The sequence below is a fragment of the Altericroceibacterium endophyticum genome (assembly GCF_009827595.1).
Lineage (GTDB): Bacteria > Pseudomonadota > Alphaproteobacteria > Sphingomonadales > Sphingomonadaceae > Altericroceibacterium > Altericroceibacterium endophyticum.
The window spans coordinates 115344-173014 of record NZ_WTYT01000006.1 but is presented as its reverse complement, the minus strand read 5'-3'; the positions used below and the strand labels follow the sequence as shown (position 1 = coordinate 173014).

General features: G+C 59.0%; 46 protein-coding genes and 1 tRNA gene (2 of these 47 cut by a window edge). 19 read left to right on the top strand and 28 right to left on the bottom strand.

The features are described 5' to 3' along the window. Positions 1 to 1308: the 3' portion of an aldehyde dehydrogenase family protein gene (locus GRI91_RS13820; protein ID WP_160737277.1), read on the top strand. 150 nt of this gene lie to the left of the window's left edge; only the last 1308 of its 1458 coding nucleotides appear in the window; its start codon lies off the left edge, out of view; the stop codon is at positions 1306 to 1308. Between the two features lie 170 nt (positions 1309 to 1478). Here the strand turns inward: GRI91_RS13820 and GRI91_RS13815 are convergent, their stop codons facing one another. Next, on the bottom strand, positions 1479 to 4190 hold the full coding sequence (locus GRI91_RS13815) for a TonB-dependent receptor domain-containing protein (RefSeq protein ID WP_160737276.1): 2712 nt from the start codon (positions 4188 to 4190) through the stop codon (positions 1479 to 1481). Positions 4191 to 4469: 279 nt separating this feature from the next. On the opposite strand from GRI91_RS13815, the gene GRI91_RS13810 reads away from it, so the two are divergent. The 5 genes from GRI91_RS13810 to GRI91_RS13790 are packed head-to-tail and all read left to right on the top strand — an operon-like array spanning position 4470 to position 10262. Next, entirely contained in the window at positions 4470 to 5687 is a 1218-nt protein-coding gene (locus GRI91_RS13810; RefSeq protein ID WP_337190386.1) for an acyl-CoA dehydrogenase family protein, read from the top strand. Further along, complete coding sequence (locus GRI91_RS13805) at positions 5684 to 6790, top strand: acyl-CoA dehydrogenase family protein (protein WP_160737275.1); 1107 nt, start codon at positions 5684 to 5686, stop codon at positions 6788 to 6790. Before GRI91_RS13810 ends, GRI91_RS13805 begins: the two co-directional genes overlap by 4 nt. 33 nt (positions 6791 to 6823) lie before the next feature. Then, positions 6824 to 7270 carry a MarR family winged helix-turn-helix transcriptional regulator gene (locus GRI91_RS13800; protein ID WP_160737274.1) on the top strand — a complete coding sequence of 149 codons (447 nt, stop codon included), beginning with the start codon at positions 6824 to 6826 and terminating at the stop codon, positions 7268 to 7270. A gap of 21 nt (positions 7271 to 7291) precedes the next feature. Next, positions 7292 to 8134 carry a p-hydroxycinnamoyl CoA hydratase/lyase gene (locus GRI91_RS13795; RefSeq protein WP_160737273.1) on the top strand — a complete coding sequence of 281 codons (843 nt, stop codon included), beginning with the start codon at positions 7292 to 7294 and terminating at the stop codon, positions 8132 to 8134. Further along, positions 8127 to 10262, top strand: coding sequence for an acetate--CoA ligase family protein (locus GRI91_RS13790; RefSeq protein ID WP_160737272.1), 2136 nt, complete (start codon positions 8127 to 8129; stop codon positions 10260 to 10262). The genes GRI91_RS13795 and GRI91_RS13790 overlap by 8 nt, the downstream gene beginning before the upstream one ends. A 102-nt stretch (positions 10263 to 10364) precedes the next feature. On the opposite strand, the gene GRI91_RS13785 is transcribed toward GRI91_RS13790, so the two are convergent. From GRI91_RS13785 to GRI91_RS13775, 3 genes are all read right to left on the bottom strand, one after another. Then, on the bottom strand, positions 10365 to 11672 hold the full coding sequence (locus GRI91_RS13785; RefSeq protein ID WP_160737271.1) for an MFS transporter: 1308 nt from the start codon (positions 11670 to 11672) through the stop codon (positions 10365 to 10367). 414 nt (positions 11673 to 12086) lie between these two features. Next, positions 12087 to 13469 (bottom strand): spinster family MFS transporter, encoded by a 1383-nt coding sequence (locus GRI91_RS13780; RefSeq protein ID WP_160737270.1) that lies wholly within the window; start codon positions 13467 to 13469, stop codon positions 12087 to 12089. Next, on the bottom strand, positions 13466 to 14008 hold the full coding sequence (locus GRI91_RS13775; protein WP_160737269.1) for a nuclear transport factor 2 family protein: 543 nt from the start codon (positions 14006 to 14008) through the stop codon (positions 13466 to 13468). The genes GRI91_RS13780 and GRI91_RS13775 overlap by 4 nt, the downstream gene beginning before the upstream one ends. Before the next feature lie 254 nt (positions 14009 to 14262). On the opposite strand from GRI91_RS13775, the gene GRI91_RS13770 reads away from it, so the two are divergent. After that, entirely contained in the window at positions 14263 to 16596 is a 2334-nt protein-coding gene (locus GRI91_RS13770; RefSeq protein ID WP_160737268.1) for a TonB-dependent receptor, read from the top strand. A 144-nt stretch (positions 16597 to 16740) separates the two neighbouring features. On the opposite strand, the gene GRI91_RS13765 is transcribed toward GRI91_RS13770, so the two are convergent. From GRI91_RS13765 to GRI91_RS13750, 4 genes are all read right to left on the bottom strand, one after another. Then, complete coding sequence (locus GRI91_RS13765) at positions 16741 to 19428, bottom strand: helix-turn-helix transcriptional regulator (RefSeq protein ID WP_160737267.1); 2688 nt, start codon at positions 19426 to 19428, stop codon at positions 16741 to 16743. Positions 19429 to 19532: 104 nt separating this feature from the next. Next, positions 19533 to 20027 carry a hypothetical protein gene (locus GRI91_RS13760; protein WP_160737266.1) on the bottom strand — a complete coding sequence of 165 codons (495 nt, stop codon included), beginning with the start codon at positions 20025 to 20027 and terminating at the stop codon, positions 19533 to 19535. After that, positions 20024 to 20437, bottom strand: a complete 414-nt coding sequence (locus GRI91_RS13755) for a c-type cytochrome (protein WP_160737265.1) — start codon at positions 20435 to 20437, stop codon at positions 20024 to 20026. Before GRI91_RS13755 ends, GRI91_RS13760 begins: the two co-directional genes overlap by 4 nt. Then, on the bottom strand, positions 20434 to 21990 hold the full coding sequence (locus GRI91_RS13750) for an FAD-binding oxidoreductase (RefSeq protein ID WP_237437902.1): 1557 nt from the start codon (positions 21988 to 21990) through the stop codon (positions 20434 to 20436). The genes GRI91_RS13755 and GRI91_RS13750 overlap by 4 nt, the downstream gene beginning before the upstream one ends. A gap of 201 nt (positions 21991 to 22191) precedes the next feature. Between GRI91_RS13750 and GRI91_RS13745 the strand changes: the two genes are divergently transcribed. Continuing rightward, entirely contained in the window at positions 22192 to 22872 is a 681-nt protein-coding gene (locus GRI91_RS13745) for a TetR/AcrR family transcriptional regulator (protein ID WP_160737264.1), read from the top strand. Between the two features lie 80 nt (positions 22873 to 22952). Here GRI91_RS13745 and GRI91_RS13740 read toward each other — a convergent pair. Further along, positions 22953 to 23027 (bottom strand) — tRNA-Gln (locus GRI91_RS13740). A gap of 50 nt (positions 23028 to 23077) precedes the next feature. Next, positions 23078 to 23944, bottom strand: coding sequence for a glutathione-dependent disulfide-bond oxidoreductase (gene yghU / locus GRI91_RS13735; RefSeq protein ID WP_160737263.1), 867 nt, complete (start codon positions 23942 to 23944; stop codon positions 23078 to 23080). Between the two features lie 109 nt (positions 23945 to 24053). Here yghU and GRI91_RS13730 point away from each other — a divergent pair, with 109 nt between their 5' ends. From GRI91_RS13730 to GRI91_RS13715, 4 genes are all read left to right on the top strand, one after another. Next, positions 24054 to 24671: a LysE family transporter gene (locus GRI91_RS13730; RefSeq protein WP_160737262.1), complete on the top strand. Its 618-nt coding sequence runs from the start codon at positions 24054 to 24056 to the stop codon at positions 24669 to 24671. Positions 24672 to 24717: 46 nt separating this feature from the next. Beyond that, positions 24718 to 25731, top strand: coding sequence for a DNA topoisomerase IB (locus GRI91_RS13725; protein ID WP_160737261.1), 1014 nt, complete (start codon positions 24718 to 24720; stop codon positions 25729 to 25731). Positions 25732 to 25821: 90 nt separating this feature from the next. Beyond that, positions 25822 to 26808, top strand: coding sequence for a glutathione S-transferase family protein (locus tag GRI91_RS13720; RefSeq protein ID WP_160737260.1), 987 nt, complete (start codon positions 25822 to 25824; stop codon positions 26806 to 26808). Between the two features lie 88 nt (positions 26809 to 26896). Next, positions 26897 to 28519 (top strand): GMC family oxidoreductase, encoded by a 1623-nt coding sequence (locus GRI91_RS13715; protein WP_160737259.1) that lies wholly within the window; start codon positions 26897 to 26899, stop codon positions 28517 to 28519. A gap of 93 nt (positions 28520 to 28612) precedes the next feature. Here the strand turns inward: GRI91_RS13715 and GRI91_RS13710 are convergent, their stop codons facing one another. Beyond that, positions 28613 to 29047, bottom strand: a complete 435-nt coding sequence (locus GRI91_RS13710; RefSeq protein WP_160737258.1) for a MarR family winged helix-turn-helix transcriptional regulator — start codon at positions 29045 to 29047, stop codon at positions 28613 to 28615. 106 nt (positions 29048 to 29153) lie between these two features. On the opposite strand from GRI91_RS13710, the gene GRI91_RS13705 reads away from it, so the two are divergent. Genes GRI91_RS13705 through GRI91_RS13695 form a run of 3 tightly spaced genes read left to right on the top strand, consistent with a single transcriptional unit; the run spans position 29154 to position 33396 of the window. Next, positions 29154 to 30335: an HlyD family secretion protein gene (locus GRI91_RS13705; protein ID WP_419866841.1), complete on the top strand. Its 1182-nt coding sequence runs from the start codon at positions 29154 to 29156 to the stop codon at positions 30333 to 30335. Next, positions 30335 to 31906, top strand: coding sequence for a DHA2 family efflux MFS transporter permease subunit (locus GRI91_RS13700; protein ID WP_160737257.1), 1572 nt, complete (start codon positions 30335 to 30337; stop codon positions 31904 to 31906). Before GRI91_RS13705 ends, GRI91_RS13700 begins: the two co-directional genes overlap by 1 nt. Positions 31907 to 31914: 8 nt before the next feature. Beyond that, entirely contained in the window at positions 31915 to 33396 is a 1482-nt protein-coding gene (locus GRI91_RS13695) for an efflux transporter outer membrane subunit (protein ID WP_160737256.1), read from the top strand. A gap of 5 nt (positions 33397 to 33401) precedes the next feature. Here GRI91_RS13695 and GRI91_RS13690 read toward each other — a convergent pair whose 3' ends face one another. The 12 genes from GRI91_RS13690 to GRI91_RS13635 all read right to left on the bottom strand — a co-directional run bounded on the left by GRI91_RS13690 (position 33402) and on the right by GRI91_RS13635 (position 46823). Beyond that, entirely contained in the window at positions 33402 to 34682 is a 1281-nt protein-coding gene (locus GRI91_RS13690) for a spinster family MFS transporter (protein WP_160737255.1), read from the bottom strand. 86 nt (positions 34683 to 34768) lie between these two features. Then, on the bottom strand, positions 34769 to 36274 hold the full coding sequence (locus GRI91_RS13685) for a Ppx/GppA family phosphatase (protein ID WP_160737254.1): 1506 nt from the start codon (positions 36272 to 36274) through the stop codon (positions 34769 to 34771). Then, a complete protein-coding gene (locus tag GRI91_RS13680; RefSeq protein WP_160737253.1) occupies positions 36271 to 38418 on the bottom strand; it encodes an RNA degradosome polyphosphate kinase in 2148 nt (715 codons plus the stop codon). Before GRI91_RS13680 ends, GRI91_RS13685 begins: the two co-directional genes overlap by 4 nt. A 98-nt stretch (positions 38419 to 38516) precedes the next feature. Continuing rightward, positions 38517 to 39533 (bottom strand): P-type DNA transfer ATPase VirB11, encoded by a 1017-nt coding sequence (virB11, locus tag GRI91_RS13675; protein WP_160737252.1) that lies wholly within the window; start codon positions 39531 to 39533, stop codon positions 38517 to 38519. Next, the gene (locus GRI91_RS13670; RefSeq protein WP_160737251.1) at positions 39530 to 40630 is read right to left on the bottom strand and encodes a TrbI/VirB10 family protein; all 1101 of its coding nucleotides are present in this window, start codon (positions 40628 to 40630) and stop codon (positions 39530 to 39532) included. The genes virB11 and GRI91_RS13670 overlap by 4 nt, the downstream gene beginning before the upstream one ends. Then, positions 40630 to 41424 (bottom strand): TrbG/VirB9 family P-type conjugative transfer protein, encoded by a 795-nt coding sequence (locus GRI91_RS13665; RefSeq protein WP_160737250.1) that lies wholly within the window; start codon positions 41422 to 41424, stop codon positions 40630 to 40632. Before GRI91_RS13665 ends, GRI91_RS13670 begins: the two co-directional genes overlap by 1 nt. Beyond that, the gene (locus GRI91_RS13660) at positions 41421 to 42590 is read right to left on the bottom strand and encodes a TrbL/VirB6 family protein (protein WP_337190377.1); all 1170 of its coding nucleotides are present in this window, start codon (positions 42588 to 42590) and stop codon (positions 41421 to 41423) included. Before GRI91_RS13660 ends, GRI91_RS13665 begins: the two co-directional genes overlap by 4 nt. After that, positions 42587 to 45013: a VirB4 family type IV secretion/conjugal transfer ATPase gene (locus GRI91_RS13655; protein ID WP_160737249.1), complete on the bottom strand. Its 2427-nt coding sequence runs from the start codon at positions 45011 to 45013 to the stop codon at positions 42587 to 42589. Before GRI91_RS13655 ends, GRI91_RS13660 begins: the two co-directional genes overlap by 4 nt. Before the next feature lie 21 nt (positions 45014 to 45034). Then, a complete protein-coding gene (locus GRI91_RS13650; RefSeq protein ID WP_160737248.1) occupies positions 45035 to 45319 on the bottom strand; it encodes a VirB3 family type IV secretion system protein in 285 nt (94 codons plus the stop codon). Positions 45320 to 45331: 12 nt separating this feature from the next. Next, positions 45332 to 45637 (bottom strand): TrbC/VirB2 family protein, encoded by a 306-nt coding sequence (locus GRI91_RS13645; protein ID WP_160737247.1) that lies wholly within the window; start codon positions 45635 to 45637, stop codon positions 45332 to 45334. Further along, positions 45637 to 46248 (bottom strand): lytic transglycosylase domain-containing protein, encoded by a 612-nt coding sequence (locus tag GRI91_RS13640; RefSeq protein ID WP_160737246.1) that lies wholly within the window; start codon positions 46246 to 46248, stop codon positions 45637 to 45639. The genes GRI91_RS13645 and GRI91_RS13640 overlap by 1 nt, the downstream gene beginning before the upstream one ends. A gap of 200 nt (positions 46249 to 46448) precedes the next feature. Next, positions 46449 to 46823: a hypothetical protein gene (locus GRI91_RS13635; RefSeq protein ID WP_160737245.1), complete on the bottom strand. Its 375-nt coding sequence runs from the start codon at positions 46821 to 46823 to the stop codon at positions 46449 to 46451. 261 nt (positions 46824 to 47084) lie between these two features. On the opposite strand from GRI91_RS13635, the gene GRI91_RS13630 reads away from it, so the two are divergent. Together GRI91_RS13630 and GRI91_RS13625 are read left to right on the top strand one after the other, a co-directional pair. Then, positions 47085 to 48686, top strand: coding sequence for a hypothetical protein (locus GRI91_RS13630; protein ID WP_337190376.1), 1602 nt, complete (start codon positions 47085 to 47087; stop codon positions 48684 to 48686). 79 nt (positions 48687 to 48765) lie between these two features. Beyond that, a complete protein-coding gene (locus tag GRI91_RS13625) occupies positions 48766 to 51450 on the top strand; it encodes a TonB-dependent receptor domain-containing protein (protein WP_160737244.1) in 2685 nt (894 codons plus the stop codon). A 197-nt stretch (positions 51451 to 51647) separates the two neighbouring features. Here the strand turns inward: GRI91_RS13625 and GRI91_RS13620 are convergent, their stop codons facing one another. Both GRI91_RS13620 and GRI91_RS13615 read right to left on the bottom strand, forming a co-directional pair. Next, positions 51648 to 52322 carry a response regulator transcription factor gene (locus GRI91_RS13620; protein ID WP_160737243.1) on the bottom strand — a complete coding sequence of 225 codons (675 nt, stop codon included), beginning with the start codon at positions 52320 to 52322 and terminating at the stop codon, positions 51648 to 51650. A gap of 158 nt (positions 52323 to 52480) precedes the next feature. Beyond that, positions 52481 to 53122 (bottom strand): queuosine precursor transporter, encoded by a 642-nt coding sequence (locus GRI91_RS13615; protein WP_160737242.1) that lies wholly within the window; start codon positions 53120 to 53122, stop codon positions 52481 to 52483. A 121-nt stretch (positions 53123 to 53243) separates the two neighbouring features. Here GRI91_RS13615 and GRI91_RS13610 point away from each other — a divergent pair, with 121 nt between their 5' ends. Both GRI91_RS13610 and GRI91_RS13605 read left to right on the top strand, forming a co-directional pair. Beyond that, positions 53244 to 54572 (top strand): NupC/NupG family nucleoside CNT transporter, encoded by a 1329-nt coding sequence (locus GRI91_RS13610; protein WP_160737241.1) that lies wholly within the window; start codon positions 53244 to 53246, stop codon positions 54570 to 54572. A gap of 16 nt (positions 54573 to 54588) precedes the next feature. Beyond that, on the top strand, positions 54589 to 55512 hold the full coding sequence (locus tag GRI91_RS13605) for an isopenicillin N synthase family dioxygenase (RefSeq protein ID WP_160737240.1): 924 nt from the start codon (positions 54589 to 54591) through the stop codon (positions 55510 to 55512). 60 nt (positions 55513 to 55572) lie between these two features. Here the strand turns inward: GRI91_RS13605 and GRI91_RS13600 are convergent, their stop codons facing one another. The 3 genes in view from GRI91_RS13600 to GRI91_RS13590 are tightly spaced (at most 2 nt apart) and all read right to left on the bottom strand, a layout consistent with a single transcriptional unit that may run on beyond the window. Beyond that, complete coding sequence (locus GRI91_RS13600; RefSeq protein WP_160737239.1) at positions 55573 to 56493, bottom strand: ketopantoate reductase family protein; 921 nt, start codon at positions 56491 to 56493, stop codon at positions 55573 to 55575. Positions 56494 to 56495: 2 nt separating this feature from the next. After that, positions 56496 to 57041, bottom strand: coding sequence for an NUDIX hydrolase (locus GRI91_RS13595; RefSeq protein ID WP_337190375.1), 546 nt, complete (start codon positions 57039 to 57041; stop codon positions 56496 to 56498). Continuing rightward, positions 57038 to 57671, bottom strand: the 3' portion of a protein-coding gene (locus GRI91_RS13590) for a TPM domain-containing protein (RefSeq protein WP_202385596.1). The gene runs 41 nt beyond the window's last position; the window shows 634 of its 675 coding nt (coding positions 42-675); the start codon falls outside the window, past its right edge — the gene reads right to left on this strand; the stop codon is at positions 57038 to 57040. Before GRI91_RS13590 ends, GRI91_RS13595 begins: the two co-directional genes overlap by 4 nt.

Sequence of the window (57671 nt, the reverse complement as noted above, 5' to 3'; positions counted from 1 at the left end):
GTTGAGGAACTGGACTGTGCGGTCAGTTCGGCTCGAGTGGCTTGGCATGGCTGGAAGGCGCAGCCGCTGGAGAAACGCCGGGCGGTGCTGCACACCTTTGCCGCCGCGCTGGAAGAGGCAGCGCCGCTGATCGCTCCATTGTTGTCGCGTGAGCAGGGAAAGCCTTTATCTCAGGCCGAAATGGAGCTGAAAGTTTCGGGCACTCACATCCGCCACCTCTCCAGTTTGCCACTGGAAGATGAGCTATTGCGCAAGGATGACCGGGGCGCGGTAGTATTGAACTGGCGCCCGCTGGGTGTGGTGGGCGGCATTTCCCCCTGGAATTTCCCTGTGGCTCTGGCCATGCACAAGGTCGCGCAGGCTCTTTACACTGGAAATACACTGGTTCTGAAGCCATCGCCGTACACGCCTCTGGCAACGCTGGCCGTGGCAGAAGTCGCGAAGGATATTTTCCCTGCTGGCGTGTTGAATGTTCTGGCGGGTGGCAATGCCTTTGGTGCCGGGATGACTGCACATGCCGGGATCGACAAGATCAGTTTCACCGGCTCTGTCGCTACAGGCAAACGCGTGATGGAAAGCGCATCTGCCACGTTGAAGCGCATCACACTGGAACTAGGCGGCAATGATGCGGCCATTGTGCTGGAGAATGCGGACCTGGATGTCACCGCCGCCGCACTGGCCCGCAGCGCGTTCTACAATTGCGGGCAGATCTGCATGGCGGTGAAACGCATCTATGCGCATGAGGCTGTGCATGACGAACTGGCGGTCAGGATCGCAGAAAAAGCCAGGGCACTGAAGGTTGGCTCTGCCTTTGAAGAAGGCGTTGAGATGGGGCCGGTTCAGAACCGGATGCAGTATGAAAAGGTGCTGTCCTTGCTCGATGACTCCAAATCCCGCGAGGGCGCCACAGTGTTGGCGGGTGGTGGCGCGCTGGACAGGCCCGGCTATTTCATTGCTCCCACGGTTATCACCGGGCTGGATGACACAGCGCCACTGGTGGCGGAGGAGCAATTCGGTCCCGTCATTCCTATCGTGCGAGTACGCAATGCAGAAGAGGCGGTTGAACGGGCAAACGCCGGGAATCTCGGGCTGGGCGGGTCCATCTGGGGCAGGGACGGCGCGCGCTGTGCGGAGTTGGCCCGCCAGCTGGATTGTGGCACCGCCTGGATCAACCGTCATGGAGTGAATGACAGTGATGTGCCTTTCGGTGGCATGAAGGAATCCGGCTATGGTCGCGAACACGGCGTGATGGGGTTGCACTCCTATATGGAATTGCAGGCGATTAACGCCATTCCTCCTGGCAACTGAACGCCCCCGGATGGTCCAAGCGCAAAAAGCCCGGTGCTGCCAAGGTAGCACCGGGTTTCTCTTATCGGTGGATATGTCAGGCAGAAGGAATGGGCCGGTTCGGGGAAGTGGCCGGCCCATTGTGCGAAGAACCAGTCGCCCTGCGTCAATGCAAGGCGACTGGTTGGTGTTTAGAAAGCCTTGTTGATGCCCAGCACAAACTGGCGGCCACGCGGGTTGTACACGCCGGCGACATAGGGCGCGAACAGCGAGGCGCCCTGAAAGGCAGGCAATTCGTTGAACACATTGTTGATGCCGGCTCTCAGCGTTGTCTTTCCGGCCATGTCGAATGTGTAGCTGTAGAACAAGTCGAGCACAGTCTGGCCACCTGTGTTCTGCCGGGGATCATCCTCGGCATATTCGGTGGCGATCAGCCCGTCTATATACCGTACAGTTGCCTGAGCGAAATGTCCGTCCAACCTCCAGCTCATGCCGGCATTAGCCCGCCATTTTGGCATCGCGGAGGCCAGCGTGGCGGCATTATTCCTGCCCAATGCATCCACCATTGGCCCGCCGTCGGCTTCCCGATAGCTGTATTTTGTGGTGACCGTGGCGTTGGTGTTCAAAGAGATGACACCGGCGCTGCCAAGGCTGAAGGAATAATCGGCCGACATGTCGATGCCGCTGGTGGTCATTTCCGCCGCGTTGATGGACTGCAGATACAGTTGCACCAGTTCCTGGCTGACCGGATCAAACACCAGCCGGTCCGCAAATTCAACACCGCCACTGTCGACATAGGCCTGAACGACAGACTGGGGACTTTCCTGCACGGCAATGCCGCGGAAGTCATATGTCCAGTACGTCGCGCTCATGCTCAGCTGATAGACCGGCTCGACGGTGATGCCGGCGGTCCACGATTCCGCCTCTTCCGGGCCAAGATCGGCGTTGGGAATGACAATGCCATTGGTTGCCGGTGCGGAAATCCCCGGCACGTTGATGCCTGTGGCGTCCGTTTCACCTACGCCATAGATCCGGCGTAAGTCTGGTGCGCGGAAGGATGAGCTGTAGGTGCCGGTCAGTTCCACCTGCGGGATGGGGCGAATGCGAATGCCCACCTGCGGGTCGAAACTGTCATTTCCTTCGAAGGATGTGTAACGGCCGGCCGCCTGAATATCGACTTCCGGCAGAACGGGAATGTGAATTTCGCCGAAGACGGCATCGAAGTCACGGCTGGCGGCAAAGTCGGTTTCCTCAACCACGAACAGCCAGTCACCCCCTTCGGTCAGCGGGTCGACATCTTTGGAAAGCTGTTCATGACGGCGTTCATAGCCCAGGGCAACCTGTACTGCGCCGCCCGGCAGGTCGATCTTGCCGCTCAGGTCACCAGTGATGACGCCTTGCCAGGCCATTTGCTGTGCCTTGTTCTGTTTCAGCTGCGTGGCGCGCACATAATTGACCAGGTCGGGGTCATTCGGCTGGTCCAGGAAGCGCGAGCCGAAGACGTTCAGATACTGGCATGGACCAAGACCCGGCGTACCGGTGGCGGGATTGCAATCGGCGCCGCCCAGACCGTTCAGGGCGTTGACGAAGCGATCGCTCACCATATCCTGCTGGCGGGCATCCACCTTGTTTTCCGACCAGGTAAAGCTGGCCTGATAGCCCCAGCCATCGCCCAGATCGCCCTTGGCAAATGCGGATGCGTTCCACCATTCTCCGTCAATGTAGAAACCGTCCACCTCGAACCGGCCGCGGAAGCGGACATCGCCGCCATATGGGTTGTAGGGATTGCTGGCCGGAACAAAGGGTTGGCTGGTGATGGGAAAACCTGTGCTGGGGTCAAAATACATGCTGGTCTTCGCAAAGCCCAGCTCCGCACCAACCTCCAGTGCTTCGGACAGTTCATAACTGCCGCGGATCGTTGCGACAAAGCGTTCCTGCGGCGTTACCGCTTCCCGACCTGCTCGCTGTTCCGAACCGCAGATCTCATTGTAAGGCGGACCAAGGCCGCTCACATTGCCGCCGCCTTCAACATTTGCGGTCGTGCAATCAGGATCTGCCACAAAACGGGGCAGGGGGCCGGGGCCAACGGTGTCGTTATAAGTCTGACCGGGCAGCAGCTGAAAGCTGCCGGGGTTGCCGAATGTTGATAGCGACGGATTGGCATCCACAAATGCCTGGGCATCCGGTTGGCTCAGAAAATCGAATTCGTTGCGATCCATATATTCGGCCGCCATGACCAAAGAACCACGATCACTCTGGACGCCCATGATGGCGCCCAGAACAAGTTCATTGTGTCCCCCGTAATCGGTTGCCTGATAATTGGCGTCGAGCTCAAGTCCTTCAAAATCATCGCGCGTTACGAAGTTGACCACGCCGGCCACGGCATCGCTGCCGTACAGACCAGTGGCACCGCCCTTCAGCACTTCAACACGTTCAATCATGATGGAAGGGGCCAGTGTGTTTACGTCCACTCCGAAATTGCCGTTGCGGTCGGGTTCGGATGTTGGGGCAATGCGGTGGCCGTTCAAAAGTACAAGTGTGCCGCTGGGGCCGAGGCCGCGCAGATTGACATAGGCGCCCGGAGATTGGTTGTTGTTGCCGACGTCGCCAAAGACAGCGCTGCCGCTGAATTCCGGAGACAGGGTCAGCAATTCGCCGACGGAAGCACGCGGAGCGGTGGTCAGGTCTTCCCGCGAAAGAATCTGTGTCGGGGTAACACCCTGATCGCCGAGATAGGACCCCGTGACCACGATCATCTCATGAGAACTGTTTTCTTCTTCCTGGGCATAGGCCTGCGTTGGACTGGCAAGGACTGTAATGGCTGTACCCAATACAAGTTGTGTCCGGAATATAGAGCGACGTGTGGCCGGAACACGCGCGCCGACTTGCGTGAAAATACGCATAGCTATTCTCTCTCCCAATATCGCCGCACTTCGTTTGAGTGCGATCTGACGTAACCCTACTTCATCAAATTCCGTTGTTCAATATAACAAACAGATTGTTTATGATAACTATATCATGATGCTGTATGGCCGTGCCATTCAGGGTGTTTGGAATCATAACATATTGATAAATAACGATAAAAAATAGAAATTCCCGAGGGTCTGCCGCATCGCTCATTGAACAGGCTGTATTGTGAAACCCATTGCATGCATTTATAAAGCGACTTTATATAAAGCAACCTGATAACGAATCACCTGCCTTGGGAGAGGACCATTTTTTCAGAAGAGGACACCGCTTTTGCGGATGAGGTGCGTGACTTTGTTCACTCCAACCTTGATCAGGATGTGCGGCGCAGAGTGATCTGTGCCCAGCCGGTTAGTCTGGAGGAAAAGCGCGTCTGGCATGCCACCTTGGCGCGTCAGGGCTGGGCGGCCCCCCACTGGCCTGTCGAATGGGGCGGTACAGGCTGGAGTCCGGCGAAAAACTATCTTTTCGTGGAAACGCTCGCGGAAGAAGGTGCGCCGGAACTCAGCCCCTTCGGTCTGCAATTGCTGGCGCCAGTGCTGATCCGTTACGGTACGGAGCAGCAGAAACGCAGCTATCTGCCGAAAATTTTGTCTGGTGAGCATCGGTGGTGTCAGGGCTTCAGCGAGCCAGGCGCAGGGTCTGACTTGGCCAGCCTGAAAACCCGTGCTGTGCTGGACGGCGATCAATGGGTCATCAACGGGCAGAAAATGTGGACCACCGTGGCCCATGCCGCCGATATGATGTTCTGCCTGGTCCGCACCGATCCCGACGCACCCCGACCGCAGATGGGCATCTCCATGCTGCTCATCGACATGAAGAACACGCCCGGCGTCGATGTGCGCCCGATCATGCTTCTGAATGGGGAGCGGACCACGAATGAGGTCTATTTCGATAACGCCCGAGTGCCCGCCGCCAATCTGGTGGGTGAGGTAAATGAGGGTTGGAACTACACCCGTGTGGTGCTGGGCAATGAGCGCCTGAACATAGCACGGGTGGGCCTGTGCAAGCGGCAGTTGCGCCATCTGGAACAGGTGGTGGGGCGCAGCGGCCTGTCTGGTGAAGGGCGGAAGCGTATCCGGCGCCATATCGCGGGCGTTGCGTTGGATTTAATGAGCGTAGAAGCTCTGAGCCTGCGAATGCTCGGCCGCTATCAACTCGGCGACGCACCCGGCTTCGAGGCCAATTTCCTGAAGTTGAAAGGGGCGGAGCTGCAACAGCGCCTGACTCGCCTGCTGGTGGAGGCGACCGGTCCGTCTGCTCTGCGTCTGGGCGCCGATGGTGAGGATTCCAACCTGCTGAAAAACCACTTCGATACCCGCGTAGTTAGTATTTATGGCGGCTCCAGCGAAGTGCAGCGCAATATCGTCGCCAAAGGCATGCTGGGTCTGACCAAACCTGCTTCCACTGCGGTAAAAGGAGCGCGGGCATGATCGATACGCAGGATGATGTGCGCCGTATGCTAGCTGATGGCGTGGACCGTTTGCTTGAGCGTGAATACGGCTTTGAACAGCGAGATGCCATGCGCAAGGCCATGGCCACCGGGCAGGGGCTGGATAAGTCAGTGCTGTGGCCGCGGCTGGAGGAGCTGGGCATTTTCATGCTGGCAGCGGATAAGGATGCAGTGCAGGATCCTGCGTCGCTGGGCCATATGTCGGTTGTGGCCGAAGCCATGGGGCGGGGACTTGCGATAGAGCCGGCCTTGCCTGCGATGTTGGGCGCTCGGCTGGCGGCACTGGCCGGAACCGCGGGCGTGCTGGCTGACGGACAGCTTGCTGTTGTGGCACCTTCGATACTGCATGGTCGGGAAAGTGGCTTTGGCGCAGAGGCCATGGATGGGGGCTGGCGGCTTTCCGGGCAGGAAGATGTTTGGCTGGGCGGGGACGCTGCGCAGATCCTGCTGCTTTCCGCCCGTGATATGCAAGGCGTGCCGCATTTGTTTGCCATGCCTGCCGATCAGCCCGGCGTCACATGCACTCCCTACCAGCTTTTCGACGGACGCGGCGCCGCAAATGTCGCTCTGAATAGCGTGGAAACCAATCCTGCTTATCTGGTGGCACAGGGTGAGGCCCTGGCTGATGCTTTTGAACGCATCGAGCTGGAAGCCAGCTTGTTAAACGCTTGCGATGCCGTGGGGGCGATGCGCGGTGCCAATGCGCTGACTCTGGAACAATTGCAGACGCGGCACCAATTTGGCCGTCCCATCGGAGCGTTTCAGGCGCTGCAGCATCGTATGGTCGATATGAGTCTGGTGCTTGAACTGGCGGATGCGCTGGTCGCACAGGCAATGGTCGCGGCTTGCAACGGGCCAGATGCGGGGGGCTGGCGACTGGCCTGCGGCGCGTTGGTGCGTACGGCGCTGTCGTCCCGGCAGATCGCGGAGGAAACCGTGCAGATGCATGGCGGCATGGGCCTGACCGAGGAATATCCCGCCGCTCATTATTTTGCCCGGCTGACCAGTTTTGAACTGCTCTATCCCGCAGAGGAATGGACGGAGCGTTTCGCCCGTCTGGCCCCGCTGGATAAGGCGGCGTGAGGATGGCGTATCACGCTGATCAAGGAATTGGACATGGATGAAACCGACAGTGCGAATGGAATTTCAACCGGGAAGCGCCGCCCGCGTATCCTTTATCTGGTCCGGCGGTTTCATTCGCTGGCCCATGCCCGGTTGGAAGAGATTACCCGCACATATGACATGACGCCGGCGGAATTCACCATGCTGTCGCTGGTTGATCGCATTGTGCCGTGTTCCAGCGCAGAGATAGCGCGTCGCGCGAGCATCACGCCGCAGGCCGTGACTCAGCAGATCAACCAGCTTGTAGCGAAGAAGATCCTGCTTAGGCGGCAGAACCCGGCCAATCGCCGCATCAACCTGATTGAAATAACGCCGACCGGGCGCACCAACCTATCTGCCATCAACCAGAGAGCGGATGCGTTGGAGCAGGAACTTCTAACGGACTTTGGTGAGCAGGAAGAGGCGGCGATCCGCGCTTTCCTGTCTCAGGCGATCAACTGACAACAGGAAAAGGGAAAGAGAATGTCTGAAAACACAGTGGAGCAGCAGGAATACACTACCGTCAAACTTGATGTGGATGATGGGATCGGATGGGTCACGCTAAACCGCCCGGAAAAGCGCAACGCCATGAGCCCGACGCTGAACCGCGAAATGATTGCCCTGCTGGATGAGATCGAGCTGCGCGATGATATCGGCGTGGTGGTGCTGACCGGGGCAGGCGAGTCCTTCTCCGCAGGTATGGATCTGAAGGAATATTTCCGCGAAGTGGAGGGGGAATCACCCGTGGTGCAGGCGCGGGTGCGCCGCATGGCCACGGACTGGATGTGGCGCAAGCTGATGCACTACGCAAAGCCGACCATCGCCATGGTCAATGGCTGGTGCTTTGGTGGGGCCTTCACTCCGCTGGTGGCGTGTGATCTGGCCTTTGCCGCCGATGAGGCGCAATTCGGTCTCTCGGAAATCAACTGGGGGATTATCCCGGCGGGCAATGTGACCCGCGCCGTGGCGCAGGTAATGACGGACCGCGACGCACTATATTACATTATGACGGGGGAACCGTTTGACGGACAGGAAGCGTCGCGCATGCGACTGGTCAATCGCTCCGTTCCGCGCGCCGAACTGCGCGGCCATGTGGAGCAGGTGGCACGCAACCTGCTGACCAAGAATCCCACGGTTTTGCGCAACGCAAAATCCGCCTTCAAATATGTGGAATCCATGGACTGGGGCACGGCAGAGGCGGTGCTGGGCAGTATGGCTGCCGCCACGGCCGCCTCCGACCCGGAAAAGGGCCGCCGCAAGGGCATGTCGCAGTTTCTGGATGAAAAATCCTACAAGCCGGGATTTGGGGGATATAAGCGTGACTGATGCTGCGGCGGGTGCGGTTGCGCGCCCCATGATGGACCGGGTGCTGCGCCCCCGGTCTGTCGCGATTATCGGCGTGTCTTCCAAGGAAGGCAGCGCCGGGCGCAATGCAGTGGCCAATCTGCTGCGCAGCGGCTTCGACGGGGAGATACACCTCGTCAGCCGCAGCGGGGTGAAACTGGAAGGGCTGGCCAGCGTGCCCGGTGTGGCGGATTTGCCGCGGGGGATTGATCTGGCCATTCTGGCAGTACCCGGCCCGGTGATTGAAGAAACGCTGAAGGCCTGTGCCAGCCATGGCATGGGCGCGGCCACGGTCTTTGCCTCCGGCTTTGCGGAGCAGGGGGAAGATGGCCGCGCCGCGCAGGAGCGTTTGCGTGCTATCGCGGAGCAGGCGGGCATGGGGCTGGTTGGCCCCAATTGCCTGGGGTATCGCAACTATATTCAGCCTCTGGCCGTCAGCTTCGGCAAAGGCGGTATCGAATCCGACCATCCTGGGGATCGTTCTGCCGTGGCGGTGCTGTCGCAAAGCGGCGGCATGATGGCCCATTGCTGTCTGGCGCTGACGGCGCGCGGCCTGCCGCTGTCCTACTCTGTTGCCACCGGCAATGAAGCCACGCTGGGGATTGAGGATTTTCTGGGCGATTTCGCGCAGGATGCGCACACCCAGTCGGTGATGGTCTATGCCGAGCAAGTGCGCCGTCCGCTGGATTTTCTGGAGGCTGTGCGGGCCTGCAACCAGCGCGGCAAATCCGTCGTGCTGATGCATCCGGGGCGCAGCGCACGGGCGCAGGAAGCGGCACAGTCCCACAGCGGAGCCATGGCGGGTGACTACGCCGCCATGCGTGAACTGGTCAGCCGGGCTGGTGCGGTGATGGTGGAAACGCTGGAAGAATTCGTCGATGTGGCAGAAATCCTGGCCCGCAGCGGCAAGGCCCCGCATAACGGGCTGGGCATCATGACCACATCGGGTGCCTTTTGTGGCTCTTCGCTGGATTATTGCGATACGCTGGGACTGGACGTTCCACCGCTGTCGCCTTCCACCAAGGCTGTGCTAGATGAAGCGCTTCCGGCCTTTGCCCATGCGGGCAATCCGCTGGATCTGACGACACAGCCCATGCAGGAGCCAGAGCTGTTGGGCAAAGGGTTGCAGGCTTTGCTCGATGATCCTGCAATTGGCAGCGTTGTGGTGGCAATTACGCCTGGAGGCGGGATGCAGTCCCTGCGGTATTTTGACGGGTTACAGCCAGCGCTTTCCAACGCGCAGAAACCGGTGTCGCTTTCTCTGATGGGCGATGGCTCGGAATTGCCACAGCCCTTCTTTGATAAGCTGCGTGAGGGCAATGTGCACTTCACCCGCTCACCCGAACGGTCTTTGCGGACGATGGCAGCCGTCACCCGCTACGGTTGCAGTCTGGAACGTGCCGAGCGCAGCGCTGCAACGCGGCTTGCGCTGAACGTGGACGGGATGCCCTGCGGCAATCTGCCGGAGCATCGCGCAAAGGCGCTGTTGCAGGATATGGGCGTGTCGGTGCCGCAAGCGGCCCTGGCGCGCACGGTCGACGAAGCCGTCTCGCTGGCGGCGTCGATCGGATATCCCGTCGCGTTGAAGGCACAGGCTAAGGAGCTGATGCACAAGACAGAAGCGGGCGGTGTGGAACTGATGCTGGCGGATGAGGACAATTTGCGTGCCGCATGGGCACGGATGAGTGCCTCTGTAGCCGGAGCACTGAACGGCGCCGAATTGGATGGTATTCTGGTGGAAGAGATGGCCCTGGCTGGGGTGGATATGATCGTGGCCGGTCGGCGTGACCCGGAATGGGGGGCGGTGGTGATGGTCGGTATGGGGGGCATCTGGGCTGAAGCCATGCGCGATTTCCGGCTATTCCCGGCTGATCTGGCTGAAACCGATATTGAGGCGGAGCTGCGCCAGTTGCGGTCCGCCCCGGTGCTGACCGGCGGGCGCGGGCGCCCGGCCTGCGATCTCGCCGCTCTGGTGGACGTCGCCGCGCGCGTGGGGGCGGCCTTGCGCGCAGAGCCCAGGCTGAGGGAGGTAGAGATCAACCCGCTGCGGGTCTTTGAAGAGGGGCGGGGCAGCATGGCGCTGGACGCACTGGCACGTTTCCAGCCCTGAGTGGGCGTGATCCATGGGACTGGCCTGAACCAAGGGCGGGGTGCTTACGAGCACCCCGCCTTTTTTCGTTGACCGCTCCGCGCGCCTCCCGGATCGGCCGGATCAGCTGCCTCTATGGGGCATCGTCGTGGCGCTCAGAGGGATCAGTTCCTTCTTTTTCTCTGCCTGATTGGCCAGTTTCATGTTCTCCCAGAAGACGGGGCGGACTCTCCAGATCAGCGCGGAGGCAATCAGCGGCAGGATTGCAAACAGGATGAATGCTGCGCCGTAATTACCTGACATATCGTAGAGCCTGCCCATCAGCCACGGGCCAATAGCAAAGCCTGTGCTGACCATGGCGGTATACATACCCAGCATGGTGCCAAGCTGGCTGGGGCCATAGACATGCTTCGTCATCACGCCCGTATCCAGCATGACGGCGGAATGGCCGAGGGCACGGGTGACGATGAAGGCCATCAGGATCAGCGGGCTGGCCAAGCCAAAGGCCAGTAAAACCGATATACTTAGTAATACCCAACAGGCCGCCAAACCTTTGTTGGATGAGCGGTCCAGAACATTGCCCACGATAAGCCGGGTGGCGATGCCCACCACGCCCAATGCGCTGACGGCAACGGCCACCCATTCCGGCGCCATGCCAAAATCGTTATAGATCAGCACCTGATGCTGGGTGAAAGCCATGTCCACACCCCCCACCAGAAATACCGCAATGCCAATCAGCCAGAAGCGTGGTTCGCTGATGATTTTGATGAAGGGAAGATTGTCCCCACTGCGCTTGGCCGCAGCCCGTGCCTCTGGCGTGATGCGGCGGCCAAAGGCCATTTTCTGGGAAAAGAACCCGTAGAGCAGCATGGGAAGTGCCACCACCCAGATGCCCCCTGAAACAGCAGCAATGCCCATGCGCCAGCCAAAGGCAGAGATCGTCGCCGTGACGATGAAAGGCAAAATGATGGAGCCGACCACCGTGCCCAGAAGGGCCATGCCCATGGCGGTTCCCTGGGATGCGTGGAAGCTTCTGGAAATCAGTACCTTCAGCGCAACCATGGTCCCACCTGACGCAAAGCCGAGCAATACGCCGGAAAGGTAGTAATGCGTCAGATCGTCAATCCACAGGAAGCTGATCAGCGCCAGCCCGCCCATCGAAACCGTCACGATCAATGACAGCCAGGCCCCGGTCCAGTCCACCAGACGGCCCACGATGATCGCCGCAATGGCCCCAACGGCATATTTTGAGGAGGCAAGCAGTGTCACCTCTTCCCGATTCCAACCAAATTCCTTGATTGCTTCAGGGAAAATGAATGGCAGGGCATAGGCCGGTGCGGCAAAGCCGAACAGGAAACACACAAAGGCGATTAGCAGAATCGGCCAATTCTCCCGCAATTCCGCACGGAATGCAGCATCGAATCTAAACATACACTCTCCCGGCGCACTCCGGCTGTTTTCAGCCTGGTTTGGTGGTGCGCGACTCTTTCTATAACGACAAAACTATGCCGATAATAGTTGTTAGAGCAAACTAAAATGATGTCATTGTCAATGGAATTTAATTTCCGTCATCGGTCGCGTTGCTATTGCCGGAGCAGGCTGGCTTCAACAGATGAAGCAGGCTGCGAATACGGTGTCCCGATTTTTCCTTTGCGCGTGATTCGAGCCTGACCCTGAATGTGGGACGAAAAATCATGCGCAGTAGGAATAGGCGATTGGGGGCTTGAAGGAAGGATCGGCTGGCAGGAAGACACGAAGTATCCGAGCTGTGCCTTTGTGGAGTTCGTCTCAGCTTTGATCGAGTAGCGCGTGATCAGGGCTAGGATTTGTGCTGGGCGCGCTGAATCAGATGAAGTCCTTCCTGATCGTTCGCCCGGCTAAGAAATAGCTCAAAGAGGCGAGCCCGAGGAACAGCACGCAGCAGACCATTGCTGTCTGGATACCCGATGTGGCGGCCAGGTTGCAGCTTTGGTTCAGCGTTCCCAGCTGATCTACGCATTGCGCCAGATAATCGCCCTCACCGCGAAAGGCCCGAGCGGCAAAGTGATCGCTCATCAGTCCAACAAACAACGGCCCCAGACCCATGCCGACGACGTTCTGGAAGAAGATGAGCACAGCCGATGCCGTTGCCCGCATGCGCGGTTGCATCATGTTCTGCGTTGCTGCGAAAGTCGGGGCGTAGAAGGTGAATACGAAGATCGCCGCGCAGGTGATGATCGGCATGGCGACGATCCATTCGGACTGCAACAGGCCGATAATATAGAGCGGCGCGGTGATCAGCACGCATAGAGCAGGCAGCCAAGCATACCAGCGAATGTCGCGCTTGGCCGCCCAGTCGGAACCATAGCCGCCCACCAGAGTGCCGATGGCATTGGAAACGCTGGTCACGATGCCGAACAGCAAGCCTGCCTGCGTCATGCTCATTTCGAAGGCGCGGCCCAGATAGATCGGCAGAAACATCAGCACGCCGAAATTGACGAAGCTGGTCATCCCGCAGCCAAGGCTCATGAACAGGAAGGCCTTGCGGGAGAAGATTTCCTTCATCACTGCCGTGAAAGGAGGCGTTTCGGGACCGAATCTGGTATTCGCTTCGAACTGGCCCCGCTCGGGTTCCTTCAAGGTGAAATGGATCAGGACTGCCAGCAAGAGGCCCGGCAGGCCGACGATCACGAAGGCTTCCCGCCACCCCACATGTTCGCCCAGCCAGCCGCCACCGAAACCACCGATAAGTGAGCCAAGGGATGAACCGAGCGCGACGATTGCGAGGGCGGACGCGCGTTTTTCACGCGGGAAAGTATCACCGATCAGCGAGATGGTGCAGGGGCTGGCAGCGGCTTCACCGATGCCGACACCCACGCGCAGCAGCAGCAGCTGAAAGAAATTGACAGCCATGCCGCTCAGCGCTGTCATCACCGACCAGACGGCGGTGGCAATTGCCATCAGCGATACGCGGTTACCGCGATCGGCAAGACGGGCAAGCGGCATTCCGAAAGTGGCATAGAGGAAGGCGAAACCCAGCCCGGTGAGCATGCCGAACTGACCATCGGTGATGCCCAGATCCTCCTTGATCGAAGGCCCCAGCGTGGCGACGATAACCCGGTCGATAAAACTGGAGGTGGCGACCAATATCAGCAGAATGACAAGCCATGTCGGATATTTCCGCGCGGCGGGAGGGACTTCGTCACCAGAATTGGCACTCGCCCCGGCTGATATGTTCTGGTCGTTCATTCCCGAGTCCCCGGTTGTCCTGGCCCGCGATCGAGCAGTGCTTCGCCAATGCCGAAAGCAGAATCCAGCCACATGCGGACATCGACTTCCTTCAATTTCCACACATCGCCCGATTGTTGGAACAGGCCGTGCCAGGTGCCCATGCGCCGCGCGGGGCCGGAGGGCCAGTATTGCCGGTGGAATTCATGCCGGAACACGATGCAATAGGCCTTTAGCCTGATCAGATCGTCCTCCCTTTTCATCAGCATGGAGGAGAACTGGTGTTGGTGGGCATAGGTCTGGAAGGGGCGATTGGCGAAACCGTCTTCCAGAAAGGAGCGGATTTCGTTCTGCCCGCGAAATTCACCGACCGATCCATCGCGCAGAGGATGCCGCAACACGCCGTCGGGCGTGAAGCAATCGAGATATTCCTCCAGGCTTCCGGTATCTATTGCCCAGGAATAGCGAGCCACGCTGTCCAGCACGGCCATCCGGTCTTCAAGCGCCACCGGCTCCGTGCCAGCGACCGACCAGTTCAGTTCGCTATGTTGAACGCCCATATCTCTCCCTACCTGCTCTGCGTGATCCGGCTGCGCCATCGCTGTTATTGCGCAGGGATTTCTCAATTCACTTGGGCCTAGGGGCAGGGCGGGGCGGCGTTCACCTATCTTTTCGATAAGTGTTTTCGGCTGAATGGCCGATGCGGTCCCTGTTCTTTGTTCGAAAAGATAGGTGGCTGGTCTGCAGCGAGTGCCTATTCGCCAGCTCTTCAAAGCAACAGGAAATGTTTGCTGAATTGTGGAGGAGAGCAGAAATGGCCATTCGTAGGAGTACTATTGCGCATGTATTGGGAGCATCTGTGCTGGCGCTTACCGCTGCGAGTGTTGCCCAGGCGCAAGATACCGCTGACGCAGAAGACGTGGCCGCGCTGGACGACAACATCATCATCGTTTCCGCGGAATTCCGGGATACAAATCTTCAGGAAACGCCGCTCGCCATCACCGCACTAACCAGCGAGGCGCTGGAAAGCCGGAGCCTCGACAATGTCGCGGATGTCGGGCGTTCAGTGCCGAGTGTGACCTTGCGCGTCGCCAGCGCCGGTTATGGCAAATCGACACAGGCCTATATCCGCGGCATCGGCCAGAGCGATTTCAACTTCGCACTGGAGCCCGCCGTCGGCTTTTATGTGGACGACGTCTATCATGCTTCGCTGTTCGGCTCGGTTTTCGATCTGCTCGATCTGGAGCGGGTGGAAATTCTGCGCGGTCCGCAAGGCACCTTGTTCGGCAAGAATTCCATTGGCGGCGCCGTGCGCCTAATCTCGCAGAAGCCGTCCAATGAACTCGAAGCCTCCGTGAAAGGCACCTATGGGAGCTATGAGCGTCTCGACCTGCGCGGCATGGTCAATCTGCCACTCATAGACGACACGCTTGCTTTGCGTGTCTCTGGGGCGTCAAAACAGCGCGACGGATATGTGGACCGGGTGGATTTCGCCTGTGCCAATCCCGATCAGGCCGGCAATCTGCAGCCCACGGTAACGTCAGGAGATTGCACGGTCGGCACACTGGGCGGCGAAAGCGTACGCGCGGGCCGTGCGGCTTTGCGCTGGACGCCGGACACTGCGGTTGAAGTGAATCTGACAGCAGAGATCATGCGCGACAGTTCTGAAGGGGCTGCGGATTCGCTGATCCATATCTCGCCCACCACCGCGCTGAACAATTACAACGCGAACAAGCTGGTTCCGACTTATGGGATTCCGTTCGATTCGCGCTTCGTGACTGATCCTTACGTTACCTATGCGAGCTACCGGGATCTCAGCAATGGCCGGCAGGTTCCCGCGACCAACACCATGAATTCGGAGAGCTTCTCCGGCGATGTGAAGGTCCATCTCAGCGATTCCGTCACGCTGCGTTCGATCACGGCATATCAGCGCTTCTCCGGTCGCTTCACGCAGAATGCCGATAACTCACCGCTGCCTATCGCACTGACCGATAACAATGTGTCCTTCCGCCAGGTCACGCAGGAACTGCGCTTGCAAGGTGAGGCTCTGGACGGTCTTCTTGAGTGGACGACCGGTGCATTCTATTTCGACTCCAAGGCGCATATCCGCGGTGGCGTGTCGCTTCCGGCATCGGGCCCGAACGGCATCGTCTTCGATCAGAACGACCAGGTGGATGGCGAAAACAAGTCTGCCTTCGTGCATGCGATTGTCCATCCGACCGACAGGCTGAGTGTGACCGCAGGCGTCCGCTATTCCGATGAAGCCAAGACCTATCGCTTCGACCGGACGAACCAGCCCTCGGGCACGCCTTTCTTCGCGGGCGGCGCCTTCACCGCGCCCGAAGCGACCTTCGATCGTTTCGATTACAAGCTGGGCATCGATTATCAGTGGACCGACGACCTGATGACCTATGCGCAATATTCCACCGGCTTCAAAGGCGGCGGGATCAATCCGCGGCCCTTCACGCCGGCATCAGCCGTGCCGTTCGGCCCGGAAACGCTGGACGCCTATGAAATCGGCCTGAAGAGCGAATTCTTCGACCGCATGGTGCGGCTCAACCTTGCTGCATATTACAGCGATTACACCAATATGCAGCTTAGCGCGAACGGCATGGATAATCTGGGCAACCCCAGCATCGTCATTTCCAATGTCGGCGAAGCGACCATCAAGGGGTTGGAAGCGGAATTGACGTTGAATCCTGCTCCAGCCTTCGTGATCGAGGCTTCGGGGAGCTACACCGATTTCGAAATCACCGATCTGGGCGCGGCGGCAGGTGTCAGCGGCGGCCCTACGCTGGACAGCAAGGCGCCCGGCACTCCGGAATGGAAGTTCAATCTGGGCGCGCAATATACGGCGGAAATCGATGGCTTCGGTTCACTGACCCCGCGTTTCGACCTGTATTACCAGTCACGCGTCTTCAATGAATATACGAACAATCCGCTGGCTGCCGAACCAGGTTACACCGTCGCGAATGCCCGGCTGACCTATGACAGTCCGGGTGAGGACTGGAGCTTGGCGCTTGGTGTCACCAATCTGTTCAATAAGTTCTACTACGTAAACCGCTTCATTCAGGCAGGCGGCTATAACTTCACCGGTCAGCCCTCCCGTCCGCGGGAATGGTCGGTAACGCTCAGCAAGGATTTCTGAGCGCGGCAGGCATGAAGTAAGTGGCGGAATGCGGCACGGCATTCCGCCATTTCCCTGGATACCAAGTTCATGGCCGCATCTTCTCCGCACTGCGCGGCCAGAACCGGGCTCTGGGTCAGTTTGAAGGATGGATCTGCAATGGATTCAGCGCAACCAGCCGAGCTGCCTCGCACGTTCAACAGCGATGGAGCGCTTGCGGACGCCCATCTTGTCATAGATCCGCTGAAGATACCATTTCACGGACCCTTCCGAGATACCAACCTTGCTAGCGACATCGACATTGCGATTACCGGATCCGATCATGGAGAGGATTTCCAACTCCTTGCCGGTCAGGGCCTCGCAGATTGGTCTTTCCTCGACACTGCTGTCTTCGCACGAGAGGATGGCGTCCCCCATTTCCTGCCGTATTCCTTCGAGCAAGGCCGTGCGGAAAGCGCTTTCCGCCCCGTCCTCGCCGCTGTTTCTCAGGCATTCTTCGGCGACCAGTCTGCCGATCACGGGCCCTTCATCCAGCACCATCCGCAACAAGCCAGCCTGAGACGCATCGGCAAGTGCGCTGCGAACGCATCTTTGCGCGGCGCGGACATCTCCGTTCAGCCAATACAGATGGCTCAGCAGCAATTGCCAGCCGACGCTGTCGACAGTGGCCAGACCTCGCAGAGTATAGGAGAGCCAGGCCGACGCTACTCTGATGGCATCGGGCACCCGGTTCTGTGTAGTGGCAAGGCGGACCCAGCACATTGCGCGAATACTGTTCAATTGCGTGCCGTCGCTTTCTGGCAGCAATGTCTTGATATCGGTCGGCAGGTCCAGTTCCTTGCCGACGCGCATGGCATTATCCGGCTGGGCCGATGCCAGAAGCAACCGTATTCGTTCCAGTCCGATGCTGGCCTTGAACTGTTCGGAACCCTGTGCTTCCGCGCGAAACCATCCCTTGCGCAATATGTAATGCGCATGGGGCGTGTCGCCTCTTTGCCAGACGAGACGCGCCCGCGTGACCCAGTAATCGATGCTCATGTCGATCAGGTTGCTTTGCTCCGCTTCCTCGCGGTAACGGCGCAACAGGTTCTCGGCCTCTGTCAGCTCTCCGCGCAAATAATGAATCGCGCAGAGAGGGATGGCGATCAAGGCGTCGAAATGCCTGCCATTTCCCTTCTCGGCTCCATCCTCCAAAGCCTGCGCCAGAATGTCGACGGCCTCGTCGCTGCGGCCCACCGTTGCGAGATAGCGGGCATATGTCTTCACGTGGAAAGCGTTCGGCCCGCTTACTCCGGCAAGGCGGTATTGTTCCATTGCCTGGCTATTGAGATACTCCACGCCTTTGAGGCGGAAACCAGCGCATTGCACCAGCATCAGCGAGGTAAAGACAACGCCCAGAGTGAAAGGGTCGCCATCAGGATAGTGTTCGACAAGCTCTCTGCACTGGCGTTCAGCCAGATGGTTCTGTCCGCAATATTTCGCGCGCACCATTTCACTATGCGCAATTGCGAAGGAGAGCCTGCGATAGCTTTCGCTCTGTTTGCCTTCTTCCGCTGCGATCGAGATCAGGCTGTTGCGGGCGGCATCGATCAGAGCCCCGGCATGCGCCCATTGCCCGCGCACGGCCAGAGGCCAGGCCATCGCCACACCGATTTCCGGAAATTGTTCGATGACCTCCTGCGGCAGACGCAAGGCCATTTTCAGAAACTGGCCATAGCGCCAGCAGGCGAACAGGCCGCGATATTCTGCCAGCAGTATTTCCCCTGCTCTTTGCATGTTGCCTGCCGCATGGGCGTGATCGAAGGCTTCCTGAGTCATGCCCTGCCCATAGAACCAGTCACAGGCCCGCATATGGAGCGCCCTGCAGTCGAGCCTCTCTGAAGGTATCCGGTGCTGGAGATATTCGGCCAGCAGACCGTGCAGGCGGAGCCAGCGGTGATCGGTATCTATGGCGGATATCAGCAGCCCGTCATCATGAAGCTTGTACAGCAGTTGCTCGGCCAGCTCGTCCTTGCTCACATAGCGGCACAGATCGTCGGACAGGCGCGGCAGTATCGAGATAGCGGTCAGGAAAGTCCGTTCACGCGGGCTGATCCCGGCGAGGATTTCTTCTTCGAAATAGGCGGCCAGATCTGCATGGCATCCGCTCAGCCGGTGAGCTCGAGTGGGTTGCAAGGATGTTTGGGCCAGTGCGGTCTTGAGGGCGACCGGCCAGCCTTCCGATTTCTCGACCAGCCGGGACAGTTCGCGCTCGGTCATTTCATCACGGCCCGCCGCTGCCTTCAGTTCCTCGCTCTCGAGGGCATCGAAGCGCAATTCGTTGCAGCCGAGTTCAACCAATTGTTCCAGCGTTCTCAGCCTGGCCAGGGGAAGGGGCAATTTTGTCCGGCTAGCTATAATTAGCCGGACCTGCCGCGGTGCCATGTCCACGAGATCTGCCAGTGCTTCATCCGAGGCGAAATGAGCATCGTCGAGGATCATCACGAAGGGCCCGGCAATCAGTCTGGTCAGTTCCTCAAAAAAATGCGGAGCGAGCTGGCTGTTTTCGACATCGCCGGGGAATTCCACCGGCCATCCTGCCCGCCGCGTGGCCAGCAGAAGCGTCTGCCAGAACCGCCGAAAATCCGTGTCCCACCGGGAAAGGGAAAAGAACAATACCTTGGCCCCGCTTCGCAAGAAGGCATCTTGCCAATCTTGCAGAAGCGACGTCTTGCCATATCCAGCGGGTGCGCGAAGCAGCGTAATCCGCGCACGCTCCGCAGCTTCCCGACAGGGCTTTAGCCGTGTGCGGGCAATTGTCGTCGGCAGCCCAAGACCATCGGCGATCTGTGGGTTCGGTAGCGGATTGCGCATGTCCCTTCCTCTCAGTCACTCTCCCGAAGCCTGCCTTTTCCAGACAGTACTTCCCTTAAAGATGAGCCCGCATTCCCCATGGCCAGCTGGCCGGTGTTTGCGGCTCAGGCCATCGCCCACAGGATACTGCCCGGCGCGCCAAGCAGGTGTTCCGGCGTTTCGAGATGGGCTGTTTGCAGGCCATTTTTCAGGGCCGCCCTTGCCAGCGCTCCCGGTTCACCACGAAGCCATTGCAGGTCTTCAGGGCCTTCCCGCCGCTGCACGGCCGCGAGCATTGACCGACCATTCTCCCGGGCTATTCCCGATGCCACGGTGAAATCCGCATAGCGGGTCACGCCAAGAAACAACGTGCCCTCCCTTTCGGTCCAGTCCCGCATTTCTCCATAGAGGAGAGCGGCCATGTCCCGCCCTGTATCGCGTCTATCCATGCCGATCTGTTCGGCCAGCAGTGCAAAGCGCTGGCCGTCAGGCATATTGCGATCAAAAAAGGCGAAAGCGTTTGTAGATCCCGCCGCGTGCGAGAAATGTATTGCGCTGGCAGTTACCGCAGACACGCTCAGCGCAGCACCCGCCTTGAGGAAATCGCGCCGGGCAATCATGGTTGCTTGTCCTTTGCCGTATCGCCGGGTTTCTCCGCCACCTCATCGGTGAGCCGCTGACCGGTGAGATAGAAACTGACATCTCTCAATTGCGCATCGGTCAGTTCCACTCTTGTGATTGGCGGCATGGAATTGAGCCCATGGCGGACAACTGCGGCGATATATTCCGGGGTCAGATCCGTACGCTCGGCCAGCAGGGCATTCTCCGCGCCCAGCCGCCGCTCAAGCATCATCGTGCCGGTGCCGCCCTTGCTATGACAAATGCCGCATTTCCTGAGGAACAGCGCTTCTTCCTGGCTCGCGGGTTTGGCCTCGGCCAATGCGGGGCTTTCCGCCTTTTCAGCTGGAGTTCCGCAAGCGGCAAGGAAAGAGCAGGCGAGCATTGCAGCCGATATGGAGAAGCTCTTCATGCGGCGTCTCCCTCACGGAAAGTGCCGATCCCATATTTGCCGGGGGCGATCACGCCATTGGGGTCCAGCGCCTGCTTGATCTTTTCGTTGAAGCGTAATTGCGCGTTGTTGTTGAAGTCGTAGCTCTTCGCCACGGGCTCCATGAAATCGATATGCGTCCGATATTCACCATATCCGTTGGCCGCGGAATCCTCGATCAATGTATTGAACAGGCCCCGCGCTCGCGAAACCATGTCTGCATTGTCGCGGTTATAGAGGATCAGATTTACATTGTTGATGTGGCGGCGGCCCATGGTGAAGGAGGTGTAGTAATCCAGCCCGTATTCCTCGAAACGGCCCTTCATGCGCGTCGCCTGTGCCAGGGCCTGTTCCCCGTCCTGCGGCATCACCGGTGAAAAGCCGATATGGCCGCCGCGCCCGCCATACCAGTTAACGATCTGCAGGGCGGTGACGCTGGGGATTCCGCGGGCCGATTTCTCGATAGGGTCGCCGGGTTTCCAGGTCGTCCAGTCCAGCTTGTAATCCAGCTGAGGTTCCAGCGCGTCGGAGATTTCTTTCATATGGGCCTCGACCATGCCGGGACCTCCCGCGACGTTCAGGCGGAAGCTCCACCAGCCCATCCCGTATTTGTCGATGATCTTCTGGCTGATCGCATCGGGCAGGGCGCCTTCACCATCATACCAGTCGCTTCGCTGTGAATAGACGGCGGCTTCATGCATGTAATTGCCGAAAACGAAATTGTGCCGGATCACATCACGGCGGCGCAGGTCGCCCAGCTTGTCGATGGCCCAGCCGATATCGGTGAAGGCCGGCAAGGAAATGCCGACTTTGGCGGACATTTGCGGTTCGGGTTGCAGCCAGATCCCGGCTTTCGTAACGATGCCGAAATTCGACTGGACGAACATCTGATCCCAAGAGGGACCATAGCCATATTTGTAGTGATAGGTGCCTTTGCTGCCATCCATGGCCCCCAGCCCGGTGCGCAGCAGATCGCCATCGGGCATGACCACTTCCATACCGCACAGCTGTTCGACATTGTCGCCATAGGCGGTGTATCCGATGCCGCGTTCCAGCGCGTTGCCGATCATGCTGCCCCAGGAATTGCCTGGAACCGCCATCCACAAAGGTATGTTGTTGTCCTTCAGGTAATTATAGAGATCGAAGAAGCCCACGCCGGGTTCGACTACGCAATAAGCATGTTTTTCATCCACATGCAGGATGCGGTTCATCCGGCCCATATCCAGCACCACCGTGCCGGGCATTACGGTCGAGGTCCCGCCATAGCCGAGATTCTTCCCTCGACCGACTGGCCAGAGCGGGATGCGATGTTCATTGGCCAGCCGTACGATTGCCTGCACCTCTTCTTGCGAAGCCGGTGCAACGGCCGCGCCAGGTGCTCGGTTGCGCCCGTCGCCCAGAGCATAGGCATCCATGTAGGTGTCCCGGTCGTTATCCGTGGCCAAGACCCATTCCGGGCCGACAACCCCGGAAAAAGCATTCAGCGCAGCCTGAAATGAGCGCTCAGTATGCCCCTCGGGCAAAATCAGTTCCAAGGCAGTATCCTCCCATTTACGGTGCCTTGCACATCAATGCTGACGGAGAGGCTCGAATGAGGCCTGACACACCGGCTGACGACACAAGACGACCATCCCTTGTCTATTTTCTCTAAATTAGTACGTACGTACGAATTATGTCAACTTCGACCGCTTGGAGCACCGGAAATCGTGACTAAAAACGCCGCAAAACAAGGCACTATGACCCGCAAAACGCCCAAGTCGAAGGCGGCATTTCTCGATGCCGCGACCCGGCTCTTCGCCGAACATGGCTATGACGGGATGACAATCCGGGATGTCGCCAAGGCGGCGGGGACCACGCTGGGGACGCTGCATTATCACTGGGGCAACAAGGATGGGCTGATTCGGGAAATCTGCACCTTGCAGCTTGAGCCAATGGTGAATGCCCGCCTTGCCCGCTATGCTGCACTGGACGATCTGGAAGCTTCAGACACAAGCCGCAAGGAACGTATCGCCAATCTGCTGAAGGCCCATTTCGAACCTTTCCTAGAGATCTTCGGCGGCAGCGATTCGGAGCGTAGCCTGCTGCAGCAATTCTACATTCGGGTCAGTTCCGATCCCGCGCCGGCAGTACGGGTTATCGCCAATGAGATCATGAGCGAGATGAGCCGCGAATTCGTGCACCGGCTGCACGGTCTGTGTGATCATCTGACGGATGCGGAATTCCATTGGCGCCTGAATGGTGTGCTGGGCACGACCTTGCATATTCAGGCCTTCAGCCCGCGCCTTTCCGCATTGGTTCAGCGTGTGGGGCTGGCCGATGGCGAGGAGGATTACATGAATGTGCAGGCCGGAATCGCGCCGACCGTGCATTTCCTGTCAGAGGCCCTGATCGCGCCGCCTTGCGAGGTCAATGGATAGGATAGCCGCTGGAGACATCCTTGAATCCGTTGCATAAAGCAGAACGGAGTTCGGCGCATGTAAGGGCGCCCTGAGACTGCTGGCTGGGGTGGCAGGATTCGAACCTGCGCATGCCGATACCAAAAACCGGTGCCTTACCACTTGGCTACACCCCAGCAGGTCTGTGCGCGCCCATATAACGGCTCAGACCAAGATGAAAAGGGGGTTAGAACCCTTTCGTAACGCCTTCCAGCAATTCCTTGGGCAATTTCTCGAAATCGCTGGCGGAATGGCGTTCATCCAGTCCCTTTTGCGAATTTACGAGCTTGCCGCGGCGTGCGGCAGGGCGGGCGTCGATTTCACCAACCCAGCGGCCGACATTTTCATATTCGTGCAGGCTCAGAAATTCGGCGGCATTGCCATAGGCTTCACCGCGATAGAGATTACCGAGCCAGGTATAGGACGCGATATCCGCGATCGTGTAGTCGTCACCGGCCAGAAAGCGTGTCTGGGCCAGCTGGCGATCAGCCACATCGAACAACCGCTTTGTTTCCATCGAATAGCGATCGATAGGATATTTGTAGCGTTCCGGGGCATAATTATAGAAATGACCGAAGCCGCCGCCAATCGCCGGGGCCGATCCCATTTGCCACATCAGCCAGCTGATCGTTTCCGCCCGGGCGGGATTTTCTTTCGGCAGTAGATAATCGAATTTCTCGGCCAGATGCATCAGGATCGCACCGCTTTCAAAGACGCGGAACGGGGTGGGGCCGGACCGGTCGAGCAGCGCCGGGATCTTGGAGTTGGGATTGAGATCGACAAAGCCCGATCCGAATTGATCGCCATTGAAGATTTTGATCATCCAGGCGTCATATTCCGCCGCATAACCAGCCTCCAGCAATTCTTCGAACATGATGGTGGTCTTCACGCCATTGGGCGTGCCGAGTGAATAGAGCTGGAAAGGATGTTCGCCGAGCGGCAGTTCCTTGTCTTCACGCGGGCCGGCGGTCGGGCGATTGATGCCGGCGAACTGACCGCCATTTTCAGGATCGAATTCCCAGACTTTGGGCGGTGTGTAGGTGTCGTCAGCCATCAATCATACTCTCTTTTTGCTGTTGGTTGCACAGGAGATGGCGTTAGAGTCCTGCTGCTGCAAGGCATAGTTTTGTGTTGGCGGGCTTGGGAAATGGAAAGGCATTTTCGTGGGGTTTGATCAGTTGCTCCCCTTCTTTGGGGCGATGCTCGCTCTGGCCGCACTGCCCAGCAGCAGCGTGGCTCTGGTGGTCTGGCGATCGAGCCGGTTCGGTACAGGCAATGGCGTTGCGGCGGCCGTGGGGGTGGCGCTGGGCGATGTTCTGTTTGTGGGGCTGGCGTGTGCCGGGATGAGCGTTTTGTCCGTCTGGATGGGCAGTCTGTTCGGCATCCTGCGATATGCGGCCGCAGCCTATCTCATCTGGGTGGGGATTGGCTTGCTGCGCGATGCGGGTAAAGTTCCGGAAGTCGGGCATGTGCCTGCCTCGGGGCGCTGGGCGTTCAGTTTGCTTGCCGGACTGGGTCTGACTTTGGGCGATGTAAAAGCCATTGCATTTTATGCGGCCTTGTTTCCTGCATTTCTGGATGTGGCGGTTCTGCGCGGGCCGGATATGCTGTTGATCGCGGCGCTGACCTTCATGGCAATATTCAGCGTGAAATGTTGCTATGCCTTTGCAGCGCGCGCGATCATTCGACGCTGGCCAGGGCGCTTGTCCGCCGCGCCGGTAAAAATGGTCGCCGGTGCGGGCTGTGTTGCGGCGGGCGGTTATATGATCTGCCGCCCGTAACCGGGGGCGGGGAACCCGCGATCCGCATGGCGCGTTTACCAGACCCATGGCAAGCACGCCCCCCAAACTGATTTATGTCGATGACGATCTGCCCGGTATCACGCGCCGCGGAGCGGGCCGTGGCTGGGCCTATTATGATCCAACGGGCATCCGCATCAAGGAACGTGCCGAGCGCCAACGGCTGAACGCGATTGGCCTTCCGCCAGCCTATCGGGATGCGTGGTTCTGTCCGGCTGATAACGGACATATTCTGGCCACGGGCGTCGATGATAAAGGCCGCAAGCAATATCGCTATCACCCCGAGTTCAGAGCGATGCGAGAGGGCGAGAAATTTGATGCCTGTCTCGCCTTTGGCGAATTGCTGCCGCTGGTCCGAAAAAGGGTGGAAGGTGACCTGAAGGCAGGCAAGCCGACCAGAGAGCGGGCGCTGGCCAGCGTTATCAGGCTGCTGGATCTGGGAGTCGTGCGGATCGGCAATGATGTCTATGCAAAAAGCAACAAGAGCTACGGTGCCACGACCTTGCGGCGGCGCCATGCCGATATCAAAGGGTCGACATTAACGCTGAAATACCGCGCGAAATCGGGCAAGGACCGCTGTGTCAAAGTGACCGATCGCGGTCTTGTGCGCTTCGTCAAGGCGATGCAGGACCTGCCGGGGCAGCGGCTTTTCCAATATATCGATGATGAAGGGGAGGCGCACAATGTCGGCTCCTCCGAAGTGAATGCCTATTTGTGTGAAACCATGGGCGAACATTTCACTGCCAAACATTTTCGCACCTGGCATGCCAGCGTGCTGGCCTTTGACTGTCTGGTCCGTTCGCCTGATCTACTGACGATCAAGGCGATGATGGAGCAGGTAAGCGCCCGACTGGGAAATACGCCGGCAATTGCGCGCAAGAGCTATGTGCATCCGGCGATTATTGCCCAGATCGATGAGCAGGTCGCATGGCGCAGCACCTTGAAACTTCCCCGCAAGACCCGCTGGCTCAGCCGCGAAGAGCGCGGCCTGATCGCCTTGCTGGAAATCAGCCCTGCAGCAAGTGAATTGCTTGCTGCATGACCTTTATCTCGGCGCGAGCGAATGATCCGCCGCCAGAGCTTCATTTCGCCGGTCCATTTGCTGATCGGCATAACCTGACAGGAGACCGTAATGGCCGGATTGCTTAATGGACAATGGGTGGAAAAACTGCCCGACCCCGATCAATCGGAAGCGGGCGAATATAACCGGCCGAGCAGCGCCTATCGTTCTGCCATTTCGTCTGACCCCGACGCAGAATTTGTTGCCGAGCCGGGGCGATATCGCCTGTGGGTGGCCTGGGCCTGCCCGTGGGCGGGCCGCACATTGGCGATGCGCGCGCTCAAACAGCTTGAGGAAATTGTCCCGATTTCCATCGGTCATCGCGGCGAGGAAGGCTGGACCTATGATGAAGGTCCGGACGGGGAAGAGGGGCCCTATCCCCTCCACCGGCTCTATACGCTGGATGATCCGCACTACACCGGGAAAGTGACTGTGCCGGTTCTGTGGGACAGCAGAACGCAGCGCATCGTCAATAATGAGAGTGCCGATATCATCCGCATCCTCAACAGCGCGTTTAACGGCCATACTGGTAATTATCTCGATCTCAATCCGGATGCGCTGCACGAGCAGATCGATCACTGGAATGATATCATCTATCCGGGGCTGAATAATGGCGTCTATCGCGCCGGTTTTGCGACTGCGCAGACGGCCTATGAAGCGGCCGCCAATGGGGTATTCGAAACGCTGGATCTGATGGAAAGCCATCTGGCGCAGAATCGCTATCTCGCCGGGGAATATTGCACGGAAGCCGACTGGCGGGCCTTTGTTTCGCTGGTGCGTTTCGACATTGCCTATCATGGCGCGTTCAAGTGTAATCTGCGCCGCATCGCGGATTATCCGGCACTGAGCAATTATCTGCGTGAGCTGTATCAATGGCCGGGCATCGCCCAGACGATCAGGCAGGACGTGATCAAACCCGATTATTATTCCATCCCACTCGCCAATCCCAATGGGATCATCCCGATCGGGCCGGAGGTCGATTATGCCGCGCTGCATAACCGGGCCGAGCTGGAAGGGCGCGGCATCTGGGATTGTGCGGCGGAGGACAGCGCCGCCTGACCGAGGCGGTGAATAAAGCTGGAAAGGGAAAGATTGCCTCCCGGCGCCAGTCCATTATAACAAGCGTTACAAAAGACGGAGAGGGACCATGGCAGATCAACAACCGGATATCATCGTAATCGGCGGCGGCAGTGCAGGTGCGGCCTGTGCGGGTCGGCTGGCCGATGCGGGTGTCAACGTCCTGTTGGTGGAGGCCGGTAAGTCCGACAAGGATATACGCTCGCGTGTTCCGGCCCTGATGGCCAATATCGTCCAGACGCCTGATTTTGACTGGTGCTACCGCGCGGAACCTGATGCTTCTGTTGGCGGGCGGCCCGATGTCTGGCCCGCCGGTAAACGCCTTGGCGGGGGCAGTGCCATCAACGGCATGATGTTCGTGCGCGGGCATAAATGGGATTATGACCATTGGGCCGAGCTCGGCGCCACGGGTTGGGATTACGCATCCGTGCTGCCCTATTTCCGCCGGATGGAAGACAATGAACGCGGCGAGGATGAATGGCGCGGCACAGGCGGGCCGATTGCAGTTTCCGAAGTCCGCGCACGCTATGAAATCACCGGGGAATGGGTCGCCGCAGTCGAAGAGGCTGGCTATCCGCGATCGCCGGATCTGAATGGCGAGTTGGCCGAGGGTGTCGATTATATTCAGCTGTCGCAGCGCTCCGGAATGCGCTGGTCCGCCGCGCGCGGCTATCTGGAAAAGAAGCGCCCCAATCTGCAGATCATGCTGGAAACGCAGGTGCAACGCATCATCGTTGAGCATGGCCGCGCAACCGGCATCGCCATCGTCAAAGATGGGCAGGAGTGCATTATAACGGCGCGCGCAGGTGTGGTGCTGAGCGCCGGTGCGCTGAATACGCCGCGCCTGCTGATGCTGTCCGGCATTGGTCCGGCAGAGGAAATGAAGGCGCATGGGATTGATCCCGTGATCGATCTTCCCGGCGTTGGGCAGAATTTGCAGGAGCATCCGGGCACGCATCTGGTCAATACCGTCGATGCGCACACATTGAATGATGATTCCCGCGGCCTTGCCGGCCTGAAACAATTGTTGTCACTGGCGGTGAAGCGCTCTGGCGCGCTCACCACCGGCATTGGCCATGCTCAGGCGTTTGTGCGCAGCAGAGAAGATCTTCCCGCACCCAATCTGCAGCTGGCCTTTTCCGCTTTCGCTTTCGACGTCACGGATAAGGGCAATCTGGCGCTGAGCAAGAAAAGCTCTGTCTCCACCTTTATCGCGTTGATGCGCCCTTCTTCGCGCGGCACGGTAACATTGCGTTCCAATGATCCGCATGACGCGCCGAAGATTTCCCACCTGCTGCTGGGCGATGAGGATGACGTGCTGCAATTGGTCGAAGGCATACAGATTGCCCGCAAGATCATGGGACAGGATGCCATTGCTTCCACTGTTCTGTCGGAAGTCAGGCCGGGTGAGAATTTGGCGAGCAACGAGGCGCTGTCGCATTATGTGCGAGCGGCGACCATTCCGATGTATCACCCTGTCGGCACGGCAAAAATGGGCGCGAAGGCAGATCCCATGGCCGTGGTCGACAGCGAGTGCCGCCTTTACGGGGTGGACGGACTGTGGGTTGCCGATGCGTCGATCATGCCCAGCCTGCCAGCGGGTAATACCAATGCCACATCGATCATGATCGGTGACAAAGCCAGCGACCATGTGCTGGCGCAAATCCGGAATGATAAAAAGGTGGCTGCTTGAAGCTGAGATGGGCGACCTTCGGCCTGAAAGGCACCGCCTTGAAACGTCAGCGAATGCAGAGCCGCTTTCGAGCCAGCTCTGCATTTGGTGAACTCAATCGTCTGGTAATTCATCCAGTGCCAGCGACAGCTTGTCCAGCATCCCACGGAATTCCGAAAGTTCGCGCGTGTCGAGAATTCCGAAAATCTGGTCCACCAATTCGCGGCGAAGCGGCTCTGTCTTGTTTACCGCTTCGATCCCCTCGGGTGTCAGCGACACCAGCTTGGCCCGGCGGTCAGAGGGGTCTGGCTGCCGTTCAAGAAAGCCATCCTTTTCCAGCGCATCGATCAATTCGGTGACGGTACGCGGAGCCAGATTATAAATGTCGGCAATCGAGGTGCTGCGCATCGGTCCGCGCTTTTGCAGACAGAGCAGAATCTTTGTACGCGACAACGAAACGCCATTGGCGGCCATGCGCGAATCGAGCTGACGCACAAATTTGAGATAAAGCGCAGCGAATGCAGTTACGGTTGTTTCGATATCGGTCATTGTTGAGGGGCCACAATATATGGTGTTGCCATATGGGGTTGGAAAGACCACATGGCAAGCCGAATTGAGCCTATGAGTCGTTACTGAATTTGGTGAAAGTAGATCCATGGATACGAATCAGGATGAGCAGGACGCTGTGATGGAACAGGACCAGGACATGGCACCTGAGCCGTCAGAGCAGCGCATACCGCCGTTGAAAAGGCGCGGCGTCCGGCTGGTTTTGCTTGGTATCGTGATTGTTCTGGCGATTTTGGCAGTGGTCTGGTTCATCCAGTATCAGACTGTCGGTAAATATATGCAGAGCACGGATGATGCCTATATTCAGGCAGACTCAGTGACGGTTGCCCCCAAAATTTCCGGTTATGTGGACGAAGTTTTCGTCGATGAAAACGAGACCGTGAAAAAGGGCGACCCGCTGGCGCGGATCGACCCGCGCGATTACGAAGCGAGCGCAGAACAGGCCCAGGCCCAGATCGACGTGTCCCGCGCCAATGCCGCTGGCGTTCGTGCGCAGGTTTCCGAGCAGCAGGCCGCAGTCAATAGCGCCAAGGCCTCGCTGGCTGCTGCGCAGGCCGACTTCGACTTCGCCCGTTCAGAAGTTTCTCGGTATGAACCGCTGGTTGCTACCGGCGCAGAGCCGAAACAGATCCTGTCGCAAAAGCGCAACCAGTTGCAGCAATCGCTGGCGCAAGTGGCCTCCGCCCGCGCAGAATTGACTGCCGCACGCCGGCGCGTTGCCACTCTCGAAGCACAAGTCCGTCAGGCACAGGCGCAGGGCGAAGCGGGCGAGGCGCAATTGTCGCAGGCGAATGTCAATCTGGGGTCTACCTTGCTGGAAGCCAGCATTGATGGCCGCATCGGCAACAAGACCGTGCGCGTCGGGCAATTTGTGCAATCAGGCACGCGCATGATGTCGATCGTTCCGGTTAAGCAAATTTATATTAAGGCGAATTTCAAGGAAACGCAGCTTGGCATGATGCGGCCGGGCCAGCCGGTGACAATTGAAGTTGACGCCCTGAAGGGCATCGAATTGCACGGCCATGTGGAAAGCATCGCCCCGGGCACTGGTGCGCAATTCTCTCTGTTGCCGCCTGAAAATGCGACCGGCAATTTCACCAAGATCGTGCAGCGTATTCCCGTGCGCATCGCGGTGGATGCCAGTGAAGATACCAAGGCCCTATTCGTACCGGGCATGTCGGTTGAAGTGACGGTCGATACACGTTCGGCAGAGGGTGAATTGAACGACGTTCAGGCCGATGAAGCCCAGCGGAGCCAGGCCCGCAACTGATGGCGGGCGCAGCGCACAGTTCTTCCGCCCCAATGGCAGGGGGCGAACGCGAACGGGCCAGCGTTGCCGACTGGCTCGCCGTGATGGCTGGCACGCTCGGCGCGATGATGGCCACGCTCGATATTTCGATCGTCAATTCCGCCCTTCCGACAATTCAGGGTAATATCGGGGCCAGCGGCACAGAGGGCACCTGGATCGCTACCAGCTATCTGGTGGCGGAAATCATCATCATCCCGCTCTGCGGTTGGCTGGAACGCTTATTTGGCTTGCGCACATTCCTGCTGGTTGCGTCATTCATGTTTACCGGGTTTTCGATCCTGTGCGGGACGGCGGACAATCTCACCACGATGATTATTGGCCGTGCGGGGCAAGGCTTTACCGGCGGCGCGATGATCCCAACCGCGATGACGATTATCGCCACGCGCCTGCCGCAGCATCAACAGCCCATCGGCACAGCCTTGTTCGGTGTCACCGCCATTCTGGGGCCTGTGATAGGCCCCTTGCTCGGGGGCTGGCTGACGGAGTCCTATAGCTGGCATTACGCGTTTCTAATTAACGTGCCGGTATGCGCTGGATTGGCTGTGCTTCTGTTGGTCGGACTGCCGGGGCGTAAACCGCGATTTGATTTGCTGGGTGAAGCGGACTGGCTGGGTATTATAGGCATGTCGCTGGGGCTTGGTTGCCTCACCGTGGTGCTGGAAGAAGGGCACCGCGAACAATGGTTCGATTCTGCGCTGATCATCCAGCTGACCGCGGCGGCCGTCTTTGGCTTCCTGTTGCTGACGGCCGGTCAGATGTACGCCAAATCGCCCGTTATCCGGCTTAAATTGCTGTTTCAACCGGTCTTTGGCAGCGTCGTGATCATGGCGATGATCCTGGGCATGGTCATTTACGGAACATCTTATGTGATTCCGCAATTCCTGGCGGCCATTGCCGATTACAACGCTTTGCAAGCCGGCAAAGTGGTGATGATATCCGGCATTCCCAGCTTGATGCTGATGCCTTTTACACCCTTTTTAATGCGGCATCTGGATTTGCGCGTGGCCGTGGCGGCTGGCCTGCTGATCCTGTCTCTGAGCTGCCACGTCGATACCGAAATGAATGCCATGTCCACGGGGAGCGCCTTTGTTGAATCCCAGTTGTTGCGCGGTGTGGGGACGATTCTGGCCTTTGTCTTCCTGAACCAGGCGGCGATTTCTGCGGTGCCGCGTGAATATGCAGGGGATGCCTCCGGCCTGTTCAACGCCGCCCGTAATCTGGGCGGATCATTTGCGCTGGCCGGTATCGCCACCATTCAGGACCAGCGCCTGTGGTTCCATTCGCGCAGAATTGAGGAAACATTGTCCGCCAACAGCGTGATGGTGCAGGATTATATGGCCGGCATTGCGCAGACGGTGGGCGGGGCGGAACAGGCCCTGCGGACACTGGCGGGCGTGATCCGTCAGCAGGCCCTAGTCATGGCATATAATGACATTTTCTGGACCATGGCGCTTTTGACATTTTGCGTTACCCCTCTCGTATTGCTGCTCAAGCCCCTGCCAAAGGGTGTTTCTGCAGCGCCGATGCATTGAGACAGTCTATGAGAAAACTCTTCATCCCGGCTGCGTGCCTAGCGCTTGGTGCCTGTACCATGGGCCCCGATTATGCTGGCGCGCCTCGCGTGTTGCCGGCCGCACCAGAAGGTTCCTCCAGCTTTGTGAGAGGCGATGATATCGCGCAGACACAGCCGGGGCTGGCCAATTGGTGGGAAGCATTGGGCGATCCGGTTCTGAACAGGCTGGAACAGGCTGCGCTTGATGGCAGTCCCGATCTCGCTGTTGCCCGCGCCCGTCTCGATCAGGCGCGCGGTGCGCTGCAACTGGATCGCGCCGATGGGCTGCCCTCAGTGGGGGCGCAGGCGGCCTATGCGCATCTGCGCATACCGGGCCTTGGACTGGGTACGGAAGAGGATGCGGGGACGCCGCCTCAGGGAGGAGAGGCTGATGCGGGCGATAATGGGTCCCAATCCGCCAATATTTACAATTTGGGTCTGACCACAAATTGGGAGCTTGATCTGTTCGGTGGACGCGCACGCACGGTCGAGGCGGCGCGTGCCGAACTCGGCGCGGCGGAAGCGAGTGCGGCCGATGCGCGTCTGTCGCTGACAACTGCCGTGGCGCAGGCCTATGTCAATTTGCGTCAGCGTCAGACAGATATTGCGCGGGCCGACCAGACAAATGCCATGAACCTGCAATTGGTCTCCCTGATGGAGCAGCGCTATTCCTCCGGCACGGCCTCGCGCATCGATGTGGAACGGCTGCGCACGCAATATGAAAGCAGCAGCGCGCAGGCCACTTCGCTCAAATCCGACATGGAAGCCGCGGCCAATGCGCTGGCCATACTGACCGGGCAGGTCCCGGGCACGATAGATGGCTGGGTGGATCAGGTTGAAGATGCACCTTTGCCGCCCGCAAAGGTGGCAGTCGGCGATCCTGAAACCCTGTTGAAACGCCGCCCGGATATCCGCGCGGCGGAGCGGAAGCTGGCGGCCAGCAATGCGCGGATCGGCGTGGCTGAGGCGGCCAAATTTCCTAGTCTCAGCTTTCTTGGCCTGCTGGGGCTGGGCGGCACGGAGCCGGGTGATTTGTTCAAGCTGGATGACTTTACTGCCATTGCCGCGCCGCAGCTGAAATGGAGCGTGCTGGATTTCGGCCGTAACAATGCGCGCGTTCTGCAATCCGAAGCGGGCCGCGATCTGGCCGAGGCGCAATATCGCCAGACGGTGCTGAATGCGCTGCGCGAAGTGGAAGATGCGCTCTCCAGCTACACATATGCGCGTAAGGCCGTTGCCGGTCTGGCACGTGCACGGGCCAGTGCTGCCGAAAATGTCGACCTGACGGAACAGCGTTATCGCGGCGGTATCGTCTCCCTGGCAGACGTGATCATGGCGCGCAGGCAATTGATCGCCAGCGAAGAAAGCCTGTCACGTGCCAAGGCCAGTCTGACGTCCGATTTCATCACACTGCAAAAGGCGTTGGGACTGGGCTGGAGTGACGCTGAAGCGGGCAATTCCATCCAGTAAAGTGATCAGGCTGCTTGTTCCCGAACCCAGTCGCGGGCGATGTAGCGCGCGGCAAAGAACAGCAATATTGCCGCCAGCGCGTATAATGACAGGCCGTAAATTGTGGAATAGCGCAGCGCCTCTGTGCCGTAATAGGGTGTGAGCGCATCGGACATCGCGCCCAGCGCATAGACCCCGCCACCAAGGCCCAGCAGATTGACGATCAGCAGGAACAGGGCAGAGGCGGTCGCCCGTTGATTGGTAGGGACCAGATTTTGCACCGCGCTCAGCAAGGGGCCGAACCAGACATATGCCAGCGTCTGCGGCACCAGTAGCAGGAAGAAAGCCAGCCACGCATTATCGGTGCCGATGCCCAGCACGAAGAGCGGCACGGCAATGGTGAAACAGATGGCAGGTACCAGCGCGTAAAATGCGCGGTTTTTCTGACCCAACCAATCCGCCAGCGTGCCACCTCCCAAAATGCCCAAGGTTCCGCCCATCAGGATGAGCAAGCCGAAAAATTGAGAGCTTTCGATCAGGCTCAGCCCGAAACTGCGCTGCAAAAGGCTTGGGAGCCAGAAGGATATGCCATATCCGATCATTGATGCGCAGGCGGCGCCCAAAGCCATCAGCCAGAATGATGGTTTGCTGGACAGGCAATGCCAGGTGGCAGCGAAACCCGGCTGGTTGGCTGGTGCCGTCACACGGTCACGTGGCAGATCACGGACAACCCATTTGAACAAGGGCGCCGTCAATAAACCGGCGGCCCCCACCACCAAAAAGGCGATGCGCCAATCGATCGTGGCCGCGATGTAGCCGCCTGCGAAAATCCCCAGAGCCGACCCTGCGGGAATTCCGAGCGAATAGATCGATAGTGCAACCGCGCGCTGTTCTCTGGGAAAATAATCACCGATCAGCGCGTAGGATGGTGCGACGCCTCCCGCTTCCCCCACACCCACGCCGATACGGGCCAGGAACAGCTGCCAGAAGCCCTGCGTGACGGCGCATAAGGCCGTGAACAGGCTCCACACACCAAGTGAAAGAGTGATGACCCAGCTGCGGCTCTTGCGATCAGCCAGCGCCGCCAGTGGCACACCCAGCGTGCAATAGAGCAGAGCAAAGGCGAGCCCCCCGAGCAAGCCCATCTGGCTATCGCTCAGATCAAGCTCGTTCTGGATCGGTGCGGCTAGAATGGCGATGATCTGCCGGTCCACGAAATTGAAGATATAGACCACCAGCAACATGAGCAGGACCAGCCCTGTCTTGCGCGGCGATGCTGTATCAAGCGAGTTTTCGGATATGGTCATGTCGCAGCGATCAGCCTTTGAAGAAGTGGACCCATACGCAGGAATGCTAAGCCGGGTACGCTTCTATCGGGCCGGGGAAAGCTGCGCTAGACCTTGTCTCCAATAACGACCTTGTGATCCAGTCCCATCCAGTTTGCGAGATTTTTCAGATCCTTGCGCACGGTGTCGCCATCCAGCGTCGCCCGGTTTTCGTCAAAGCGCAAGGTCAGACAATCGTCTTGCAGCGCCAGTGATGTGGATAGCATCGAACTGCGCGACCCGGCGCCCAGACGGCGTGACAGACGAATGGCAAGGCCCCACGACACGGCTTCTTTCAGTCTTTCGGCGGGGCATAATGTAGTTAGGTCTTCGGGGACGTTCGTTTCGCCACATGCAGCGAGCAAGGCGGCGCACATCATTCCGCGCTGCCAATCATTCACACCAAGCCAGCGTTTGTGAAGTGTCCATTCCCGCGCCATTGTGAGCCGCAGATTGGGCTCGGTCTGGGCGAGTGCGAGGGCCAGCATAGTGACCGCGAGGCGCAGCCGCTCTCCGCCTTGCGTGCCATTGGCCACATCTATGCTCCATGCGGCGATCATGGCAGCCCTGGTGGCGGAGCCACCGCGTGGCCGGGCAAACTGGGTGACCCCGGCCTGCAGCGGGTCCTGACTTTTAACGGCAGGTGCCAGATCGCGATAGAGCAACCCTTCGCGCAGGCCCCATCCCGAAAAAACCAGCCGATCGGGCTCCAGCTCATTCAGCATGATGCGCAGCATGGCTGCGGCATTGGGCAGGGCTGCGGCCCGGGTCGAAGAAATCCCGTCGATGTCAGACAGCATATCCGCATCACTGCGTGTCAGCTTCTTGGCCAGTTTGCTGGCGTCATCGACCGACAGCGTGAAGCCGTGCGGGTCGGTCAGTGGGGTATCCAGCTTGTGCATCGCATAAGTGGCAAAGGCCCGCCATGTACCGCCAACCATATAGAGCGGGCCGGGATGAGCCGCAGCCCAGCCAGCCTTCTGGAAGGATTTGTGAACCTTGCGTTTGAATGTATCGGGCCCGTCTTCGCTCAATACTGGCAAGCGCAGTGTACCCAGCGGCAGGCTGCAGCCATCATGCGTTTCGCCATCATCAACCGAAACCAGTTCCAGACTGCCACCACCCAGATCGCAGACCACGCCTTGTGCCTTTGGAAAAGCGCCAATCACGCCGAGGGCGGAAAGTTGTGCTTCTTCCGATCCGGACAGCAAGCGCACATCCAGTCCCACTTCGCGAACCTTATCCAGAAATTCAGGCCCGTTTTCGGCATCGCGCGCAGCCGCAGTGGCAACCGGCAGAACTTCCTCGATCTCAAGGTCGGTCAGAATAGTACGGAAACGGCGTAATGCGGTCAGCGCCATATCGCTGGCCTTGTCGGGGATACGGCCACTGACATCCAGTTCACGCCCCAGCTTGGCCGTGACCTTTTCATTCAGCCACACCATCGGTGCACGGCGAGAGCCGGCATAAGCAACCATCCGGACGGTGTTGGAGCCGATATCGATGACGGCCCGATCGGGCCATTCGCCAGCGTTATGCCTGGTCCGTGTCGAATGCCGTTGGGATTTTGTCATATCGCTCCCTTGCGCAGGGTGAGTTTGGGGACGCCGCCTGGCGCCAGAGCGCCGCCGCGCCCGGAAAGTGAAGGATTGGTCATGAAATAGCGATGGCAGTTGAAGCCGTTTCCATCACTTTCGACTCTTTCATAATGACCATCCTCATCAAGCAACCAGCTTTGTTCTGTATCGAGCAGATTGGCAACCAACACTTGTTCCAGAATCTGATCATGCACGGTCGGATTGCGGATGGGGACCAATGTTTCCACCCGGCGGTCCAGATTACGCGACATGGCATCGGCGGAGGAAATATAGACCCGCGCACGGGCCGAGGGCAGCGTATAGCCATTGGCGAAGGCCCAGATCCGGCTATGTTCAAGAAACCGGCCAATGATCGATTTGACCGTGATATTTTCTGACAATCCTTCGATGCCGGGCCGCAGACTGCAAATACCGCGGATCACCAGGACAATATGAACCCCGGCCTGACTGGCTTCATAGAAGCGGTCGATTATCCCCTTTTCCGTAAGCGAATTCAGCTTGGCCCAGATCATCGCCGGGCGCCCTTTCTGCGCATTCTCGATCTCATGGTCGATTTCTGCATAGAGCTTTTCACGCAGATCGATGGGGGAGATGGAGAGCATTTCGGTCTTATGCGGCTCGACATAGCCGGTGACGAAATTGAACAATTTCGCTGCATCGCGCCCCAGCTTGGGATCGGCGGTGAAGAAGCTCAGATCGGTGTAAACCTTGGTTGTAACCGGGTGGTAATTGCCGGTCCCGAAATGGCAATAGGTGCGATAGCCGTTCTTCTCACGCCGCACGACCATGGATACCTTGGCATGGGTTTTCCAGTCGACGAAACCGTAAATCACCTGAACCCCGGCCCGCTCCAGCTGGCTGGCCCAATGAAGGTTCTGTTCCTCGTCAAACCGAGCCTTGAGCTCCACCACTGCGGTGACGGATTTTCCTGCCTCTGCCGCGGCGATCAGGGCGGCAATCACGGTTGATTGATGACCCGCCCGGTACAGCGCCTGTTTGATCGACACGACATCGGGATCGGCCGCGGCCTGACGCAGGAAGTCCACCACCACTTCGAAACTTTCATATGGGTGATGGATGATGATGTCTTTTTCGCTGATGGCGGCAAAGCAATCGCCATCATGCTCCATCACCCGTTCGGGATAGCGGGGAGAGAAGGGCTCGAACTTCAGATCGGGCCGGTCTTCATCGACGATGCTGGAAAGGCCGCTAACCCCCAACATGCCGTCGCTTTTGGTGACGATGGCGTCTTTCAGGCCCAATTGTTCACGCAGTAGTTTTTCCGCATCGGGATCAAACTGACGGTCCAGCTCCAGCTGGATGACACGCCCGCGGCGGCGGCGCTGAATGGCGCTGCGGAAATAGCGGACGAGATCTTCGGCCTCTTCCTCCACCTCGATATCGCTGTCGCGGATGACGCGGAACACGCCGTCCCCTTCAATCCGGAAACCGGGAAAGAGCAGATGCGCAAAGCGGCAGAGCAGGCTTTCAATCGCTACGTAAGTCGCTTCCTCACCCGGAATACGGATGAAGCGCGGCACCGCTGCAGGGATCAGGATCATTTCGACCAGCTGGCTCTGATCCTCCAGCCGGGTGAGGGTGAAGAGCGCACCCATTCCCAGATTGGAAACAAAGGGGAAGGGATGCGCGGGATCAATTGCCTGCGGCGTTACCACCGGGACGATATGATCGAGGAAATACTGTTTCAGCCAGCGTGATGTTTCACCGTTGATCCGTTCATCATTGGCGATATGCACACCTTCATCCGCCAGCAGCACTTTGAGATCTCTTAGTGTGCTTTGCTGGAGATGTTCCAACTCGCGCACTTTTGCCCGAATTGCCGAAAGCTGCTGGGATGGGGTGCGGCCATCAATCGCGGTCTTTTCGATTCCCCGGCGGACTTGCCCGGCAAGGCCGGCGACGCGGATCATCATGAATTCATCGAGATTGCTGCCCGATATGGACAGGAAGCGCAGCCGCTCAAGCAGCGGGTAATTGGTGTTGCAGGCTTCAGCCAGAACGCGCTCGTTAAAAGAAAGCCAGCTCAGCTCACGATTGAAATAGCGGTCTTGTGGGCCGACGCTGGGCGTGGCCGTCTGTTGCTCAATATTGGTGCCCATTGCATCCATGTTCTTTGTTGTAGTCGCGCCGCTGTGGCTGGAGCAAGTTACGCTTGTTTGACTGGCTTGCTTTTCAAACGGCTCGTGGATTTTCAAAATCAGATCGCCTCGAGCAGATCTTCGCTGCGGGCAATGGCGGTGATGCCGCGCTTCCCCTCGCTTCGTCCCAGCTGCACAATGACGTCGATGACGGAGGACGCGTAGGCAATCGTGTCTTCGCGTGTCAGACCGATCCCGGTCTGCATCACCATCAGTGATAATTGCTCCAGCGCACCGCGCAGGGAATTGGCGTGAATGGTGGAGAAACTGCCGGGATGGCCGGTATTGATCGCGCGCAGAAAGCTGACGCTTTCCGCGCCGCGTAACTCGCCCAGCACGATTCGGTCAGGACGCAGGCGCAAGGCAGCCTGCAGTAGTTCATTCGGTGTCACCTTGGCCTCTCCCAATTCGCCTTTCACTGCGACCAACCCGACGCCATTGGCACCGGGTAGTCTCAGTTCGGGCGTGTCCTCGACCAGCACCACGCGCTCATCACGCGGGATTTCGCCCAACATGGCATTGAGAAAGGTGGTCTTGCCGGTGGACGTGCCGCCGGAGATCAGGACGGTTTTGCGCGCCGCAATCGCGGCCCTCAAAAAGGCGATCGGCTGGGCGCAGGGATCGGGCAAATCCTCCGCTGCAGGGGGCGTCAGCGGGCCGGTGTCATAGGCATCCAGCGGCAGATCCAACCGGCGATGCCGGCGGATGGCCATCGCCCAGTCCCGCCGTGTGGCAGGCGGGCCGCAAAACTGGATACGCGCCCCATCGGGCAGGGTCGCGCCCAGCAGAGGGTGCTCCCGGTTGATGCCCTGATGGCTGACACGGGCGACTTGTTCGGCCAGACGCTGTACCAGACGGCTGTCTATATACGGTGTTTCGATGCGCTGCATGCCCGGCTGTGCCGCGTCTTCGACCCATACTTCGCCGGGTCGGTTCACCAATATTTCGGTGACCGTGTCGCGCTCCAGCCATTCACGAAACGGCGCGAGATAGGCATCGAGATAAACACTGCCGCCCGGCAATTGCGGTGCGGCGTCGTCATCCGGGACCGGCATTCTATGCACAGCAGCGGTCATAATTGCGGTGCGCGCGAAAAGTCGAGATCGCGCGCAGTGAAGACGCGGATCGGTTCACCCTGCCGCACGCGCACAGTCGGGCTGATCTGGCCATTTTGGGATATGGCCGCTGCCGCCGCGCTTTCCCCGCCGCCCAGAATAACCGAGGTGCCGCCGCTGGCCACGGTGGTCAGGCCGCCGATCACCGATAGCAACATGGCCGAGCCAAAGCGTTTGAAGAAATGGTTGTCGACATCACCGTGCAGGCCCGCCCGTCCGTCAAAACCCGTCGCGGGGGAGGCGATCTGTACCGAAACACCGTCCGGCCGGATCAGCCGGGTCCAGATGACATAGGCGCGTTTCTGGCCGTTTTGGAGGCCCGACTGATATTGCCCGATCAGCCGCGAAGAACGCGGCACCAGCACGCGTGTACCATCGAAACTGCGCACATCCTGACTGACCACGGCGCGGACATAGCCAGGTACATCGGTATCGATCGCCGTTTCCAGAATGGCCGGAATCATCGTGCCTTGTGTAACCGTGGTGCCGGGATCGACATCGACGCGCGCCTGCGCCGGGGCGCCGCCCACGCCGCCGATCCGGCTGGCGAAATCATTCGCGCTATTTCCGGTCGGTTCGCCTGCCGGGCCTGCCGGAGCCGCAGGGGCGGGCATATTGCTGGCATCGAAGACCACGGTCGGCGTGGCGTAAGGATTGGCGGCAGCTTGCGGAGCGGCTTGTGGTGCCTGCGCAGTAACCGGTGCCGGTGCGGCCGGTTTGGGGGCGGGGTTTTCCTGCTGTTTTTCCGCTGGCTGCTGCACCGGCTCTGTCACGGCTGGCGCCGGTGTCGGCACGGCAGTGCTGCTGGCCGGATTTTGCGCGCTTTCATCCATCCGCGATGCGTTGAGGCCCCACAGGGTGGCGGCCCCCAGCAAAGCGACAAAGCCGACCCCGGCGGCCAGACCGAGCGCATCGGATGGCCCCTTGCGCTGCGTCACTGTGGGATAGGCGGTCCGGCTGGCCAGATCGATGACTTCCGCAGGCGCATTGTCGCGCGGATCCTGATCATTATGGGCGGTTTGCCCCTTTCCCTCGGGCAATCGTGTGGCGAGGCGCATCACTGGTTCTCCGCGGCGCGGGCAAGCGCCGATTGCTGGTTGGTGGCGGAATGGGGCTGCCGCACAGGGCCTGTATTTTTCAGCATTGCGACATCTTCACCCGATCGCAGCAGGATTTCACGTGGTACGCCGTCAATCACGATGACATCGCCGCGTACGGCAAAATTCACCGGACCTTCCGTGCCTTCATAATCACGCACGAGGATGGCCGGCAGGGCCTTGCCCGGAGCCCAGGTGAGGAAGGTCGCCTCGCCATCATCATAGGCGCGCGAGGGCAGGAGATTGGCGTCCCCGGATGTTTCCCAGGCGAAATTCAACTGAGCCGGATCAACCACCGCATAGGGGTCCGATGCGGCGGCCATTTCCACATCATTGGGTTGCTGCACGGGCTGAATCGCCATTTCAGGGGCGGAATTCACCTCTTCGGGATAGCTGAAAGACAGGACGTAAAGCGGCGTTTGCTTCGCGCCTGCGACCAGATCGAAAAAGTAAGTGTGCTTGTCCGTTACGACGGTCATATTGGTGCCCGCGCGCTGCTCCAATGGTTTCACGAATAACAGGTTGGCGCGCTTGTTCGGCGTGACCTGCCATGCCGATGAATCTCCGATCGCGACATTTTCGATATGTTCGTTTTCGTCAAATTTGATCGTCGCCTGCACATTAATCCGGCCATCGATCCGGACGACTTCATCCGGATTGAAGAGATGATCCACCAGCCGCGGATCGGATGCCTGCGCCGGAACTGCGAGCATGGCTGCGCCGAGCAATGCGATTTTTGCGTAACCGCGTATCATTTACCTGTCTCCGTAGAGCGTGTGGCGCGGAACCGGCTGCCGATGCCGCGAGCGCGCGAAACTGTGGAAGATGTAGAGCTGGCACTGCCGCCAGCTATTGCGGCGGGGACAGTGACAATGCGCGTTTCGCGCTGCCCCGCGCGGCCAGAGCCGCTGTCATTGGCTGCGCTGGGCAGGGTTGCAGCAACGCGGATGTCGCGGGCCGCAGCGCTGCTGGCGGGTTGCCGCATGGCCATGCTGGCAGCCGGCACGGGCGTGCTATTTCTGCCAGCTTGCCGGGCAGAGCTGCCAGCGGCCCCTTGCGCCGGGGCGAGGCCGAAAACGCTCCAGCCCGAAACCATTGTGCCGGCAACTTTCATGACCAGCACCATCAGCGCGGCATGGACGCAGCCGATCAGGAAGAAGCCCATGGCAGGCTGCGGATTGATCTGCCCCGGCGTTTCCGACAGCGCGGACAGCACCGGCACAGCCAGTTCCAGCATCAGTGATCCGGAAAGGACCGCGAATAAGGGTGTCAGGGCAAGCAGAACGACGGCTTTGAGCCAACCGACAAAGAGGCCGCGCGTCCCTTGAAACAAAGCGAGCACCACGAACACCGGGCCCAGTGCCAGCAAGACGGCGAGCGCGATCCGGGCCGTGACCAGCACGCCAACCGTGCCCAGCAGCAGCAAGGTGCCGCCCATCCAGAGCAATCCCTGCGGGGAAAAGGCCGAGGCTGGCCCTTCCATATTCTGACCGCCGCTGGCCTCCACTAGGGCGCCGAAAACGATATCGATCTTGCGCGCAAAAGTGTCAGTGGCCGATCCGGCAGTGCCCATCAGGATGCCAGCGATCTGGTCCGGTGCGCCGGTGGCGAGATTCCACACGACGCTTTGATAGGCGACCCAGCTGGTGGCGAAGGTCAGCACGAAACCCAGCGTCATCATACGCGGGGTGAGTGCGGAAACACCGATCCGGCTGCGGCCTGTGATCAGCGAGAAAGCAAAGAAGGCGACATAGAGCGTCAGCAGAATGGTCAACGCCGGCATCAGCGCGCCGCCTGATCCGAAGAGCCTGCCAAAGGCGGCTTCGGTCATTGCATTGGCGGCGCAATCGACACCGCGCAGCGAGGCGGCAATCCCGCTGCCAACCTGATCCATGGCCATCTGGCAGCTGGCGGAATTCACTCCGCAGCCTCCGAAATCTGAAACGCGTCCTCATCGCTGGTCACTTCACCCGGCCATGGGCAACCGGTGAGAGCCGGGAACCATTTTTCGGGGGCATCGCCCAGCGTGGCGCGCAGAGTATCGAGCCGCCGGACCGAACTTTCACGGCCAGACAGGATAGTTAGCACTTCGGGCGCGCCGGACAGATCCAGCCGGGCCACCACGCTGGCATCCGGCTGACGGATCAGGAAACAGCGGCTATGTGCGGGCAGTGACCGGATCAGCGCCAGCTCATGTTCGGTGAGCCCGAAACCGTCGCAATAATCCTCTGCCCTAGCGCGGGCGTTGGGCATGAACACCATGGTGGCCGTCTGTTCCACCAGCGCGGTCGAAATTTTGCTTTCCAGCGCATCACGGGCGCTCTGGGTGGCGAAACCCACCAGCGCATTGCGTTTACGCAGCGTTTTCAGCCAATCCCGGATACGTGCGGCGAACACGTCATCATCCAGCGCCTTCCAACCTTCATCGATGAGGATCATGGTCGGTTCTCCGTCCAGCCGCTCATCAATCCGGTGGAAGAGATACATCATGGTGGGCGTGCGCAGGCGCGGGTTTTCCAGCAGCGCGGTCATGTCAAAGCCGAGCGCGCGTGATGACAGATTGAGCTGATCGGCGGCATTATCGAAAAGCCAGCCATGCTCCCCATCATCGATCCAGGCCGACAGGCGATCTGCCAGATCGCCGGGCTGCGGGCGGCGCGCACCGGAGAGCAATTCACGAAAATGCCGTAGCCGGCGAAGCGAGGAATCATTGGCATAGGCGGCATCCACCGCCTGGCTGATCGTGGCCAGTTCCTCTGGACCTTCGGCTTTCAGAAGTACGCCCAGCCAGTCCCGCAAAAAGGCGCGATTGGTGGGACTGTCGGGCAGGGCCAGTGGATTGAAGCCCGATGGCTCGCCTGAATGGATCCGGTCATATCGCCCGCCAATGCCGCGAATGAACAATTCTGCCCCGCGATCCTTGTCGAACAGGATGGTGCGGGGACGAAACTTCTGAGCCTGTGCGGCGAAGAAATTCATCACCACGGTCTTGCCGGAACCGGAGGGGCCTATAACGCTGAAATTGCCCAGATCACCATTGTGGAAATTGAAGAAGAACGGCGTCGCGCTGGTGGTTTGCAGCAGGGTGACGGCATCGCCCCAATGGTTCCCCTCGGCCTGCCCCAGAGCAAAGCCATGCAGGGAGCCGAAGCTGGCCATATTGGCGCTGGAGATCAGTGCACGGCGGACCAGATAGGTTTCATTTCCGGGCAACTGGCCCCAGAAACTGGGTTCCAGATTGGTATCTTCACGCACGGTGATGGCGCCTGCATCGGCCAGGGCCGCCGCGCAGGCCGCGCTGGCATCATCCAGCCGCGACAGGCTGCGTTCACGCACCTGCACGGTGAGGTGATGATCACCAAAGATCACCGATCCATTGCCGAGTTCGTCGCGTGCGGCCATCATATCCGCACGTTCTGACTGAGCTTCTTCATCGGCGGAGCGCAGACGGCGCAGCGACAGATCAATCTTCTCGCGCGCGGTTTGCCGTTCCTGCGGGGCGAAGCTTTCGCTCACCGTCATTTCGAATGGCAGCCGCAGCAGCGCATCGAGCAGACCGGGGGAAGTCGCCTCGGGATAATCCTTCAGGCTGAGCATGGTGGCAAAATCGCTGCCCTGCGCGCCGCGCAATTCCATCGCATCCAGCCCGAAACTGGCCCGGCGATAGGGCAGCATCTGCCCGATATCGGTATCGTCAGCCGGTTTGCGCACCGGGCGCATCTCGCCATTATAAAGGGCGCTCAGCAATTCCAGCAGTTCGTTATTAACCTGCCCATTATTGCCACTATAATCGCCCAGCAATCGGGCACCGTAATCACCGAGTGATGCAGTGAAGGCCTGCGCGGCCGCACGCAGCGCGCGCAGAGCCTTGGGGTCGGCTTCGATGTCATCCTTCCCGCGGCGCTGCAGCATGGCGGAAAATTTCTCTGCCAGACCGGCCTTGCCGCGTGCGGGGCGGCGGATGAGGGTGACGAACTGGTCATTGATGAACAGCGAACCGTCGGCCAGCTTTTCACGCCAGCGCTGATCGATATGGGCGGATAGCGGATCATCGAACTGGGCTTCCAGATCCACTTCCACGCGGCGGCGGATGACGTGATGATAGAGGACGAAGCGCGCATCCAGATTGGAGCGCAGCATGACTTCGCGTGTGGCCGTATGGGCGTTGAGGGCGTCGGTATCCTCGGTCTCGAACAGCAGGCCGGGGACTTGCAATGCCATCATCAGCGAACCGTCACGCAGCAACATCGTCTGATCATCCACCAGACGGGCATAAGGAAGACGGTCGCCCGCGCGCGCTTCCTTGGCGTTCCACGCCGCGGCTCCGAGCCATTTAGCAGTCATTGCGAACCCCCTCGCACCGCATCATGCGGCATAGCTGTTGCAGCCCCAGCGTTTCCAGTTTCGGACCCGCGGACATTTGCTGACCCGTGTCATCCACAGATCGAAAATTCTCGGTTCGCGCAGACACGCGAAATAGCCGATGCCATGAATGATCAGCGCTGCGAGCAGCGCCAGAAAACTGCCTGAAATCAGGAACAGTTCGGTGGTCACGGCGGCATTGATGATGAAGAAATTATAGGTCACGCCCGCAAACATTTGGGGGCGTGTCAGCGCACGATGCACCGGATGTCGGACGAGCTGGTTCATCGTGCTTCCTCCTCAACCCACTGCGGCGGCGGATTGAATGCCGGAGACGATCGAGGCTGCGCCGAACAGAACGAAACAGCCGATGATAACGGTCGCGCCGAAGCGCCAGTTCATCCGGCCGGTCAGCATCATGAAGCCAACGGCAGCCACGGCCATCACGGCGACGGCGGTGGCGACATTGCCGAGCAAGGTGCCCTGCAACCAACCAAGTGCGGCCACGATCGGGCCTGACCCCTGCGGGTCAGTGGCCTGCTGCGCATGAGCAGTGACAGGCAAAGCCATGATGGCCAGCATGGCGAGACGGAACAGCATACGCATCAATCGGAACTCCGGGAATGGTTGGAAAGCCGGCCCATGATCGATGCGACATAGGCCTGCGTTTCGGCTATTTTAGGGATGCCGCCGGCGCGGATGACGCGTCCGGGGCCGGCATTATAGGCGGCGAGCGCTTTTTCGAGATCGCCGTCGAAACGGTTGAGCTGTTCGCGCAGATAGCGCGCCCCGCCTTCAAGATTGGCGGCCGGATCATCGGGGTCTACGCCCAGATAACGCGCGGTTGCGGGCATAAGCTGGGCCAGTCCGCGCGCGCCGACTGGCGACCGGGCATTTTCGCGCCAGCGACTTTCCTGCCACACCAGCGCCTCGATCAGGGCCGGACTGAGATCATAACGGGCCGATAATTCGGTAACTTTGGCAGCATAAAGTGCCGGAATGTCGCGCTGATGTGCGACCAAATTGGCCATCGCCTCGCGGGGGAGGCCCAGCGCGTTCATCTCGCCATCAACAGGGCTGTTTTGCGCTCTGGCCTGCGGGCCATTGATCCAACGTGCGCCTTCACCCCCGATTTCCAGCACATCCGCATAAGCAGGCACAGCCACAAATGCGGCCAACGCGCTAAATACGGCAAATCGCTGTAGAAAAAGAATCATCGGGGCCCTCCGCGAACCCTGATGAAGACAAGAGATGACAAGCTAGTGACAGAAGTTTGAGCTGTGACTGAATCCCGCAGTCGAGCCGTCTTCAATGCCTGCGCTCTGGCATTAAAAATGCCGGACAGCCATGTTTGATGACTATCCGGCAGGGAGTTACATCATTCAAAACGCGCAGATGAAAGCTGCGCGCTTCCGGGTCAGCGAAGGGCGATTGCCTGCGGCTGATCCAGCGTGGATAGCGCAAGGCGTGCGGCGCGGCGGGAATCCACCCAGCTGCCATCGGCCAGTTCCAGAGTGTAGCGCGTGTCGCTGGCAATGGCGGCGCGGTACATGGATGCCGCATCGGCGGTTCGCCCGGCGCGCGCATAGGCTGTGCCAAGATTGATCATCTGCGCGGGGTCATTGGTTGTCGCCACGCGTGCTTCAAGCTGGTCAATGGCGGCGGCCACATTGTCGCTGGCCAGTTCATTATAGGCCGCATCGAGTTCGCTCGATTGGGTCTGCTGATCAACAATCGCCTGCGTGGGTGAAAGAACGGCGAAGATTGCTGTTGCTGCAAGGATGCCAGACATCGTCACTCTCCTGTTTTATTATTTTGATGAAGGAGAGTTTCGGCCTGATGCCGTCAAACTGCAACAAAAATGAAACATAGTCATGAAAGTGTAACATTTGGAAATGCGACAAGGGCATGTCTTATTTGTCATATATTTCCGAGAGTTAAATATTTCCGAATAACCCATATCTGCAAAGAAACTGTCACTTCACGGTCCTAGCTGAAGCCCCGCGATACCCTTTTCGCGAAACTTGATTCTCAAGGTTGGGGGACACCTGCTGTGAAGACTATTACCCGCTCGCTGATCATCGGTTCTAGCATGCTGGCACTGGCCGCATGTGGACCAGAAGAAATTTCCTCGCCCGGCACGGGCGGTGACATCATCATCGAAAACCCGGCGCCGACACCTACGCCCGGCACGCCTACTCCGACACCGTCAGGCACTTATACGGCGGCTGCCAGCTGCCCCAGCATTTCGGGTGTGTCCGATGGCGGCATCATAAATGTTCCGGGCGGAACAGTTCGTAGCTGCGTTCTGCCAAGCACGTTCACGTCCAGCACGACCCTGTCCGATACGCCGGATGATGCGAAAGTCGTTTACGAGATTTCTGGCGCCGTCAATGTCGGTGACGATGCGGATGCTACTTATGAAAGTGGCGAAACGCCTGCAACCAATGTCACTCTGACGATTCAGCCGGGTGTGGTTCTGTTCGGCGGCACCGGTAACAGTTATCTGGTCGTAAACCGCGGCAACAAGATCAATGCGGTTGGTTCAGCCAATGATCCAATCATCTTCACCTCGCGCCAGAATATCCTTGGCAACACGAGCGATAGCGACGATGGCCAGTGGGGCGGTGTAATCCTGCTCGGACGCGCGCCGATCAGCGATTGCCCTAGCGGCACTCCAGGTACCGCAGATTGCGAAAACCAGATCGAAGGTGTGTCTTCAGGAGGCTTCTTCGGCGGCGGAACCGACAACGATAATTCCGGCGTGATGAAGTATTTTCAGATCCGCTATTCTGGCTTCGCAATTGCCAAGGATAACGAACTGCAGTCTCTCACAACCGGCGGTACCGGAACGGGCACTGAGGTGGATTACTTCCAGTCCTTCAACAGCTCGGATGACGGGATGGAGTTCTTCGGCGGCTACATGAATATGAAACACGCCGTCGTGGTCGGGGCGAGCGATGACTCGATCGATACGGACTTCGGTGTTCAGGCGAATATGCAATATGTCATCGCCGTGCAGCGTGCCAGCACTGGCAATGGCATCATCGAGGCAGACAGCAGCAGCAACCAGAATAACCCACCACGCCAGGATACACGCATTGCCAATGCGACGTTCCTTCAGCTGAGCGACACACCTGATGCGGCGGCATGGAAGTTCCGCGGCGGTGCTGACTTGTCACTCGCCAATGTCGTTCTGGAAGCCAAGGGCAACGAATGTATCGACATTGATCAGGTGGAAACCAATCAAACACGGGCAGATGCAGCGACCGGTTCGGGCGATGAAAACGGTCATCCCTTCTTCTCCGCTGTCTATATGCAATGCAGCACTCCTTTCACGGATGATTCAGATGTGAATGCGGCCGCTGTTGAAGCGTCATTCAAGGCCACCAGCAATGACGAGTTCAGTGGCGGTGTCGCGAGTGATGCGGCGTTTACGAGTACGCTGACCAATTTCGTTAACGGCACGAACGAATCCGCTGCCGTTAGCTGGAACCCAACCCCGTTCAACCGCAATGGCTTCACTTTTGACAATGTCGGTTATGTCGGCGCCGTCAGGGACGCCAATGATACGTGGTATCGCGGCTGGACCTGTGACAGCTCGATCGCCAATTTCGGTTCGGGCGTGAGTTGCTCCGCCTCGCCGTTCAACTGAGCCTGGCGAACAGAATGAAAAGGGGGGTGGCTGTTTATACGGCCACCCCCTGTTTCACTTGGAATTATCGGGGGACCTCATGAACCAGCCTTTCTGGCTTAGCGCCACTCTGCTTGCCACTACCGCTCTCGTCCTGCCTGGCACGGCCATGGCGCAGGATGGCGGAGCATCCTTGCCGCCGCAGCCCACAGAAGAGATTGCCGCTGACCCAACTGACGCGGAACCGGGCGGCGCGCAGCAGAATGAGCTGGGAAGCGCTCCTGACGTTTCTCTTGGCGGCGAAATCATCGTTACCGGACGCGTTCAGCGCGATGAAATCCGTAATTCGGCGCAGGTGCTGAATGTCTTGTCCACGGAAGACATCGCCCGCACGGGTGAGGGCGACATTGCCGGTGCGCTATCCCATGTCACGGGTCTGTCCGTGGTGGGTGATGGTTATGTCTATGTTCGCGGTCTGGGGGATCGCTATTCGCTGGCCATGCTCAACGGCTTGCCGCTTCCCAGCCCGGAACCGCTCAAGCGCGTTGTTCCGCTTGATATCTTTCCGACCAATGTGGTTGCTTCCTCGCTGGTTCAGAAAACCTACTCCGCCAATTACCCCGGCGAATTCGGCGGCGGGGTGATCAATCTCACCACCATTGCCATTCCCGATGAATCCTTCCTGACAGTGGGTGGCGGCATTAGCGGCAATACCGAGACTACGGGCCATTTCGGCTATAGCTACTACGGTGCAGGTTCCGACTGGACCGGGTTCGACAATTCCACCCGTGATGTGCCGCCCAATCTCAACGCTTTCTTCGCCAGTGGCAGGAAGCTATCTGAATTCGGGTCAGACACGGATGCAATCATTCCGGAACTGGTCAATCGTGATCTTTCGCTGACGCAGAAGCTGGATCAGGTGCCGGTCGATTGGTCTGCTTCCGTGACCGGCGGCACGTCCTTCTATGCTGGCGATGCTCTGATCGGTGTTATCGCGACGGCATCCTATAGCAATGAATGGCGCACCCGCGATATCTTGCAGCAAAGCGCTACTACCGGTGAGCTGGACACGATCCGGTATGACGGGCGCTCCATCAACACTGATAATAATATCAAGGTCAATGGACTGCTTGGTATCGGGGTTGAGCTTAATCGCCACAAATTCCGCTTCACCAATTTGTATATCCGCGACACGGTCAAGCAGACCCGGATGCGCGATTTCAATGATAGCGACACCGGGTTCGATTATTTCGAACAAAACACCGCATGGTATGAGCGGCAGCTGATCAATTCCCAATTTGTCGGTGAAATGCATTTTGGTGATTTGGGCATCGATTTGCGCGCGAGCTATGCCAACTCGCAGCGTGAGGCGCCGTTTGAAACCACGTTTCTCTACGCCAAGACGAATAAGGCCAACGATCCTTTTGGCGACATCTATCTCAACCGTCTCAACAATGGGGAAAGCGGTGCAGCCAACATTGCCTTCTCAGATCTGAATGAAGATCTGTGGGCAGGCGGGATCGATTTCAGCTATTTGCTGACGGATCGTCTGGGGGCGAGTGTTGGTTATGCCTACACGGATACGTCCCGCAAATCGGCACGCCGGGAATTTGCGATCACCGCGCCGCAATCTACGCCCACGGGCGTTTTTGCGCTGCGTCCGGACTTTCTGATCGGGTCCGCTCCGGTGAAATATTTCAACTATTCACTGACCGAGCTCACGGAAACCTCTCCGGGCTTCGCTGCTGGTCTTGAAGTGAATGCCGGTTACGCGAAGATCAATTGGGAGCCGATCGACTATGTAACGCTTGATCTCGGCGTTAGATATGAAACCGCAGATCAGACGGTTCGCAGCCTGAATGTCTTCGTTGAACCTCCGGTTGATCCCATTTCGCTGAATAGGAGCAATGATTACTTCCTGCCGGGCGGCACGATCACCTGGCAGCCGTCATCAGAGCTGCAGTTGCGGGCCAGCGCGTCCAAAACCATTGCGCGCCCGCAATTCCGCGAATTGCTGCCGGTGCTCTATTACGATCCCGAAACCAACCGCTCTTTCCGCGGCAATCCGCTGCTGGTTGACAGCAAATTGTTCAACGCGGAAGTGCGCGCCGAATATTACTTGGGCGGCGGTGAGCGGGTTACTATCGGTGGTTTCTACAAGAAAATCGATAACCCGATCGAAGTTTACATTCAGTTCGGCGCGAACGGAACCAGCGGTAACTTTGCCAATGCACCAGAAGCGCAGCTGTATGGGGTAGAGGTCGAAGGCATCAAATATTTCGATCTCTATGATTGGGGCGGAATGTTTCAGGGGCGCCGCCTGTTCACGATTGCCAATTACACATTCACCGATTCAAAGTTGAATGTCGGCGATGATGACAAGGTCGTTCGGTACGGGCTGGGCGAAACGGCTGCCAGTAATGTGTTTACCGACGGGACGCCGATGACCGGACAATCCGACCATCTGGCCAATCTGCAATTCGGCATGGAAAGCACGGACAAGTTGTCGCAGCAGACGATTTTGCTGAACTATGCCAGCAAGCGTGTGGTCGGTCGGGGCGATGGCACCTATCCCGATATTATCGAAGAGCCCGGCTTGCGGGTTGACTTTGTGTGGCGGGAAGGCATTGATTTGCTCGGTATAGACACAGAATGGAAGTTCGAAGCACGCAACATCTTTGGTCAGAATAATGAAGAATATCAGGCCAATGATGATTACCGCATCGACATCAACACATATGACCTTGGCACGAAACTGAGCCTGTCTGTTTCGGCCAACTTCTAAGAACCACCCACTAAGCCCGGCCGCCTCGCGCGGCCGGGTGCTTTTCCCTCGGCCCCAGCGCTAGGCCGCTGCTTTCAGCTGGCTGCTTGCTCAGGACGCCGAGCCTGAGCCGTCAGGGCACGCGAAAAACGGCGGCCTGTATGAACAGAACCACCGGTTCAACTCTCTCGCTACTGAAAATGAAATGGACTGCGGCGCTAACTCGCGTCGAGCACGTAGCCTTTGGCATGGACGGTTCGCAGAAGCGAGCCTGCGCCCGCATTTTTCAGACCGAAACGTAGCCGCTTGATCCACACGTCTACGGTGCGCAGATCCATCGGCTCGTCCTTCTTGCCCAAACCGTCAATCAATTCCTGCCGTGAAAGCACACGATTGGGATTTTCGACCATGAAGCGCAGCAAGCGGAATTCATTGGGCCGCAGCTGTATCGTATTGCCGCGCCATTTGGCCTGTTCCGCGCCCAGATCGATCCGGAAATCACTCAGTTCGAGTACCTGGGCTGACAATCGCGGCGTTTCGAGCGAATGGAGCGCCATCACCCGGTCCAGCATGGCGTGCCGGTCAGCCCGGCCCACCATGTAATCATCAGCGCCAGCCCGCAAGGCACGCCGGCGGTCCTCTGCATCATCCTGATCCAGAACCATGGTGATATGCGCCTGTGCGGTGCGGCTATTGGCGCGCAGTCGGCGGCACATTTCCAATCCGGACATTTCCGGCATCACCCAATCGAGGAAGATCCATAAGGGACCGTCGATCAGACCCGCCGGTCCATCTGGCCCGATGGCCGAGAAACAATAGCGGCAGCCGTCATGCTCGAAATCGTCAAAGGATTCGGCCGCATTGTCGGTTGAAAATATGGTCACGCGTTCCATGCGCACAAATCCCCTTTCTTTGAAGGCGAATGGCGCGTGGATGTGACTGGACTATGACTGTTTGCGAGATTTGGACGCAAAGATTAACGGATGGCTCTGCCGGGTTGCATCGGGCATCAATGGCAGGGGCAGCTGCGTGGGGCCGCTCCGGTCTGGGATCAGACCCGGTCAAACCGCCGCGAAACCCGAACGCAAATCGTGATCAGCGGCGGAACCAGTATCAGTGAGAGCAAAACCTTGGCGATCAATTGTCCCGGAATAAGATCACCCAGCGGCTCAATTCCGTAAAAGGCGATGGTGATGAAAATCAGCGTATCGACCGCCTGGCTGAGCATCCCGGCAATCGCGCCGCGCAGCCACACCATCGGACCGACCGAAGCGCGCAGGCGGGTGAACAGAAACACATTGAGCAATTGCGACGTTCCATAGGCAACAATGCCGGCAAACATCAATCGCGTCGATTGGTCGAGGATCAGCTCATACGCCATCCGGCTTTCCTCCGACCAGAAAGAGGCGCCGGGCAGGGCGATCACGATCTGGATCAGGGCCATCGCCACCAGAATCGGTATGAAGCCGAAGAGCACCAGCCGGTCTGCCGTGCTCTTGCCATATAATTCCGCAATCGCGCTGGAAATTACCACCAGCATGATGAAGGCGAAGATACCGCCTTCCACTGCAAAGGGCCCGAAAGCGACCAGTTTGTTGCCCAACACGGCCGCGATGCAGGCCATTCCGCCATACAGCAGCGAGAGCATGAAGAGCGGGAGCGGGATGATGGGAGGGGTCTGATGGTCGGTCATCAGGCACTGCTATTGCCATCTGTCGGAAAAGGAAAGTACGCCAATTCATTGTATTGTCGTTTGACCCCGCCTCTCTCATCGGTAATGGAAGGGGGTATCAGAATCGTAACATGCGGAACCAATGCCGCCTATCCTCGTAAATATCTGTGGGATCCTGGTGATCCTTGCCATGGCTTTTGCTATTTCCACCGCGCGGCGCAAGATTCGCCTGCGTGTGGTTGGTTCGGCATTTCTGCTTCAGGTTTTGATGGCGGCGCTCGTTTTGCGCACGCCGTGGGGCCAGGCCGTTATCCAGACCATGGCAAACGGCGTCGCGGCGCTCCTGTCCTATGCCGATAGCGGGACGCAGTTCCTGTTTGGCGACCCGGAAAACAATCCCCTTTCCAGCAGCTTCGCTCTTGGTGCGCTGCCCGTCATCGTGTTTTTCGCGTCGCTCGTGTCGATCCTCTATTACCTTGGTATCATGCAACGCGTGGTGAAATGGGTCGGCGGCCTGCTCGGTTGGCTGACCGGTATTTCAAAGGTCGAGGCACTGGGGGCTGCGGCCAATATCTTTGTCGGTCAGTCGGAAAGCCCGCTGGTCGTGCGGCCCTATCTCGCCGGACTGGCACCATCGCGGCTGTTCACGCTGATGACTGTGGGTATGGCGGGGGTCGCGGGCACGATTCTGGCGGCCTATGCCGGTTTGCTGGGGCGTGATTATCTGCCTTTCCTGCTGGCGGCGGCCTTCATGTCCGCGCCCGGCGGCATTCTGATGGCCAAGATCATCATGCCGGATGAGGATGAGCCTTCCTTGGCAGCGGAAGGCGCAACAGACTATGATTTGCCGCATTCGCGGATCAGCGGCGATGGCCCCGGCGCTTTGCAGGAAGGCCATCATGCCCCGCGTGAGGTGGAGGTCGCCGACGCGCTGGATGGTGATGACTTGCCTTCCAATGTGCTCGAAGCGGCAGCGCAAGGCGCTCAGACCGGGGTGAAGCTGGCCGTGGCTGTCGGCGCGATGCTGCTGGCTTTCGTGGCGCTGGTCGCCCTGGCCAATGGGCTGCTGGGCTGGTTTGGAGCGCAAATTGGTTATCCCGACCTCAGTTTTCAGCGGATTCTGGGCTTTGTCTTTGCTCCGGTGATGTATCTGATCGGGGTGCCGTGGAATGAAGCCGGTGTTGCTGGCGGCATGTTCGGCACCAAGGTCGTACTCAACGAATTCGTCGCATTTCTTGAACTTGGCCGGATGGGGCCGGAAGTGCTCGGTGCACGCAGCCGCGCGATTGTGACTTTCGCTTTGTGCGGCTTTGCCAATTTCAGTTCGATCGCCATTCAGATGGCTGTCACTGGCGGGTTGGCGCCCAATCAGCGGCCGGTTATCGCGCGGCTCGGCATTCGCGCTTTGGCGGCGGGGTCGCTTGCCAATCTGATGAGCGCGGCGCTGGCCGGATTGTTTCTCCCGTACTAAACCCTAGGTGTTAGCGATGAATGATATCGCCTCTGTCTCGCTTGAGCGTCCACTGGAAGATCTGGCCAATGAACTGGGCCATTCTTTTGAGGAATATGGCTTTGCCGTCATCCGCGACCATGGCATTCCTGCGGATCTCATCGCGCGTGCGGAAGAGAAATCGCGCGCTTTCTTCGCTTTGCCCGATGATGTGAAGCGCAGCTATCACATTGCCGGTATGGGCGGGGCACGCGGATACACGCCTTTCGGTGTCGAACGCGCCAAGGATGCTCAGGTCAATGATCTGAAGGAATTCTGGCATGTCGGGCGGACTTTGCCCGCTGGCGACCCGCTGGAAGAATTCATGCCCCCGAATGTCTGGCCGGATGAAATAGAGGGTTTCCGCGAGACGTTTTCATCTCTGTTCGACGCCTTTGAAACCAGTGGCCGCAAGCTGCTCTCTGCCATTGCTATTCATCTGGGGCTGGAGCGCAACTTCTTCGATGCAACGGTGGAAAATGGCAATTCGGTCATGCGTTTGCTGCATTATCCGCCCGTATCGGCTGAGGCCGAAGGGGCGATCCGCGCCGCGGCGCATGAGGATATCAACACCATCACCCTGCTGCTGGGCGCGGAGGAATCCGGTCTGCAGCTGCTCACACGCAAAGGCGAATGGTTGCCGGTCAAGCCGCCGGAGGGCGCGCTGGCGGTGAATATTGGCGATATGTTGCAGCGGCTGACCAATGGAAAATTGCGCTCAACAACGCACCGCGTCGTCAACCCCACGGGCGCAGCGGCACAGCGGTCACGCTATTCGATGCCGTTCTTCCTGCATTTCCGACCCGATTACATGATCGAGGCGCTGGAAACCTGTGTGGAGCCGGGGGCTGAGCCGCATGAGGCGCCGATCAGTGCCCATGATTATCTGATGCAACGCCTGCGTGAAATCAATCTCACCTGAGCTTAAGACTGTGCCGGGTCCGGAGTGCAAGGGCTCCGGTCCCGGCATTGGTGCCGCGCCTTAAACGAGCTTGGCTTCTTCCAGTTTGATCAGCCGCCAGAGGGTTGCCAATGTGGGCGCTGCGATGCCCCTGGCTTCCCCTGCTGTAACGATTGCGCCAGCGATGGAATCGACTTCGGTCCGCCGTCCGGCATGCAGATCCTGCAGCATGGATGGTTCATGATCGGCATGATCGCGCATGGATAATTCGGTCAGGTCATGAATGGACTGAACGTCCAGCTTAATGCCGCACCCTTGCGCCACCGCGGCGCCTTCTTCGACGGCCAGCGTAATCATCGCCCGGCTTTCCGCATGGGAACCCAGAAAACCAGGCGTGCGGCGGGTCAGGGCGCAAAGCGGGTTCATCGTCGCATTGAAAATGGCTTTGGACCAGATCGCCGCGTGGATTTGTGGGTCGAGCTCTGCGGGCAAGCCCCCTTCGCTCAGTGCATCGGCAACCTGTCCGGCAAAACCGGCATCGCCGCTGTCAAAGGCGGGGTAGAGCTTCGATCCGCCTTCTCCGAATGAGCGGACCGAACCGGGGCCGACAAGATCGGAGGGCAGGGTGCTGACGCCGACCAGCACGTTGGCCTGCGGTACATGCGCGGCCACAGCATCATCATTGCCCAGTCCGTTTTGCAGGGTCAGCACATGGGTTTGCGGGCCGATAATGGCCTTTACACCGCCAAGCGCGCTATCGGTGTGGAAGGTCTTGGTGAACAAGACGATCAGATCCACCGTCTCCTCCGCATCCTGCGGTTGCATGGCGGGCAGGGGCAGGTTTTCCTTGCCCCGGCGCGTTTCCAGCAGCAGTCCGTTGGTATTGATCGCATCAATATGTTCGCGATTAACATCGATCAGTGAGACAGTGTTCTTCGCGCGGTGGAAGGCTGCGGCATAGAGGCAGCCCATGGCTCCGGCACCGACAATAGCAATCTTCATTTTCAATCCTTGCCTTGCAGAAAGCCTGCTCCCAGCAGAAGCAGAAGTTTGACATCCATGGCTTTGCCCATGGCCCGTTGCTCCGCGCAAAAACGATTGAGGTCGCCGCGCTTTACCCGGTGCACGGTAATATTCTCACCATCCACTCCGCCGCCATTGCCGATGCGGTCAAGCTGGGTAGCCTTGAGTAGGGTAAAGCTCTCGCTCACCATGCCGGGAGAGGAGAAATATTCCCCCAGATTGTCCCATTGCTGCGCGCGGTAGCCGGTTTCTTCTTCCAGTTCTCGCGCTGCTGCGGCGAAGGCGCTTTCATCGGCCTCGCTTTCCAGGTCGCCGACCAGACCGGCGGGCAATTCCATGCAATTGCGGCCCAGCGGAACGCGGTATTGCTCCACCAGAATTACGTCATCGCCATCCAGCGCCAGTATGACAGCCGCGCGGATATTGCGCACACGGCTGACATATTCCCAGCGGCCACGCTTCTTTGCCGTGATCCAGTCTCCCGACCACATGATCTCTTCTGGCGCATCATGATCCGGCACGCTCACAGATGGATCAGCCGATCGGGCAATTCATTTTCATCATCATCCGCCCGGGGGAGATGTTCAGCCAGCACGTCGCCCACTTCGGAAACGGCCGCCGCCAGACCGTCGGCAATGCGACCTTCCTTCATATGGCCCAGCATCGCGCCCATCGCATCGCCCCATGTTTCGGGCGGCACCTTGGCCGCAATGGCCTCATCCGCCAGAATCTCTGCCCGATGTTCACGCATGGAGAGATAAATCAGGATGCCCGTGCGTCCTGACGTGAGGTTTTCGGCGCCCACACGGAACAGGTCGATCGCGCGATCCTGCACGCGGGCATCCTTCACCCGGCCGGGCACCATCGCAAAGCGCAGCGGCAGCCAGAGCTGCGCCAGCCATACGATCAGAAAGCTGAAAATCCCCACGCCTGCCGCCATGGCGAACAGGTCTGCGGGCAACCAGGCGGCATTCCAGGCATCGTGCAATCCGGCATACCAATCGAGCAGAAAAGCATGTTCGAAACTGAGAATGGTCAGCAGTGTCAGGCTGACAGCGGCGGCCCAGGCCAGCGCTATATCGCCATAGGTGTCGGACTGATCGGTGATGATGGTGACGATTTCGCCCGAGCTTTTCAGCTCGGCCTGAGCGACTGCC

What these genes read in the sequence shown, in the direction of transcription:
- GRI91_RS13815 (WP_160737276.1), bottom strand. Translation starts at nt 4,190, where the DNA reads ATGCGTATTTTCACGCAAGTCGGCGCGCGTGTTCCGGCCACACGTCGC.
- GRI91_RS13805 (WP_160737275.1), top strand. Translation starts at nt 5,684, where the DNA reads ATGATCGATACGCAGGATGATGTGCGCCGTATGCTAGCTGATGGCGTG.
- GRI91_RS13800 (WP_160737274.1), top strand. Translation starts at nt 6,824, where the DNA reads ATGGATGAAACCGACAGTGCGAATGGAATTTCAACCGGGAAGCGCCGC.
- GRI91_RS13795 (WP_160737273.1), top strand. Translation starts at nt 7,292, where the DNA reads ATGTCTGAAAACACAGTGGAGCAGCAGGAATACACTACCGTCAAACTT.
- GRI91_RS13785 (WP_160737271.1), bottom strand. Translation starts at nt 11,672, where the DNA reads ATGTTTAGATTCGATGCTGCATTCCGTGCGGAATTGCGGGAGAATTGG.
- GRI91_RS13780 (WP_160737270.1), bottom strand. Translation starts at nt 13,469, where the DNA reads ATGAACGACCAGAACATATCAGCCGGGGCGAGTGCCAATTCTGGTGAC.
- GRI91_RS13775 (WP_160737269.1), bottom strand. Translation starts at nt 14,008, where the DNA reads ATGGGCGTTCAACATAGCGAACTGAACTGGTCGGTCGCTGGCACGGAG.
- GRI91_RS13770 (WP_160737268.1), top strand. Translation starts at nt 14,263, where the DNA reads ATGGCCATTCGTAGGAGTACTATTGCGCATGTATTGGGAGCATCTGTG.
- GRI91_RS13765 (WP_160737267.1), bottom strand. Translation starts at nt 19,428, where the DNA reads ATGCGCAATCCGCTACCGAACCCACAGATCGCCGATGGTCTTGGGCTG.
- GRI91_RS13760 (WP_160737266.1), bottom strand. Translation starts at nt 20,027, where the DNA reads ATGATTGCCCGGCGCGATTTCCTCAAGGCGGGTGCTGCGCTGAGCGTG.
- GRI91_RS13755 (WP_160737265.1), bottom strand. Translation starts at nt 20,437, where the DNA reads ATGAAGAGCTTCTCCATATCGGCTGCAATGCTCGCCTGCTCTTTCCTT.
- GRI91_RS13745 (WP_160737264.1), top strand. Translation starts at nt 22,192, where the DNA reads ATGACCCGCAAAACGCCCAAGTCGAAGGCGGCATTTCTCGATGCCGCG.
- yghU (WP_160737263.1), bottom strand. Translation starts at nt 23,944, where the DNA reads ATGGCTGACGACACCTACACACCGCCCAAAGTCTGGGAATTCGATCCT.
- GRI91_RS13725 (WP_160737261.1), top strand. Translation starts at nt 24,718, where the DNA reads ATGGCAAGCACGCCCCCCAAACTGATTTATGTCGATGACGATCTGCCC.
- GRI91_RS13720 (WP_160737260.1), top strand. Translation starts at nt 25,822, where the DNA reads ATGGCCGGATTGCTTAATGGACAATGGGTGGAAAAACTGCCCGACCCC.
- GRI91_RS13715 (WP_160737259.1), top strand. Translation starts at nt 26,897, where the DNA reads ATGGCAGATCAACAACCGGATATCATCGTAATCGGCGGCGGCAGTGCA.
- GRI91_RS13710 (WP_160737258.1), bottom strand. Translation starts at nt 29,047, where the DNA reads ATGACCGATATCGAAACAACCGTAACTGCATTCGCTGCGCTTTATCTC.
- GRI91_RS13705 (WP_419866841.1), top strand. Translation starts at nt 29,154, where the DNA reads ATGGATACGAATCAGGATGAGCAGGACGCTGTGATGGAACAGGACCAG.
- GRI91_RS13700 (WP_160737257.1), top strand. Translation starts at nt 30,335, where the DNA reads ATGGCGGGCGCAGCGCACAGTTCTTCCGCCCCAATGGCAGGGGGCGAA.
- GRI91_RS13695 (WP_160737256.1), top strand. Translation starts at nt 31,915, where the DNA reads ATGAGAAAACTCTTCATCCCGGCTGCGTGCCTAGCGCTTGGTGCCTGT.
- GRI91_RS13690 (WP_160737255.1), bottom strand. Translation starts at nt 34,682, where the DNA reads ATGACCATATCCGAAAACTCGCTTGATACAGCATCGCCGCGCAAGACA.
- GRI91_RS13685 (WP_160737254.1), bottom strand. Translation starts at nt 36,274, where the DNA reads ATGACAAAATCCCAACGGCATTCGACACGGACCAGGCATAACGCTGGC.
- GRI91_RS13680 (WP_160737253.1), bottom strand. Translation starts at nt 38,418, where the DNA reads ATGGGCACCAATATTGAGCAACAGACGGCCACGCCCAGCGTCGGCCCA.
- virB11 (WP_160737252.1), bottom strand. Translation starts at nt 39,533, where the DNA reads ATGACCGCTGCTGTGCATAGAATGCCGGTCCCGGATGACGACGCCGCA.
- GRI91_RS13670 (WP_160737251.1), bottom strand. Translation starts at nt 40,630, where the DNA reads ATGCGCCTCGCCACACGATTGCCCGAGGGAAAGGGGCAAACCGCCCAT.
- GRI91_RS13665 (WP_160737250.1), bottom strand. Translation starts at nt 41,424, where the DNA reads ATGATACGCGGTTACGCAAAAATCGCATTGCTCGGCGCAGCCATGCTC.
- GRI91_RS13655 (WP_160737249.1), bottom strand. Translation starts at nt 45,013, where the DNA reads ATGACTGCTAAATGGCTCGGAGCCGCGGCGTGGAACGCCAAGGAAGCG.
- GRI91_RS13650 (WP_160737248.1), bottom strand. Translation starts at nt 45,319, where the DNA reads ATGAACCAGCTCGTCCGACATCCGGTGCATCGTGCGCTGACACGCCCC.
- GRI91_RS13645 (WP_160737247.1), bottom strand. Translation starts at nt 45,637, where the DNA reads ATGCGTATGCTGTTCCGTCTCGCCATGCTGGCCATCATGGCTTTGCCT.
- GRI91_RS13640 (WP_160737246.1), bottom strand. Translation starts at nt 46,248, where the DNA reads ATGATTCTTTTTCTACAGCGATTTGCCGTATTTAGCGCGTTGGCCGCA.
- GRI91_RS13635 (WP_160737245.1), bottom strand. Translation starts at nt 46,823, where the DNA reads ATGTCTGGCATCCTTGCAGCAACAGCAATCTTCGCCGTTCTTTCACCC.
- GRI91_RS13625 (WP_160737244.1), top strand. Translation starts at nt 48,766, where the DNA reads ATGAACCAGCCTTTCTGGCTTAGCGCCACTCTGCTTGCCACTACCGCT.
- GRI91_RS13620 (WP_160737243.1), bottom strand. Translation starts at nt 52,322, where the DNA reads ATGGAACGCGTGACCATATTTTCAACCGACAATGCGGCCGAATCCTTT.
- GRI91_RS13615 (WP_160737242.1), bottom strand. Translation starts at nt 53,122, where the DNA reads ATGACCGACCATCAGACCCCTCCCATCATCCCGCTCCCGCTCTTCATG.
- GRI91_RS13610 (WP_160737241.1), top strand. Translation starts at nt 53,244, where the DNA reads ATGCCGCCTATCCTCGTAAATATCTGTGGGATCCTGGTGATCCTTGCC.
- GRI91_RS13605 (WP_160737240.1), top strand. Translation starts at nt 54,589, where the DNA reads ATGAATGATATCGCCTCTGTCTCGCTTGAGCGTCCACTGGAAGATCTG.
- GRI91_RS13600 (WP_160737239.1), bottom strand. Translation starts at nt 56,493, where the DNA reads ATGAAGATTGCTATTGTCGGTGCCGGAGCCATGGGCTGCCTCTATGCC.